At 70.5% G+C, this 47,959-nt stretch carries 46 protein-coding genes and 4 pseudogenes (1 of these 50 only partly in view); 13 read left to right on the forward strand and 37 right to left on the reverse strand.

Annotated elements, in window-relative coordinates:
• The 4 genes from BN971_RS18690 to BN971_RS18705 form a co-directional block, all read right to left on the reverse strand.
• Nucleotides 1-631, reverse strand: the 5' portion of a protein-coding gene (locus BN971_RS18690) for a winged helix-turn-helix domain-containing protein (RefSeq protein ID WP_085181377.1). It extends 590 nt beyond the left edge of the window; only the first 631 of its 1,221 coding nucleotides appear in the window; it begins with the start codon at nucleotides 629-631; its stop codon lies off the left edge, out of view.
• Between the two features lie 32 nt (nucleotides 632-663).
• A complete protein-coding gene (locus BN971_RS18695) occupies nucleotides 664-1,365 on the reverse strand; it encodes a DivIVA domain-containing protein (protein ID WP_085181310.1) in 702 nt (233 codons plus the stop codon).
• Between the two features lie 88 nt (nucleotides 1,366-1,453).
• On the reverse strand, nucleotides 1,454-1,948 hold the full coding sequence (locus BN971_RS18700) for a dihydrofolate reductase (RefSeq protein ID WP_085181311.1): 495 nt from the start codon (nucleotides 1,946-1,948) through the stop codon (nucleotides 1,454-1,456).
• Nucleotides 1,945-2,745, reverse strand: a complete 801-nt coding sequence (locus tag BN971_RS18705; RefSeq protein ID WP_085181312.1) for a thymidylate synthase — start codon at nucleotides 2,743-2,745, stop codon at nucleotides 1,945-1,947. The genes BN971_RS18700 and BN971_RS18705 overlap by 4 nt, the downstream gene beginning before the upstream one ends.
• Before the next feature lie 155 nt (nucleotides 2,746-2,900).
• On the opposite strand from BN971_RS18705, the gene BN971_RS18710 reads away from it, so the two are divergent.
• Entirely contained in the window at nucleotides 2,901-3,641 is a 741-nt protein-coding gene (locus BN971_RS18710; RefSeq protein ID WP_085181313.1) for a dienelactone hydrolase family protein, read from the forward strand.
• A 270-nt stretch (nucleotides 3,642-3,911) separates the two neighbouring features.
• Nucleotides 3,912-4,367, forward strand: coding sequence for a PAS domain S-box protein (locus tag BN971_RS18715; protein ID WP_139027145.1), 456 nt, complete (start codon nucleotides 3,912-3,914; stop codon nucleotides 4,365-4,367).
• Nucleotide 4,368: 1 nt separating this feature from the next.
• Here the strand turns inward: BN971_RS18715 and BN971_RS18720 are convergent, their stop codons facing one another.
• From BN971_RS18720 to BN971_RS18740, 5 genes are all read right to left on the reverse strand, one after another.
• Nucleotides 4,369-4,815, reverse strand: a complete 447-nt coding sequence (locus BN971_RS18720) for an acyl-CoA dehydrogenase family protein (RefSeq protein WP_090350436.1) — start codon at nucleotides 4,813-4,815, stop codon at nucleotides 4,369-4,371.
• Complete coding sequence (locus BN971_RS18725; RefSeq protein ID WP_085181316.1) at nucleotides 4,812-5,993, reverse strand: acyl-CoA dehydrogenase family protein; 1,182 nt, start codon at nucleotides 5,991-5,993, stop codon at nucleotides 4,812-4,814. The genes BN971_RS18720 and BN971_RS18725 overlap by 4 nt, the downstream gene beginning before the upstream one ends.
• Nucleotides 5,990-6,772 carry an SDR family oxidoreductase gene (locus tag BN971_RS18730; RefSeq protein ID WP_085181317.1) on the reverse strand — a complete coding sequence of 261 codons (783 nt, stop codon included), beginning with the start codon at nucleotides 6,770-6,772 and terminating at the stop codon, nucleotides 5,990-5,992. The genes BN971_RS18725 and BN971_RS18730 overlap by 4 nt, the downstream gene beginning before the upstream one ends.
• A 93-nt stretch (nucleotides 6,773-6,865) precedes the next feature.
• Nucleotides 6,866-10,084, reverse strand: a complete 3,219-nt coding sequence (locus tag BN971_RS18735) for an acetyl-CoA carboxylase family protein (RefSeq protein WP_085181318.1) — start codon at nucleotides 10,082-10,084, stop codon at nucleotides 6,866-6,868.
• 13 nt (nucleotides 10,085-10,097) lie between these two features.
• On the reverse strand, nucleotides 10,098-11,630 hold the full coding sequence (locus BN971_RS18740) for a class I adenylate-forming enzyme family protein (protein WP_170322197.1): 1,533 nt from the start codon (nucleotides 11,628-11,630) through the stop codon (nucleotides 10,098-10,100).
• A 38-nt stretch (nucleotides 11,631-11,668) separates the two neighbouring features.
• Between BN971_RS18740 and BN971_RS18745 the strand changes: the two genes are divergently transcribed.
• Nucleotides 11,669-12,499, forward strand: coding sequence for a thioesterase family protein (locus BN971_RS18745; RefSeq protein ID WP_170322198.1), 831 nt, complete (start codon nucleotides 11,669-11,671; stop codon nucleotides 12,497-12,499).
• A gap of 5 nt (nucleotides 12,500-12,504) precedes the next feature.
• Here BN971_RS18745 and BN971_RS18750 read toward each other — a convergent pair whose 3' ends face one another.
• Genes BN971_RS18750 through dapB form a run of 3 tightly spaced genes read right to left on the reverse strand, consistent with a single transcriptional unit; the run spans nucleotide 12,505 to nucleotide 14,143 of the window.
• A complete protein-coding gene (locus BN971_RS18750; protein WP_169718603.1) occupies nucleotides 12,505-12,906 on the reverse strand; it encodes a flavodoxin family protein in 402 nt (133 codons plus the stop codon).
• A gap of 50 nt (nucleotides 12,907-12,956) precedes the next feature.
• Complete coding sequence (locus BN971_RS18755) at nucleotides 12,957-13,409, reverse strand: hypothetical protein (protein ID WP_085181321.1); 453 nt, start codon at nucleotides 13,407-13,409, stop codon at nucleotides 12,957-12,959.
• Nucleotides 13,406-14,143 (reverse strand): 4-hydroxy-tetrahydrodipicolinate reductase, encoded by a 738-nt coding sequence (dapB, locus tag BN971_RS18760; protein WP_085181322.1) that lies wholly within the window; start codon nucleotides 14,141-14,143, stop codon nucleotides 13,406-13,408. Before dapB ends, BN971_RS18755 begins: the two co-directional genes overlap by 4 nt.
• A gap of 103 nt (nucleotides 14,144-14,246) precedes the next feature.
• Between dapB and BN971_RS18765 the strand changes: the two genes are divergently transcribed.
• The gene (locus tag BN971_RS18765; protein WP_085181323.1) at nucleotides 14,247-15,623 is read left to right on the forward strand and encodes an HNH endonuclease signature motif containing protein; all 1,377 of its coding nucleotides are present in this window, start codon (nucleotides 14,247-14,249) and stop codon (nucleotides 15,621-15,623) included.
• On the opposite strand, the gene BN971_RS18770 is transcribed toward BN971_RS18765, so the two are convergent.
• A complete protein-coding gene (locus tag BN971_RS18770) occupies nucleotides 15,613-16,692 on the reverse strand; it encodes an NAD(P)H-dependent amine dehydrogenase family protein (protein ID WP_085181379.1) in 1,080 nt (359 codons plus the stop codon). The two genes, BN971_RS18765 and BN971_RS18770, sit on opposite strands and share 11 nt — an antisense overlap.
• Before the next feature lie 5 nt (nucleotides 16,693-16,697).
• On the reverse strand, nucleotides 16,698-17,696 hold the full coding sequence (locus BN971_RS18775; protein ID WP_085181324.1) for an aromatic ring-hydroxylating dioxygenase subunit alpha: 999 nt from the start codon (nucleotides 17,694-17,696) through the stop codon (nucleotides 16,698-16,700).
• Between the two features lie 148 nt (nucleotides 17,697-17,844).
• Between BN971_RS18775 and BN971_RS18780 the strand changes: the two are divergent.
• Both BN971_RS18780 and BN971_RS18785 read left to right on the forward strand, forming a co-directional pair.
• A pseudogene (locus BN971_RS18780) lies at nucleotides 17,845-18,385 on the forward strand (TetR/AcrR family transcriptional regulator).
• A gap of 10 nt (nucleotides 18,386-18,395) precedes the next feature.
• Entirely contained in the window at nucleotides 18,396-18,908 is a 513-nt protein-coding gene (locus tag BN971_RS18785) for a GNAT family N-acetyltransferase (protein ID WP_139027146.1), read from the forward strand.
• Here the strand turns inward: BN971_RS18785 and BN971_RS18790 are convergent.
• From BN971_RS18790 to BN971_RS18810, 5 genes are read right to left on the reverse strand one after another with little or no spacing between them, the layout of a single operon-like run.
• On the reverse strand, nucleotides 18,895-19,971 hold the full coding sequence (locus tag BN971_RS18790) for a PDR/VanB family oxidoreductase (RefSeq protein WP_085181326.1): 1,077 nt from the start codon (nucleotides 19,969-19,971) through the stop codon (nucleotides 18,895-18,897). The genes BN971_RS18785 and BN971_RS18790 overlap by 14 nt on opposite strands.
• A 4-nt stretch (nucleotides 19,972-19,975) precedes the next feature.
• On the reverse strand, nucleotides 19,976-20,887 hold the full coding sequence (locus BN971_RS18795) for an alpha/beta fold hydrolase (RefSeq protein ID WP_085181327.1): 912 nt from the start codon (nucleotides 20,885-20,887) through the stop codon (nucleotides 19,976-19,978).
• 14 nt (nucleotides 20,888-20,901) lie between these two features.
• Nucleotides 20,902-21,810 (reverse strand): metal-dependent hydrolase, encoded by a 909-nt coding sequence (locus tag BN971_RS18800; RefSeq protein ID WP_085181328.1) that lies wholly within the window; start codon nucleotides 21,808-21,810, stop codon nucleotides 20,902-20,904.
• A gap of 58 nt (nucleotides 21,811-21,868) precedes the next feature.
• Nucleotides 21,869-23,332, reverse strand: coding sequence for a flavin-containing monooxygenase (locus BN971_RS18805; RefSeq protein WP_085181329.1), 1,464 nt, complete (start codon nucleotides 23,330-23,332; stop codon nucleotides 21,869-21,871).
• Between the two features lie 5 nt (nucleotides 23,333-23,337).
• On the reverse strand, nucleotides 23,338-23,799 hold the full coding sequence (locus tag BN971_RS18810) for an SRPBCC family protein (RefSeq protein ID WP_085181330.1): 462 nt from the start codon (nucleotides 23,797-23,799) through the stop codon (nucleotides 23,338-23,340).
• An 84-nt stretch (nucleotides 23,800-23,883) separates the two neighbouring features.
• On the opposite strand from BN971_RS18810, the gene ald reads away from it, so the two are divergent.
• A complete protein-coding gene (gene ald, locus BN971_RS18815) occupies nucleotides 23,884-24,999 on the forward strand; it encodes an alanine dehydrogenase (protein ID WP_085181331.1) in 1,116 nt (371 codons plus the stop codon).
• 3 nt (nucleotides 25,000-25,002) lie between these two features.
• Here ald and bla read toward each other — a convergent pair whose 3' ends face one another.
• The 6 genes from bla to BN971_RS18845 form a co-directional block, all read right to left on the reverse strand.
• Nucleotides 25,003-25,869 (reverse strand): class A beta-lactamase, encoded by an 867-nt coding sequence (bla, locus tag BN971_RS18820; protein WP_085181332.1) that lies wholly within the window; start codon nucleotides 25,867-25,869, stop codon nucleotides 25,003-25,005.
• A 29-nt stretch (nucleotides 25,870-25,898) separates the two neighbouring features.
• Nucleotides 25,899-26,918 (reverse strand): nitronate monooxygenase, encoded by a 1,020-nt coding sequence (locus BN971_RS18825; RefSeq protein ID WP_085181333.1) that lies wholly within the window; start codon nucleotides 26,916-26,918, stop codon nucleotides 25,899-25,901.
• 6 nt (nucleotides 26,919-26,924) lie between these two features.
• Nucleotides 26,925-28,295: a M16 family metallopeptidase gene (locus BN971_RS18830; RefSeq protein ID WP_085181334.1), complete on the reverse strand. Its 1,371-nt coding sequence runs from the start codon at nucleotides 28,293-28,295 to the stop codon at nucleotides 26,925-26,927.
• Entirely contained in the window at nucleotides 28,276-30,603 is a 2,328-nt protein-coding gene (locus BN971_RS18835; protein ID WP_085181335.1) for a polyribonucleotide nucleotidyltransferase, read from the reverse strand. The genes BN971_RS18830 and BN971_RS18835 overlap by 20 nt, the downstream gene beginning before the upstream one ends.
• A gap of 319 nt (nucleotides 30,604-30,922) precedes the next feature.
• A complete protein-coding gene (rpsO, locus tag BN971_RS18840) occupies nucleotides 30,923-31,192 on the reverse strand; it encodes a 30S ribosomal protein S15 (RefSeq protein ID WP_085181336.1) in 270 nt (89 codons plus the stop codon).
• A 325-nt stretch (nucleotides 31,193-31,517) separates the two neighbouring features.
• Nucleotides 31,518-32,492 carry a bifunctional riboflavin kinase/FAD synthetase gene (locus BN971_RS18845; protein WP_085181337.1) on the reverse strand — a complete coding sequence of 325 codons (975 nt, stop codon included), beginning with the start codon at nucleotides 32,490-32,492 and terminating at the stop codon, nucleotides 31,518-31,520.
• Nucleotides 32,493-32,574: 82 nt separating this feature from the next.
• On the opposite strand from BN971_RS18845, the gene mntR reads away from it, so the two are divergent.
• Nucleotides 32,575-33,279: a manganese-binding transcriptional regulator MntR gene (gene mntR, locus BN971_RS18850; RefSeq protein ID WP_085181338.1), complete on the forward strand. Its 705-nt coding sequence runs from the start codon at nucleotides 32,575-32,577 to the stop codon at nucleotides 33,277-33,279.
• 50 nt (nucleotides 33,280-33,329) lie between these two features.
• Here mntR and BN971_RS18855 read toward each other — a convergent pair whose 3' ends face one another.
• Genes BN971_RS18855 through BN971_RS18875 form a run of 5 tightly spaced genes read right to left on the reverse strand, consistent with a single transcriptional unit; the run spans nucleotide 33,330 to nucleotide 38,385 of the window.
• Entirely contained in the window at nucleotides 33,330-34,589 is a 1,260-nt protein-coding gene (locus BN971_RS18855) for an acyl-CoA dehydrogenase family protein (RefSeq protein WP_085181339.1), read from the reverse strand.
• A gap of 4 nt (nucleotides 34,590-34,593) precedes the next feature.
• Complete coding sequence (locus BN971_RS18860; protein WP_085181340.1) at nucleotides 34,594-35,784, reverse strand: lipid-transfer protein; 1,191 nt, start codon at nucleotides 35,782-35,784, stop codon at nucleotides 34,594-34,596.
• Nucleotides 35,785-35,825: 41 nt separating this feature from the next.
• Nucleotides 35,826-36,728 (reverse strand): tRNA pseudouridine(55) synthase TruB, encoded by a 903-nt coding sequence (truB, locus tag BN971_RS18865; protein WP_085181341.1) that lies wholly within the window; start codon nucleotides 36,726-36,728, stop codon nucleotides 35,826-35,828.
• A complete protein-coding gene (pptT, locus tag BN971_RS18870) occupies nucleotides 36,725-37,423 on the reverse strand; it encodes a 4'-phosphopantetheinyl transferase PptT (protein ID WP_085181342.1) in 699 nt (232 codons plus the stop codon). The genes truB and pptT overlap by 4 nt, the downstream gene beginning before the upstream one ends.
• Nucleotides 37,420-38,385, reverse strand: coding sequence for a metallophosphoesterase family protein (locus BN971_RS18875; protein ID WP_085181343.1), 966 nt, complete (start codon nucleotides 38,383-38,385; stop codon nucleotides 37,420-37,422). Before BN971_RS18875 ends, pptT begins: the two co-directional genes overlap by 4 nt.
• Nucleotides 38,386-38,491: 106 nt before the next feature.
• Between BN971_RS18875 and BN971_RS18880 the strand changes: the two genes are divergently transcribed.
• Complete coding sequence (locus tag BN971_RS18880; RefSeq protein ID WP_085181381.1) at nucleotides 38,492-39,076, forward strand: DUF3558 domain-containing protein; 585 nt, start codon at nucleotides 38,492-38,494, stop codon at nucleotides 39,074-39,076.
• A gap of 26 nt (nucleotides 39,077-39,102) precedes the next feature.
• Nucleotides 39,103-40,806, forward strand: coding sequence for a CocE/NonD family hydrolase (locus tag BN971_RS18885; RefSeq protein WP_085181344.1), 1,704 nt, complete (start codon nucleotides 39,103-39,105; stop codon nucleotides 40,804-40,806).
• On the opposite strand, the gene BN971_RS18890 is transcribed toward BN971_RS18885, so the two are convergent.
• Nucleotides 40,765-41,313 carry a DUF1802 family protein gene (locus BN971_RS18890; protein ID WP_085181345.1) on the reverse strand — a complete coding sequence of 183 codons (549 nt, stop codon included), beginning with the start codon at nucleotides 41,311-41,313 and terminating at the stop codon, nucleotides 40,765-40,767. The two genes, BN971_RS18885 and BN971_RS18890, sit on opposite strands and share 42 nt — an antisense overlap.
• A complete protein-coding gene (locus tag BN971_RS18895; RefSeq protein WP_085181346.1) occupies nucleotides 41,310-41,573 on the reverse strand; it encodes a DUF2277 domain-containing protein in 264 nt (87 codons plus the stop codon). The genes BN971_RS18890 and BN971_RS18895 overlap by 4 nt, the downstream gene beginning before the upstream one ends.
• A 164-nt stretch (nucleotides 41,574-41,737) precedes the next feature.
• On the opposite strand from BN971_RS18895, the gene BN971_RS18900 reads away from it, so the two are divergent.
• Together BN971_RS18900 and BN971_RS18905 are read left to right on the forward strand one after the other, a co-directional pair.
• Nucleotides 41,738-42,487: an enoyl-CoA hydratase gene (locus BN971_RS18900; RefSeq protein ID WP_085181347.1), complete on the forward strand. Its 750-nt coding sequence runs from the start codon at nucleotides 41,738-41,740 to the stop codon at nucleotides 42,485-42,487.
• Nucleotides 42,488-42,540: 53 nt separating this feature from the next.
• Nucleotides 42,541-43,119, forward strand: coding sequence for a hypothetical protein (locus BN971_RS18905; protein ID WP_085181348.1), 579 nt, complete (start codon nucleotides 42,541-42,543; stop codon nucleotides 43,117-43,119).
• Between the two features lie 7 nt (nucleotides 43,120-43,126).
• Here the strand turns inward: BN971_RS18905 and BN971_RS18910 are convergent.
• The 5 genes and pseudogenes from BN971_RS18910 to rimP form a co-directional block, all read right to left on the reverse strand.
• Nucleotides 43,127-43,807, reverse strand: a pseudogene (locus tag BN971_RS18910) (DHH family phosphoesterase); the annotation flags it as partial.
• A 114-nt stretch (nucleotides 43,808-43,921) separates the two neighbouring features.
• Nucleotides 43,922-45,502: pseudogene (gene infB, locus BN971_RS18915) on the reverse strand (translation initiation factor IF-2); the annotation flags it as partial.
• Nucleotides 45,503-45,505: 3 nt separating this feature from the next.
• Nucleotides 45,506-45,877: a YlxR family protein gene (locus tag BN971_RS18920; protein WP_170322199.1), complete on the reverse strand. Its 372-nt coding sequence runs from the start codon at nucleotides 45,875-45,877 to the stop codon at nucleotides 45,506-45,508.
• Nucleotides 45,878-45,950: 73 nt separating this feature from the next.
• Nucleotides 45,951-46,991 carry a transcription termination factor NusA gene (nusA, locus tag BN971_RS18925; RefSeq protein WP_085180843.1) on the reverse strand — a complete coding sequence of 347 codons (1,041 nt, stop codon included), beginning with the start codon at nucleotides 46,989-46,991 and terminating at the stop codon, nucleotides 45,951-45,953.
• Nucleotides 46,991-47,545, reverse strand: a complete 555-nt coding sequence (gene rimP / locus BN971_RS18930) for a ribosome maturation factor RimP (RefSeq protein WP_085180842.1) — start codon at nucleotides 47,543-47,545, stop codon at nucleotides 46,991-46,993. Before rimP ends, nusA begins: the two co-directional genes overlap by 1 nt.
• 205 nt (nucleotides 47,546-47,750) lie before the next feature.
• Here rimP and BN971_RS18935 point away from each other — a divergent pair.
• Nucleotides 47,751-47,959: pseudogene (locus BN971_RS18935) on the forward strand (hypothetical protein); the annotation flags it as partial.

The following is a 47,959-nucleotide window of genomic DNA, read 5'->3' on the forward strand; positions in this document are numbered from 1 at the left end:
CGTCGACCTCGCGGGCCAGCACGCTCGGCGGCAGCACCCGTTCTACCAGGTCGTAGTGGCGCGCGAAGCCGACCCGGGTGGCGGTCGTCAGGACCCCGGCCGCGAAGAGCGCCTCGGCGATCCACTTGGTGTCGCTGCGGTTCCACCAGGCGCCCTTGGTCCGGCTCGACCCGGCCTCCAGGTGCGCCTCGATCTCCCCCGCCGTGCTCGGGCCCAGCTCGGCGACCGCAGCGATCACGTCGTCGACGAGTTTCGGGTTGTCCCTGGCGATGTGGGTGCGCCAGCGCCCGTGCCGGTACTCGCGCATCCGCCAGCGCAGCAACGGCCAGTCCTCGACGGCCATCAGGGCCGCCTCGTGCGCCCAGTATTCGGCCAGCAGCCGCGCGGGCCGGGGGCCCCACGCGGCGCGGTCCAGCACGTCGCGGTCGTACGGGCCGAGCCGGCTGAACACCGGCGCGTAATGCGCGCGCACCGCCACCGACACCGAATCCAGTTGCAGCACCTGGATGCGCGCGATGAGCCGCCGCAGGTGCGCCCGGGTGATCGCTGCGGCCGGCCGCTGCCCGCTAAACCCTTGGGCCGCAACGGCAATGCGTCGCGCCTGGGCGGCGGTGAGCTTACCGTTACCGATCGGCACGGCGCCGACAATACCGGTCGGCCGGGCTAGCCGGTGCTGACTTTGCGCTCCAGCGGTACCACCGCGCTGAGTTCCGGTGAGCTCTTGTGCTCCCGGTAGGCCGCCTCGAGGGCCGCCGGGACGGGTTCGAGTTCGCGGTATACGGCCCGCAGTTGCTCGAGGATGCCGATGCGCTGCTGACTCGCCTCGTCGGCCGCCCGCTGGGCCTGCTCCCGATAGTGATCGGCCTCCCGCCGGGCGTCGCGCCACGCCTGTTCGATCGCCGAATCGGCGTCGGCGCGCATGGCGGCCAGCTCGGCGTCCAGCTTCTTTTTGGTCTCCCGGTATTCGAGTTCCAGGGCCTTTCGCTGCGCGGCCAGCTCGGCCAGCTCCCGTTCGTGCTTTTGCCGCGCGGCCTCCGCCTCCGCCTCGGCCTCGGCAATCAGCCCGTCGGCCTCGGCTCGCGCCTCGGCGCGCATCTCGGAAACCTCGTCGACGGTCTGCCGCAGCATCTTGGCCATCCGCTTTTGCACCGCGTGCGGCGACGGCGACGTGTCGGTGAGCACGCCGATCTCTTTGCGCAGCGCGGCGACCTCGTCAGCGGATTCCTTCAGCCGCGCCCGCAGGCTGTCGACGTCGTCGACCAGCAGCTTCTGCTTGGTGGTCAACAGTTCGATGTGGGCGTCAACCGCACCCGTGTCGTAACCCCTGAACGTGCGCGAGAACGCTTTCGCGGGTTCGGTGATCACTTCGATTCCCCCCTCCTGGAAATGTCGGGTAACGCCGATGGAACCGACCCCCGGGTTCGAGTATGTCAGCGGCGGCGGGCGCCGACCGTCACGCCCTACGGTAGGTGTGGAACCTGTAGCGCAGCCCCGCCCGGCTGACCTGCCAGTCCCCCGCCTGCCCCAGCCAGGCCTCGTCGAGGACCGGCGCCAGCGCGTCGTCGTCGTCGCGTGGCAAGGCGATGTCGACCTCGGTGACCTCACACCGGGTGGCGAGCGGCAGCCCCAGGAGGTAGATCTGCGCGCCGCCGATGATCCAGGTCTGCGGGTCGGAGAGGGCGTCGTCGAGGCGACCGACCACCTCTGCGCCCTCGGCCCGGTAGTCGGTCCGGCGGGACAGCACGACGTTCCTGCGGCCCGGCAACGGCCGGACCCGGGCCGGAAGCGATTCCCAGGTGCGCCGGCCCATGACCACGGTGTGGCCCATGGTGATCTCCTTGAAGCGGGCGAGGTCCTCGGGCACCCGCCAGGGGATGTCGCCGCCGCGCCCGATGACGCCCGACGTCGACTGGGCCCACACCAGGCCCACCTCGGTCGTCCGCGTCATACCGCTACGGGGGCTTTGATCGCCGGGTGCGGATCGTAGTTTTTCACGACCACATCTTCGTAGGTGTAGTCGAATATCGAATCCCGATGGGCGAGAACGAGTTCGGGGTACGGTCGGGGCTCGCGGCTCAGTTGCAGCCGCACCTGCTCGACGTGGTTGTCGTAGATGTGGCAGTCCCCGCCCGTCCAGACGAACTCCCCCACCTCCAGGCCGGCCTGCGCGGCCATCATGTGGGTGAGCAACGCGTAGCTGGCGATGTTGAACGGCACACCGAGGAACAGGTCGGCGCTGCGCTGATACAGCTGGCAGCTCAGCCGCCCATCGGCCACGTAGAACTGGAAGAAGGCGTGGCACGGCGGCAGCGCCATCCGCGGGATGTCGCTGACGTTCCACGCCGAGACGATGATGCGCCGCGAGTCGGGATCGGTGCGCAGCAACTCCAGCGCCGCGCTGATCTGGTCGATGTGCTCGCCGGACGGGGTGGGCCAGGACCGCCACTGCACGCCGTAGACCGGGCCGAGATCGCCTGTGGGACTGGCCCATTCGTCCCAGATGGTGACGCCGTGCTCGTGCAGCCAGCCGACGTTGGAGTCGCCGCGCAGGAACCACAGCAATTCGTAGACCACCGATTTGAGGTGCACCTTCTTGGTGGTCAGCAGCGGAAACCCGGCCGACAGGTCGTAGCGGATCTGCTGGCCGAACAGGCTGCGGGTGCCGGTGCCGGTGCGGTCGGATTTGGCCGCGCCCCGCTCGAGCACCAGTCGCAGCAGGTCCTCGTAGGGGGTGGGGATCGGCACGCGGTCAGCTTAGCGGCGATCGCAAGCGCGGCGAAGCCGGGCGCGGCGGGTCGCCGCCCGAAAATCCCAGCGGCGATCGCAAGCGCGGCGAAGCCGGGCGCGGCGGGTCGCCGCCCGAAAATCCCAGCGGCGATCGCAAGAGTAGAACGGATGCCATGCCCAAGATCACCGACAGCATCACGACCCCGGACGGCACCTGCGCCGTCCGCCTGTTCACCCCCGAGGGCCCGGGCCCGTGGCCCGGCGTGGTCATGTACTGCGACGCCGGCGGCGTTCGCGACACCTTCGACCAGATGGCCGCCAAGCTCGCCGGATTCGGCTACGCGGTGCTGCTGCCCGACGTGTACTACCGCAGCGGCGACTGGGCCCCGTTCGACATGGCGACGGTGTTCGGCGACAAGGACGAGCGCAACCGGTTGTTTTCGATGATCGGCAGCATCACCCCGGACAAGATGGCGGCCGACGCCGGCGCGTTCTTCGACTACCTGGCCGCCCGGCCGGAGGTCTCCGGGGACCGATTCGGCGTCTGCGGCTACTGCATGGGCGGACGCACCTCGCTGGTGGTGGCCGGCCGTCTGCCCGACCGCGTCGCCGCGGCCGCATCCTTCCACGGCGGCGGACTGGTGAGCGACGGCACGGACAGCCCACACCTGCTGGCCGACCGGATGACCGCCAGGATCTACGTGGGCGGCGCCGAGAACGACGCGTCGTTCACCGCCGACGACGCCGAGCGGCTGGACAAGGCGCTGACGGCGGCCGGGGTATCGCACACCATCGAGTGGTATTCGGCGGGCCACGGGTTCGCGGTTCCGGACAACGCGCCCTACGACGCGGCGGCCGCCGAGCGGCACTGGGAGGCGATCACGGAGGTGTTCGGGTCGGCGCTGCCGCGGTGACGCCGATGTAGATGAATTTGCTGCGGAGATGCCTGTCGCTCCGCAACGCGGGCCGTACCGCAGCGTCAGCTAAGCGCGCCCGGCAACGTCCACGTCGAAAAGTTGCGCAGTTCCGCCAAACCAGTCGCCACGTGCCAAATTGCAAACTCGCCCCTCGCGCTGTGGACTTATCAACCGACTTGGCCTTAGCATTTGCTGGCAGCGCGTTTAGCAGAAAGCGAGCTCAACCGCATCCGGGCGCAGTGCCACAGCGACGACGGGGGGGACCGCGTGTTCGCAGACGTTCCGGCACCTGACGGCGGCCGACGGGTCGAGCGTCGACGCCCGAAACCACCAGGCCAGTCGCCCATCGACGACCTGCAGCGGATGCCCGCACTCGTCGCGTTGGAGCGGCTACCGACGCCCGCCCTGGCGGTTGACCGCGCCGGGACGGTCCTGTTCGCCAACGGCCCGTTCTGCCGGATGACGGGCTACTTGGCCGGCGAATTGCAGTCGATGAGCTTCGACGAATTCTTCGTCACCCTGCCGGCCGACGACACGTGGATCGTGCTGGCCGGAACGAGCGCCCAGCGCCGCGTCGTGCTGAGGCACAAGGACGGCCACTCGGTGTGGGCCAGCATGAGCAAGTCGGCCATGCGACGCCGCGACGACACCGTTGCGCTGGTCACCTTCCACGACCGCACCGAGGAGCTCTGGCTCAACAGCGTGGATCCGGATCGCGCCTGACCTAACCGGCGGGCAGGCCCACCAGTTCGGCCAGCCGCGCGCGGTGGCGGTAGGCGGTGCCCAGCGCCAACTGGTCGCTCTTGGCGCGCTTGAGGTACAGGTGCGCCGGATACTCCCACGTCATCCCGATGCCGCCGTGCAGCTGCACGCATTCCTCGGCGGCGTGCACGGCGACGCCGCTGCAGTACGCCTGGGCGGTGGCCGCGGCCACGCTCGCGTCGTCGGCCTCGCGCGCGGTCGCGCCGGCACCGCCGAGCGCCTCGGGGACCAGCAGCCCGGCCACCCCCAGCTCGGCGGCCAGCGTCTGCCATACCGCCGAAAAGTCCTGCGGCTGGGGATCGTAGGCGCGCGCCACCTGTTCGGGCGGACAGCGGTCGGCGAACAGCTGGCGCACGCCGTCGCGCAGGGCCTCCTCGGTGTCGGAGTAGAGCAGGTCGCCCGCGCTCATCGGTTCAGGTCCTTCCAGGCGACGTCCTTGTCGACACGGTGTTCGCCCGGCAGGCCGAGGATCCGCTCGGAGATGGTGTTGCGCAGTATTTCCGAGGTGCCGCCTTCAATCGAATTGCCGCGGGCCCGCAGATACCGGTAGCCGGGTTCGCGCCCGACCAGGTCGACGACCTCCGTCCTGCGCATCGTCCAATCGTCGTAGCGCAGGCCGGATTCGGCGTGCAGCTCGATGTCGAATCCCGAAACGGCTTGCGCCAGCCGGGCAAATGCCACTTTCATGCCGGCGCCTTCCGGGCCGGGCTGGCCGGCGCTGGCCTGCTGCCGCAATCGTTCACCCGCCAGCCGGAGCACCTCCGCCTCGACCCACAGCCGCATCAGCTCGTCGTGCATCGCGGGGTTGCGCAAGTGCGGCTCCTCGCGCCACGCCTCGGCCACCTTGCCGATGTGCCCGCCCTCGCGCGGAGTGCCGGCCTGCGAACCGATCGCGACCCGCTCGTTGTTCAGCGTGGTGGTCGCGACGCGCCAGCCGCCGCCCTCGGGGCCGAGCCGATTCGCGTCGGGCACCCGCACATCGGTGAGGAACACCTCGTTGAACTCGGCTTCCCCGGTGATCTGGCGCAGCGGCCGCACGTCGACGCCGGGCTGGGTCATGTCGCACAGAAAGTAGGTCAGACCAGCGTGTTTGGGCACCGTCGGGTCTGTGCGGGCGACGAGGATGGCCATCTGCGCGTGCTGCGCCATCGAGGTCCACACCTTCTGCCCGTTGACGATCCATTCGTCGCCGTCGCGCACCGCGCGGGTGGCGACGCCGGCCAGATCCGATCCCGCGCCCGGCTCGCTGAACAACTGGCAGTAGACGTGTTCCCCGGTGAACAAGGGGCGCAGGAACTTTCGTTTTTGCTCGTCGGTTCCGAACGCGGCGATCGTCGGTGCCGCCATACCCATGCCGATGAAGTTCTTGACGGTGCCGCCCACCGGCGCCCCCGCCGCGGCGAGTTGGGCGTTCACCCGCTCCTGGGCCGAGCGTGGCAGGCCGAGCCCGCCGAAACCCTCGGGCAGGTGGACCCATGCCAGGCCCGCATCGTATTGCGCGCCAAGGAATTCGCGCGGGTCACTCGTTCCAGGGTCGTACGCGTCGAGCAGGGCCTTGACCCGGGCCTCCAGGTCGTCCGCCGTCATCGCGCGCCGCCCGATGCGGACTGGAATCCTTGCGCTGGGCCCAGCAGGAGGCCGCCGTCGATGACCATGGTCTCGCCGGTGATCCAGCTCGCCGCGTCGGAAACGAGGAACGCGACCGCGTTCGCCACGTCGATCGGCTCACCGATGCGCCCGAGCGCGATGGTCGACGCCAGCGGGTCCTCGTGGTCTTTCCACAGCGCCTCGGCCAGTTTCGTGCGCACCACGCCCGGGGCGATCGCGTTGACCCGGACCTTGGGTGAAAGTTCGAGCGCCAGTTGCTTGGTCACGTGGATGAGCGCGGCCTTGGTGGCGTTGTACATGCCCATCGCCGGGGACTGGTGCATGCCGCCGATCGAGGCGGTGTTGACGATGGCGCCGCCGTGGTCGCCCATCCACGACTTGACGGCGAGCGACGTCCATAGCAGGGGTGCCCACAGGTTGACGTCGAAGATCTTGGTGAACCGGGCGTGATCCTGGTCGATCAGCGGCCCGTAGGCCGGATTGGTGCCGGCGTTGTTGACCAGGATGTCGACGCTGCCGAATCTCTCGAGGGTGAGGTCGACGCAGCGCCGCGCGGCGTCCTCGTCGACGGCGTGCGCGCCAACCCCCAAGGCCTTCTCCCCCACCTGGGCCGCGGCGTCTTCGGCCGCCTCCTGCTTGCGGGCGGTGAGCACGACGTTGGCGCCCGCGGCCGCCAATTGCTGCGCGATCGCCAGCCCGATTCCGCGCGAGGCGCCGGTGATGATGGCGGTTCGGCCGGTCAGGTCGGATGAGGTCATGTGCACGCCTTCTGCAGTAGGGGGTGAGCGCATCGCCGATGTAGCGAATCTAAACCTCGCGGAATCGGCAGAGGCGCCAGGGGCGGGAGCGGTTCATCCCGCCAGCCTGGTGATCCAGGCCCGGGAATCGGCCGGGTCGATGACGTCGTCGAGCTCGAAGGTGGTGGCCGAGCGCAGCGCCTTGCCGTGCTCGTAGGCCGCCGCCACCAGCTTGTCGAAGAGCGCCTGCCGCTCGGATTGGTCGGCCACGGCGGCCAGCTCCTTGCTGAAGCCCAGGCGCACAGCGCCTTCCAGCCCCATGCCGCCGATCTCCCCGGTGGGCCAGGCGACGGTGAACTGTGGGGCGCGGAACGAGCCGCCCGCCATTGCCATCGCGCCGAGCCCGTATCCCTTGCGCAGGATGATCATTCCAACTGGCACGGTCAGCCGGGCGCCCAGCACGAACATGCGGCCGAACCGGCGGACCGCCGCCTCCTTCTCCGCGTCCGGCCCGACCATGAAGCCGGGGGTGTCGCACAGCGAGATCAGCGGCAACCGGAACGACTCGCACAGGGCCAGGAAGTCACCGGCCTTGTCGGCGGCCTCGGCGTCGATCGCGCCGCCCAGGTGGTGGGTGCTGTTCGCGATCAGCCCGTAGGCGACCCCCTCCACGCGCACCAGGGCGGTCACGATCCCGACGCCGTAGTCGGGCCGCAGTTCGAGCACGGAGCCGACGTCCACGATGGACTCGATCGCCCGGTGTACGTCGTAGGCCCGTAACCTGTTCTGCGGCACCACATGCCGGGCCAGGCGCGGATCGGGCTCCTCCCACTCGCGAAGGCTGCCCTGAAAATAGGACAGGTACTGCTTGGCCAGCGACACGGCGTGCGCCTCGTCGCGCGCCACCAGGCTGACCACGCCGTTGCGGCGTTGCACGTCGATCGGGCCGATGGCCTCCGGCGGGTAGGCGCCCAGGCCGCCGCCCTCGATCATCGCCGGGCCGCCCATCCCGATGTTGGCGTCGGGGGTCGCGATGATCACGTCACACACGCCCGCCAGCGCGGCGTTGCCGGCGAAGCACCGGCCCGAGACGATCGACACCAGCGGCACCCGGCCGGCGAGTCCGGCCAGCATCCGGAAGGTCGGCACGTCGAGGCCGGCGTGCCCGCCGACGTCGGTGTCCCCGGGCCGACCGCCGCCGCCCTCGGCGAACAGCACCACCGGCAGCCCCCGGCGGGCCGCCAGCTCGAAAACCCGGTCGGTCTTGGCGTGGTTTCGCATGCCCTGGGTGCCGGCCAGCACCGTGTAGTCGTAGGACAGCACCGCGGCCTCGGCCGCGGGCCGCCCGAAGCGGTCCGCCCCGATCGTGGCCAGGCCCGCGACGAGGCCGTCGGCCGGGGTGTTGGCGACCAGGTCCTCTTCGGAGCGGCGGCTGCGCTGCGCGGCGATGGCCAGCGCGCCGTACTCGACGAAGCTGCCGGGATCCACCAGGTCGGCGATGTTCTCCCGGGCCGTGCGGCGACCTTGCTTGTGCCGCTTGGCAACCGCGGCGTCGCGGCCCTCGTCCAGGGTCAGCAGATGGCGCCGGCGCACCTCGTCGAGGTCGGCGCGCGGCCGGTCGAGATCGGCGGCGGCCGTGACCGACTCGCCGTCGGCGCCCCGGGAGACGCGGGTGAAGATCACCAGCGGGTCTCCGGGGCCGACGACCTGGCCGACCGTCACCAGGCTCCGCACGGTCCGCAACGCCGCCGGCGCGACCAGCACGTGCTGCATCTTCATCGCCTCCAGCACCGCCAGTTGGCCGCCGGGGCCGAAGTCGGCGCCCTCGGGTGCCAGCTCCACGACGGTGCCGGCCAGGTGCGCGCGCAGCGCTTCCTCGCCCGGATACAGTTCGACCTCCGTGACCCGCGCCTCGGGCCTTGGGTGCGCCGACGCCGCGGCGAACTCGGCAAGATGTCCGTCCAGGAAGTCGGTCGTGACCCACCCGGACTGAACCCGGCTGTCCGCCAAGAGCTCCCGGAGGAAACCGATGTTGGTGGCGACCCCCTCTATACCGAATTCGCCCAGGGCGGTCCGCGCCTTGCGCACCGCCGCCTCGAACGACGGGGCGTGCACGTGGGCGATGACCTTGGCCAGCAGCGAGTCGTACTGCGGGTTGGCGGCCAGGCCCGGGCGGCCGTAGGTGTCCACGCGCACACCCGGGCCGCTCGGCGGCGAGAAGGCCGTGAGCGCGCCCGCCGCGGGTGCGACGGAGCCGTCGGGGGCGAGGGTCTCCATGTTGACCCGCGCCTGGATGGCGATGCCCCGGTGCGCCGCGGGCTCACCGATGACCTCGGTGCCGTCCGAGGCGGTCCCGGCCGGCAGGCGGAGCTGGTAGTACGACGCACCACGGGCGATGGCCAGCTGGACGGCGACCAGGTCCAGCCCGGTGGTCTCCTCGGTGACGGTGTGCTCCACCTGGATGCGCGGGTTGACCTCCAGGAAGACGAATTCGTCTCCGGAGAGCAGGAATTCGACGGTGGCCAGCCCGCGCAGGCCGGCCCGCGCGCACAACCGCGTGGCCGCCTGATGCAGCTCGCGCCGCAGCGCCCCGGAAAGGCCCTGCGCGGGAGCGATTTCCACGATCTTCTGGTAGCGCCGTTGAATGCTACAGTCTCGGTCGCCGAGCGCCAGCGCGTGCGTTTGGTGGCCCGCGGGTGCGCCGACCACCTGCACCTCGATGTGCCGCGCCGCGTCGAGGACGGCCTCGGCGAAAAGCGCCGGATCGCCGAAGCCGAGCTGAGCCTCGGCGGCGCATTGCCGGTAGGCGGCCTCGATCTGGTCAGCGTCGGTGACCTTCCGCATGCCCCGGCCACCGCCGCCGGCGAGCGCCTTGATCATGATGGCGCCGCCGTGGGCCGCGAAGAAGGCCGTGACGTCGTCCACGCTGCTCGGCCCCCGGGTGGCCGGCAGCACCGGGAGCCCGGCCGCCACCGCCGCGGCCCGGGCCGTGGACTTGTTACCGAACGCCTCGAGCACGTCGGCGTCCGGCCCCACGAAGGTGCGCCCGGCCGCGGCGCAGGCGCGGGCGAATTCGGAGCTCTCGCTGAGAAACCCGTAGCCCGGATGAATCAAGTCGGCGCCGGATTTCTCGGCGATCGCCAACAGCGCCGCGGAATCCAGGTACGCCTTGGGCCCGGTGCCCGGCAGGCCGAACGCCTCGTCGGCGGCATGCACGTGCGGGCTGCCGGCGTCGTCTTCGGCGTACACGGCGACCGTCCGCATGCCCAGTTCGGTTGCGGTCCGGACGATTCGCAGCGCGATCTCGCCCCGGTTGGCGATCAGCACGGTCATGAAGGAAACTCGGTCATCGACGTGGGTCACCCCACTGCACCTGTGCGCGCAGGCTGCCCTTGAGCAGCTTGCCACCGGCGTTGCGTGGCAACGCCTCGCCGACCACCGTGACGTACTGCGGAACCTTGAAGTCGGCCAGCCGCTCCCGGCAGTGGTCCAGAACGGCGTCGACGTCGACATCGTCCGCGCCACCGAACAATACGGCCCCGACCTTTTCGCCCATGATCTCGTCGGGCACGGCCAGCACGCAGGCGTCCGCGACGGTGGGCGCGGCGAGCAGCACGGCCTCCACCTCGACGCTGGACACGTTTTCCCCGCCCCGGTTGATGATGTCCTTGAGCCGGTCGACGATGTACACCCGGCCGGCGTCGTCGACCCGCACGACGTCGCCGGTGTGCAACCAGCCGTCGACGATGCTGGCGGCGCTGGCTTCGGGCCGCTTCCAGTAGCCGGCAGTCACGTTGGCGCCGCGCGTCACCAGCTCGCCCTCGGCGCCGTCGTTGCCGAACGGAATCACCCCGAGGTCGACCGAGGGCACCGCGTACCCGACGGAGTCGGCGTGTTCGAGGGCATCGGAGTCCGGCAGGACCGTCATCAGCGACGCGGTCTCGGTCATCCCGTACCCGTTGAACACCGTCGCACCGGCGAACGCGTCCTTCACGGCCCGCACCAGCGTCGGCGCGATCGGCGCGCCGCCGTAGCCCACCCAACGGACGCCGGACACGTCGGCGTCGCGAAAGCCGTTGTGCCGCAGCAGTAACGAATAGATCGCCGGAACGGTCACCATGCTCGAGATGCGTTCGCCCGCCACCGCGGCGATCAGCTGCTCGAGGTTGAGCGCGGGCATGATGACCGACGCTCCCCCGACGCGGGCGGCCGCCAGAAGCTGTGAGTTGCAACCGGTCACGTGGAACAAGGGAACCGAGATCAGCGTGCGCATCCCCTCCCCGAGATCGCGGGGCAGCCCCATGCACCGGACCGAATTCTCGGTGTTCGTCAGGAACGCCTCGTGTGTCGTCGGCACGCCTTTGGGATGGCCGGTGGTGCCGGACGTGTAGAACAGCGCGGCGATGTCGGTGCGGCCGAGTTGTTCGGTCACGTAGGGATGCCCGTCGGGCAGCGGCGTTTCCGGCGCGAGATCCACGTGCGCGCCGGAGTCGTTCAGCACGAACTCGACCTCGGGTGGCGCGGAACGGGTGTTGCCCGCGACCGCCACACCTCCCGCCATCACGGTGCCCCAGAACGCCAGCACCCAGTCGATCCCGGCGGGACGGCGCACCGCCACCCGCTCGCCGGGTTTCAGGCCCGCCGCGCGCAGCCCGCCCGCCACCCGGGCGGCGCGGTCCCACAGCTGCCGGTAGGTCAGGCGGCCACCCCCGAGTTCGACCACGGCCTCGCTGTTAGGGCTGCGGTCGACGTGCCCGGCGAGCATGTCCAGCAACGTGTTCGGCAAGTCGTCGTAGCGCGGGATGCCGGCGAGGTCCCGGGACACTCCGGTCGTGGCGAAGGGGTTTTTGTCGCGGGGGATTTCGATCACTTCAGGCATGGCCGGTCCTAACTCTGCTCCTGGCCTATGGTGATGCGGTGACGACCGAGGATTCCGCCATCATGCCCGAGGCGTACTTCTCCGTCGACGGCGACTCCTACGTGCCGGGACCGATGACACGGGGACCCTGGGGCGCCGCGATGGGAGGCCAGATCGTCGGCGGGCTGTTGGGCTGGGGCATAGAACGATCCGGCATCGATCCCGGGCTTCAGCCCGCCCGCCTGACGGTCGACCTGCTGCGCCCGGTGCCGCTCGAGCCGGTGCAAATCCGGACGTCGGTGGTGCGCGAGGGCCGGCGCATCAAGCTCGTCGACGGCACCCTGGTGCAGGACGGGAAGGTGGTCGCGCGGGCCAGCGCGCTGTTCCTGCGCCGCGGCGAGCATCCCGACGTACGGGTGTGGTCGACGCCGGTGCGGATGCCCCCGCTTCCGGCGAACGCCGACGGCTTCCCGCCCGACATGCCTTTTCACATCTGGAGCTACGGCGCCGAGGTCGGCGAGGGCAGCCGCGGGATGGCCGAGTGGGAGCAGGCCGACAGCCAGAAGTTCGCCTGGACGAGGCTCTTTCGGCCGATGGTGCGCGGCCACCCGCTCACGCCGTTGGTCCGCCTGGCGTTCGTCGGTGATATCACGAGCTCCCTTTCGCATTGGGGCGCAGGCGGATTGCGCTACATCAACGCCGACTACACCGTCACCGCGAGCCGGCTGCCCGACGGCGAGTACGTCGGCCTCGCCGCGCAGAGCCACTACGGCACGCAAGGCGTCGCCACCGGCAGCGCCACGTTGTTCGACCGGCACGGCCCCTTCGGGACCGCCTCGGCGGTGGCCCTGGCCCAGCCCGCCGACGCCTTTGTGCCGTCGTATCTTTGAGGCGCTCACCCCATCAGCGTCGCGGCGACGGTGGCGCCCAGGTTCCAGCACGCCTCGAGATCGCCCCTGCCGGGCTTGCCCGCCGCCGTGACGGTCTTCACCGCCTTGACCCAACCCAGCCCGGCGGTGATGCCGTCGAGGGCGCGCTCGGCTCCCTCGGTGCCCTCGTTGCCGTGCAGGTAGGCCCCGAATGGACGCCCGCTGGTGGTGTCGAGGAGCTGGTAGTAGGCGCAGTCGAACGCGTGCTTCAAGGCGCCGGAGATGTACCCGAGATTCGCCGGAGTGCCGAGCAGGTAGCCGTCGGCCTCCAGCATCTCCACCGGCGACACCGTCAGCGCCGGGCGCCTGATGACCTCGACGCCCTCGATCTCGGGGTCCGTCGCGCCGGAGATCACCGCCTCGAGCATCTCCTGGCAGTGCGGCGACGGCGTGTGGTGCACGATGAGCAGCGTCTTGGTCAACGGCGCCCCTGCATTTGCACGGCCGTCTTCATTGCTTCCCGCGCGCGCCGGCGGTCACCCGCGTAGTCGTAGGCGCGGGCCAGCCGGTACCAGCGGCGCCAGTCGTCGGGGTCGCTTTCCACCTCCGTGCGCACCGTGGCGAACAACGCGTCGGCCGCGTCGCGTTCGATGCGTCCCGACGGCCGCCGCGGCAGCCCGCCGGTGTCGAGTTCCATTCCGTCCGCCGCGATCAGCCGGGCCAGCCTCTGGTGGGCGAACCCGGCCCGCAGCGTCTCGACCATGGCCCACAGCCCGATGACGGGCATGGCCAGCACCGCCAGGCCGAGGCCCACCGCGGCGGCCCGGCCAGACCCGATCAACGCAAAAGCCATGCGGCCCAACAGCGCAGCGTAGGTCAGCAGCGCCACGCACAGTAACGCGATCAGCAGCTGGATGCGCAGCGCTTTCATTGCAGGTCGAGCAGCGGCTCGATGCCCACCGTGAGGCCGGGGTGTTCCTTGATGCGCCGCACCGCCAGCAACACGCCCGGCACGAACGAGGTGCGGTCCAGGCTGTCGTGGCGGATGGTCAGCGTCTCCCCCGCGGTTCCGAACAGCACCTCCTGGTGGGCGACCAGCCCGGCCAGGCGAACCGAGTGCACCGGGATGCCGTCGATGTCGGCGCCGCGCGCACCGGGCAGGGCGCTGCTGGTGGCATCGGGATTGGGCGGCAGACCTTTCCGAGCCTCGGCGATGAGCTTGGCGGTGCGCGTCGCGGTGCCCGAGGGGGCGTCGGCCTTCTGCGGGTGGTGCAGCTCGATGACCTCCGCCGAGTCGAAGAACCGCGCCGCCTGCTTGGCGAAATGCATGGAGAGGACGGCACCTATCGCGAAGTTCGGCGCGATGAGCACCGACGCGCCGGGCGCGTCGGCCAGCCAGGCCCGCACCTGCTCGATGCGCTCCGCGGTGAAGCCGGTGGTACCCACCACGGCGTGAATCCCGTTGCCGATGACGAACTCCAGGTTGTCCATCACCACGTCGGGATGGGTGAAGTCGATGACCACCTCGGTGTCGCCGTCGGTCAGCAGGCTCAGGGGGTCACCGGCGTCGACCTCCGCCGACAGCGTCAGGTCGTCGGCGGCCTGCACCGCGCCGACCATCGTCGCCCCCACTTTGCCCTTGGATCCCAACACGCCTACCCGCATGGTTCTCACCCTAGACCGGGCGGTGTTATCCACAGTTGGGCATTCATCCACAGCCGCCCGGAGTTTCGTTGCCGGTGTCCCCGGGGCGGAATAGCATTCGAACATGCATTCGATTCCCGATCCGCCTGATGTGGCCGCCGCGCTCGATGCGCTGGACACGGCCGTCGCGCTGATCGGCGACCTGAACTTCGCGGCGCTGAGCCCCGCCGCCCGCTTGCGCACGCTGGAACGGATGGAGACGTCCCGGCGGCGTCAGGTTGCGATCGGTCACGAGGTGATCCGCGGGCTCGCGCAGCAAGAACCGGCCGAGGTCGGCGGTCCGGTCCACAAGGTGATCGCCGACTGGCTGCGGATCAGCTGCGCCGAGGCGTCCCGCCGACTGCGCGACGTCAAGCAGCTGTCGAGGCGACTGACGCTTACCGGCGAGGAATTGCCACCCGAGTTGCCTGCCACCGCGGAAGCCTGGCGCGACGGCATGCTCGACGGGCAGCACCTGCGAGTCATTCAGACGTTCGTCCGCGATCTGCCCGCGGACACTCCCGCCGCCGCGGTGGCACGGGCCGAGCGGTTCCTGGCCCGGCAAGCGACGCAGCTGCGGCCCGACCAGCTCGAGAAGGTGGCGCACCGGTGCGCCCTGCAGCTCAATCCCGACGGGAAGTTCTCCGACGCCGACCGCGCGCGGCAGCGCGGCTTCACCTGGTGCGGCCAGCGGGCCGACGGCATGAGCCTCGGCAAGCTGGTGGCGTCACCGGAGTTGCGCGCCGGCATCGATGCGTGGCTCGCCCGGTTCGCGGCCCCCGGCATGTGCAACGCGGACGACGAAACCCCTTGCGTGGAATCAGAACCCAGCGAGGAATCCGTGACGCGGGATTCGCGCAGCACCGCCCAGCGCCGACACGACGCGCTGGTCGCCCTCGTCCGCGGGCAATTGGGCGATCCGAAGCTGGGCACGCACAACGGGTTACCGGTGACGGTGATCGTTTCGACCACGCTCAAGGAATTGGCGTCGGGTGCGGGCCGGGCGGTGACGGGCGGCGGAACGCCGCTGCCGATGCGTGACCTGATCCGGATGGCCGCTCACGCCTATCACTACCTGGCCGTGTTCGACGATCACTCGAATCGGCCACTTTACCTTGGTCGTTCGCGGCGCATCGCCTCGCCAGATCAACGGGTCGTGCTCTACGCCAAGGACCGCGGGTGCACGCACCCGGGTTGTGACGCGCCCGGATATTGGTGCGAAGTCCACCATGTCGTCGACTGGGCGACCGGCGGGCCGACCGATGCCGACGCGCTCACCTTCGCGTGCGCGCCGCACCACAGGCTCGTCGACAAAGGCTGGCGGACAAGGAAAAACACCGTCGGGCGCACCGAATGGATCCCGCCGCCGCCGTTGGATCGCCGCGCGCGGACCAACGCGTATCACCATCCCGAGCGGATCTTCGCCGACGCGGATGACGAAGCGCCCGGCCTCAGATTTTGAACCGCCCCGCGAACCCGCGCAGCGGCAGGTCGGAGCTGGTGATGAGTCCCGGTGGCGCCGCCACCACCGAAGCGATCGACGCCAGCGCGGGCATGCCGGTGACGGTCATGCCGATGGAGGCGAAGTTGTCCGGGTTGGACAGGTCCACGCCGGGCCTGGGGAAGATCATGTGCTTGTTGTAGACGCACGGGTCGCCCTTGATCTGGGTGATGTAGCAGCCCTTGATGTTCCAGCTCGGGTCGGTGTGCGGGGTCATCTGCCATTCCAGGTGCGTCTCGACCCGCGGCACCCCGTCGACCATGCCCTGGTACTTGATGTAGTTGCCGCCCAGCGATCCCTTGGGCAGGGTGTACCAGCCGAGGTCGACGTCCTTGGTGCAGGCGCCCAGCTCGTAGCTGAACTTGACCTCGTCCAGCGGCAGGTCGAAGCAGTCGGCCATCATCAGGACGCTGTCGGCGAACACGCGAGTGTACTTCTCCAGCTTCCCGGGGATTTCGGGGTCGTCGACCGGCTGGCCGTAGCCCACCTCGATCCAGGTGTCCTTGGAGTGGTGGCAGGACACGTCGACGGACTCGATGGTGGTGACGTTCTCGATCTCGGCGACGTCGGCCGAACAGACCACGCCCAGGATCTGGTTGAGGCCGGGGTTCATGCCGGTGCCGTAGAACGTCGCGCCGCCCCTGTGGCATGCCTCGCTCAGCAGCTGAGTCACCGGCTTGCCCGACGGGTGCGGGTGGTTCTTGTCCCGGTGCCACCCGGTGATCCAGTCGGCGGTGGTGACGATGTTGATGCCGGCGTCGAGCACCTGTAAGTAGAGGTCCTCGTCGGGGAACACGCCGTGGAAGGTGAGCACGTCGGGCCTGGCCGCGATGATCTCCTCGATGGTGCCGGTGGCCGTCACGCCGTTGGGCTCGACGCCCGCGAGTTCGCCGGCGTCACGTCCCACCTTGTCCGGCGAATAGCAGTGCACCCCAACCAATTCGAGGTCCGGGCGGGCGGCGATCCGCTTGATCATCTCCTTGCCCACGTTTCCGGTCGCCACCTGGAACACGCGGATCGGTGCGTTCATGCCGGTCACCCTTCCTGGGATGCGTATGCGTCGGGGTAGAACTGCTTGGCCCAGTTGCGAATCGCGGTGAAACCCTCGTACTCGTCGGGGGCCAGCGCCGGGGGGTCGGAATACCGCTGGTGCGACCAGATCTCGATGTCCTGGCTGAACTGGCGGATGACTTCCTGGCCGAACTCGCGGGCCCTGGGTTCGGCCCGCGCCGGATCCTTGCCCGGAGTCCGGCCGATGTAGACCATGAACCGCACGTCGCAGGTGGAATCGTCGACGGGGGTGATCGCGGAGATGGTGCGGTTGTCGACCATGCCCCAGCTCTTGGTCACCGCGATCCCCAGGCCACCGTTGACGGCCTCCACTCCGCTGTTGACGTCCTCGATCTTCTGGCCGTCGTCGCCCTCGAAGGTGATCGTGAAGTCGACGAAGGACACCGCGCCGGAAAAGTCGTGGCGGGTGAACACCGGGACGATCGGGGTGTTGTGCACGTACTTGAAATGCGCGAAGTCCACGCCGTTCTCGAGCACGTACTGCGGGTGCAGTTCCAGCCGCTCGGCGTGCAGGCGCTGCTGGGGCCAGTAGTCGGCCGCGCTGCAGCCGTCGCCGAAGGCGCCGAACACGTCCGGCGCGTCGAAGTAGGGCTCCCGGCGCTGCACGTCGTGCCAGACGTACACCGACTCGTTGCGCTCCACGACCGGGTAGGTGCGCATGCGCCTGCCGCGGTTGGGGTGGTCCTGGTAGGGGATGCAGACGTTGCGGCCCTGCTGGCTCCACTGCCAGCCGTGGAACGGGCACTGCAGTACCTCACCCACGACCTTGCCGCCGTAACCCAGGTGCGCGCCGAGGTGCTCGCAGTAGGCGTTCATCACCGTGAGCCGGCCCGACTCGGCCCGCCACGCGACCATTTCCTGGTCGAAGTACTTCATCTTGTGGACGTCGCCCACGGCGATCTCGTCCGACCACGCCACCTGGAACCAGCCGGTCGGCTTCATCGACAGCGGCGGCTTAGCCATGCCGGGTGTCCTCCACGCGTAGGAATGATAGGCGGCCGGGCGGCAAAATCACAGTACCCTCTATGAAAACTGTTACGCTCGCCGGGTGACCAGGCCGAAAGTCGCCGAGCGGCGCCCCAACAAACGCGGTCACGCGACCCGCGAGAACATGCTCGAGGCCGCGCTGAAGTCACTGGCCTCCGGCGAGCCGGGCTCGGTTTCGGCCAACCGCATCGCCAAGGACATCGGCGCCACCTGGGGCGCCGTCCAGTACCAGTTCGGCGACACCGACGGGTTCTGGGCCGCCGTCCTGCACCGCACGGCCGAGCGGCGCGCCGCGACGTTCCGCGCGCCGGCGAACGCTCTATCACGGCCTTGCCTCACCCGATTCGCGCGCGATCGAAAACCTGCGGGCCGCGCTGCCCCGCGACCCCGGCGAGCTCGAGCGGCTCTACCCGCGCACCGCCGCGGAGCTGTTCTCCTGGGGCAGGAGCTGGCTGGAAACCTGCCAGAACGCGTTCGCCGGCCTCGCCGTGGATCCGGACCGGGTGCGCGAGGTCGCCGCCCTCATCCCCGGCGCCATGCGCGGGCTGGTGTCCGAGCGCCAACTCGGCTCGTACGCCGACCTCGACATGGCCAGGCGGGGCCTGACCAACGCGCTGGCCGCGTATCTGGAGCCGTCCCGAGTCACCCGCCGGGGCGGTCTCTAGCCTGAAGGGCGTGACATCCGGCGACATCACGATCCGCGCGGCCACGCCGGACGACTTCGCCCGCGTCGCCGAGGTGCACTACGCGGTGTGGCGGCGATCCTGGGCCGGCATCCTCATCGAACCCCTGCTGGACATCCTCGGCCCGGCCCGGCGCTGGGTCACCGACGTCTACCCGCAGAACCTCAACCGCCCGGGGTGGGCCATGTGGATCGCCGAATCGGCTGACCGCACAGTGGGTGTCACGATTTTCGGCCCCGACGCGGACGAGCCCGCGGCGATCCAGATCGACGCGCTGTACATCGCCGACGACCTGCAACGGCACGGCCTGGGCGGCCGGTTGCTCGGCGCGGTGCTGGACGCGCACCCGTCGGGCGAGGTGATCCTGTGGTGCGCCGATCAGAACGCGAAGGCGCGCCGCTTCTACGAAAAGAACGGGTTTCGCGCCGACGGGCGCACCCTGGACTGGGAGCCACTGCCCGGCGTCAGGGTGCCCCACGTGGGGTACCGGCTCAGCGGTCGATGACGATCCGGCCGCCGGGCGCCCGGGACACGCAGACCAGCATCTCGTCATCGCCCACGGCGATGCGTCCGCGGTGATCGACCTGTCCGCCAAGGACTTTCACCTTGCAGGTCCCGCAGAATCCCTGCCGGCACGAGTGCGGGGTCGTGGGGTCGCGGTCGAGCATCACGGCGAGCGCCGAACGATTCTCCGGGACGCTGAGCACCTGCCGCGACCGCGCCAGCTCCACCTCGAACGCAACGCCGTCGACGACCGGCGCCGGGCCGAACCGCTCGTAATGAAGTGGGGCGCCGGGAAACTCGTCGCGGGCCAGGCGCACGCTCTCCAGCATCGCGCCGGGCCCGCACACGTAGACGGCGGTCTGCGGCCCGGCGCCGGCCAGCAGCTGATCGACGCCGGGGAACCCGCCCCGCTCGTCGTCGGCCCACACCGTGACCCGCTCCGGGGCGAGGGACACCAGCTCGTCCAGGAACGGCATGTAGCCGCGGCTGCGCCCGGCATAGATCGCGCGCCAGTCGATTCCCCGGTGGCGGGCCACACGGATCATCGGCAGGATCGGCGTCACCCCGATGCCGCCGATGACGAAGAGGACGTCGCGCTCGGCTGTGCCGAGGTAGAACGCGTTGCGCGGGCCCTCGAATTCGCATGTGTCACCGGGTCGCAACGCCTCGTGCATCTCGACCGAGCCGCCGCCACCGTCGGCGATGCGGCGCACGGCGATGCGGTAGTCGGTGCGCCGCCCCGGCGGACCGCACAGCGAGTACTGCCGTCGCCGCCCCGAGGGCAGCACCACGTCGATGTGGCCGCCGGGCGTCCACGACGGCAGCAGGCCGCCGTCCGCGTCGGCCAGCGTCAGCGCCACGACGTCGGGGGCCACCAGCTCGCGCTCGGTGACCACCGCGCGCCGCGTGCGGCGCACCGGCTTGACCCGCTCCGGGTCCCACCGCGAGGTCCGGGCGAACAGCTCGAACCACGCCCGCAGGCCGACCATCCCCGCCCAGAGCCGGTCCCGGTCGCGGCGACCGTAGAGGTCGGCGGGCCTGCTGCGCCACATGCTCTCGGGCATGTCGCTATGCCCGTCTCGCGGCCGCGTCCCCGGCGTTGTGGTCGACCCACTCGGCGGTGAGCCGGGCGATGACGTCGGGGCGTGACGTCACCACCCAGTGCCCGCCCTCGATCGCGACCACCCGGCCGCCGGGCGGGATGGCGCCGGTGAAGCGCTGCAGGGCGGGCGTCACGAAGATGTCGTGGCGCGGCACCAGGACCTGGACGGCGACGGTGGTCTCGGGCAGCGGCGACCCCGGGAACAGCATCGCCCCCGGCATGTTCTGCCGGTAGAGGTTGAGCCCGTTGAGGTAGTCGCCGATGGACCGCGGCGTCGGGCGACGGCGGCTGCGGGCGCTCGGGCTGCCGATGCGTTCAAGCAGCTCAACGACTTTCACGCCCACCCGCGAGCGAAACGACAGTTCGGGCACGACCGGGCAGAGGAAGAAGGCGATGTACCCCGACGACATCAGCTGCCGGGCGACCTGGCCCACGGCGCGTGGGGTGCGCGCCGACCGCAGGAAGGCGCCGGCGTACCGCAGGTGCGGCCCCGAAATCGAGGTGAACGACGCGATTTTCGGTGTCATCGACACGTCGGTGACCGCCGCCCAGGTGGCGATCGAGCCCCAGTCGTGGCCGAGCAGGTGCACCGGCCCGGCGCCCAGGCTGTCGATCACCGCGCCGAGGTCGGACACCAGCTGCGCGAAGGCATACCCGGAACGCTTTGCGGGACGCGATGATTCGCCCGCCCCGCGGACGTCGTAGGCCACCACGTTGTAGCGATCGCCCAGGTGGGCGGCCACGCCGTCCCAGACGTGGTGGTTGTCGGGAAAACCGTGTATTGCCAGGATGGTGGGGCGCTGCGGGTCGATGTCGGTGTATCGGTGCACGGCCAGAACGACGCCGTCGGAGGCGGTGACGGTGGAGGTGGTCGGCATGTGTCGGCCGGGAGTCAGTGGGCGGCGCGCGCGGCGGGCGAGACGGCGAGGTAGTCGACCGCGAGCCCGACGCCGCCCAGCTGTGAGGGGTGAAATCCCGGCCGGTAGTAGTCGCCCACGGCCCGGACGAATCGCAGCGGGCCCGGGACCAGGCCGCGGCGCGCGGCGCGGAAGTAATCCCGCCACCGCGGCTTGGTCCCCCGCGGGAGGCACGGGTCGACGGTGTACAGGAAGCGGACCCCGCGGATCCACAGCAGGAAGATGGCGGGGGTGACGACCAGCTGGGCGCGGGTCCGCCGCCGGTACCCGGCCCGCAGGTGCTGCATGGTGTCGAAGGCCACGGCCTTGTGCTCGACCTCCTCGGCGCCGTGCCAGCGCAGCATGTCCAGCATCACCGGATGGGTGCCGATCGCGTCGTGCGCGGGCGAGTTCAGCACCCATTCGCCGAGGATCGCGGTGTAGTGCTCGATCGCCGACACCAGCGCGACCTGCTCCAGCAGCCAGCGGTGCTGTCGCCGCAGGCTCCACCCGGGCCGGGGACCCAGCAGCTTCTCGAACATCCAGTGGATCTGGTCGGTATAGGGGGTGACGTCGACGCCCTGGGCGGCGAAGTGGGCGAGCACCTTGGCGTGGGCCTGCGAGTGCACCGCCTCCTGCCCGATGAAGCCCTGCACGTCCAGCCGCAGCTGGTCGTCCTTGATCAAGGGCAGCGCGCGCTTGAACGCGTCGACGAAGTACTCCTCGCCCGCGGGCAGCAGCAGGTGCAGGACGTTGAGGATGTGGGTGACGAACGGCTCGCCCGGCACGTAGTGGAAGGGCAGCGTCGCCCAGTCGAAGTCGACATCGCGCGGTTCCAGGACCAGTCGCTCGTGATCCAGCGACGAGTCGTGCGGGCCGGCCGCCCGGTCGTCGACGGTGAACATGGCGCCCCCTCCCCATCGAGTGCTGGCAAGTATAGGACCCCGGCCCGGGACGGGAACCTCAGGCGGTCCTGACGTGCCGGCGCAGGTCGTACTCGGCCGGATCGGTGTTCGCCAGAATCGCGCGGTGCTCGGCCGGCGTGAACGGCCACACCTCGGGCACGCCGTCCTTGTTGAGGTACCAGCTGTTGCAGCCGGTGGTCCACACGGTGTCCGGCATCGCCGCGCGCAGGGTGGCGTTGAAGCTCTCGGCCGCCGACGCGGTGGGTTCCACGGTGTCGAACTCGCCGCGGCGCCACCGGTCGATCCAGCGCAGGATGTAGCCGGCCTGCGATTCGGCCACGGTGGTCAGCGCGAGGTTTCCCACCGGGCTGTGCGGCCCGAGCATCATGAAGAAGTTGGGAAAGCCGGGCAGCGCGACGGTCCGGTAGGCCCACGGCCCGTCGCGCCAGATCTCGTCGGCCGCGATCCCGTCGCGGCCCACGAGCCGCATCGGCCGGAAGAACGCGTGGGTGTCGAAGCCGGTGCACAGCACGACGACGTCCGCCTCGTGCAGGACGCCGTCGTCGGTGACGATGCCCCGCGGCTCGACGTGGTCGATGCCTGCGGTCACCAGCTCGACGTCGTCGCGCTGCATCGCCCGGTAGAAGCCGCTCGACATCACCAGCCGCTTGCACATCGGCGTGTAGTCCGGGGTCAGCGCCCGGCGCAGCTCGGGGTCTCGGATCTCCAGCAGGCTGGCGCGGCACAGCGCCGCCATGAATTTCCGGCGCAGCCCCGGCTTGACGAGCCCGGCGGCGAACGTGTCGAAGACGCCGCTGTAGGCCCGGTACGCCAGCCGGTCGAGCCACGGCAGCCGCCGGCGGGTCAGCGCGGTGAACCGGGTGTAGCGCGGGTTCGGCAGCCGCAGCACCCACTGCGCGGTGCGCTGGAACAGCAGGACCCGCTCGGCCACGCCGGCCAGCCCGCAGACCAACTGCACGCCGGTCGACCCGTTGCCCACGACCGCCACCCGGCTCCCCCGCAACGGCACCCGGTGGTCCCATCGCGCGGAGTGGAAGACGTGGCCGCCGAAGTCGTCCAGGCCGGCGATCGACGGCATCCGCGGGTGGTGCAGCACGCCGGTGGCCGAGATCAGGAAGTCGACCTCGTAGGCGGCCCCGGCGTCGGTGCGCAGCGCCCAGCGGCCGCCCTCGAACCGGGCGCTGACGATCTCGGTGCCGAACCGGATCCGGTCGCGCAGCCCGAAACGGTCGGCGATGCCGCGGAAGTAGCCCTGGATCTCGCCGCCCGGGGAGAACACGTGCGTCCAGTCCGGCTTCATGGCGAAGCTGTACTGATAGACGCGCGAGGGCACGTCACAGGTCAGGCCGGGATAGGTGTTGTCGCGCCAGGTGCCACCGACCTCGTCCGACTTCTCGAAGATCGTCACGTCGCTGATCCCGTTGCGCAGCAACGTGATTGCGACACACAACCCGGACATCCCCGCCCCGACGACGGCGACGGCCGGATCGCGCGTCGGCATCGGCCCTACCCGGCCTCGGCGCGCTGCTTGAGCCGCTGCAGCGTCAGCCGGATGTGTTCGGCGTTGGCGGCCGGCCGGTCGGCCACGCCGGTGGACTTGCCGGCCAGCTTGCGGAACCAGCCGGGTCTGCGGTCCCAGGTGCTCTCGGTGACGCGGCAGCCGCCGTCGGCCTCCTCGATGTCGTACTGCCACCGAGCAATCGGGATCACGGCGAACCGCACGTCGAACGCGAACCGGCGGCCGGGCTCGGCGTCGGTGACGGTGCAGGTGGTGTTCCAGCTCTTGGCGCCGTTCTCGTTGTGCCCGGTGAACACCGCGCCGGGGCGCACCGCGTCGCCCTTGCGCCACCGCATCGCGACCGCCTCCTCGGCCAGCGCCGCCAGGGTCGGCAGGTCGGTGACGAGGTCGTAGACGGCGTCCGGGCGCGCCTGGATCTCGACGGTGGCCGCGACACACGGATCGGTCATTGGAGGATCTTGAAGGATCCTGGCCAGCGCACGCAAGCCCCCGGGCCTACGCTGGATTCCGAACCTCAACCCCTAGGGGCACCCATGCGAGTAGGCGTTCCGACCGAGACGAAGAACAACGAGTTCCGGGTGGCCATCACCCCGGCCGGCGTCGCCGAACTGACCCACCGGGGCCACGAGGTGCTCGTGCAGTCCGGCGCCGGAGACGGGTCCGCCATCGCCGACGCAGAGTTCAAGGCGGCGGGCGCCGAACTGGCGGCCGGCCCCGAGCGGGTGTGGGCCGAGGCCGACCTGCTGCTCAAGGTCAAGGAACCGATCCCTTCCGAGTACGGGCTGCTGCGCGACGGCGGAGTCCTGTTCACCTATCTGCACCTGGCCGCGTCGCGCGCGTGCACCGACGCGCTGTTGGCTTCGGGCACAACGTCGATCGCCTACGAGACCGTCCAGGCCGCCGACGGGTCGCTGCCGCTGCTCGCCCCGATGAGCGAGGTCGCCGGGCGGCTCGCCGCCCAGGTCGGGGCCTACCACCTGATGAAGACCGAGGGCGGCCGCGGCGTGTTGATGGGCGGGGTGCCCGGCGTCAAGGGCGCCGACGTGGTGGTGATCGGCGCCGGAACGGCCGGCTACAACGCCGCTCGGGTCGCCGCCGGCATGGGCGCCGCGGTCATGGTCTTCGACGTCAACATCGCCAGGCTTCGGCTGCTCGATGCGGAGTTCGGCGGCCACATCGGCACGCGGTACTCGTCGGCCTACGAGTTGGCCGGCGCCGTCAAGCGCGCCGACCTGGTGATCGGCGCGGTCCTGGTGCCCGGCGGCAAGGCCCCGACGCTGATCCCCAATTCCCTTGTCGCACAGATGAAGAGCGGGGCGGTGCTGGTGGACATCTCGATCGACCAGGGCGGCTGCTTCGAGGACTCCCGCCCGACCACCCACGACCGCCCTACCTTCGCCGTGCACGACACACTGTTCTATTGCGTGGCGAACATGCCCAGCGCGGTGCCCAAGACGTCGACGGTGGCGCTGACCAACGCGACCATGCCCTACGTGCTGGAAATCGCCGACAAGGGCTGGCGGGCGGCGTGCCGATCCGATCCGGCTCTGGCCCGAGGCCTTTCGACCCACGCCGGGGCCCTGCTGTGCGAGCGGGTGGCCGCGGACCTGAACCTGCCGTTCACCGACCGGGCGAGCGTGTTGGCCTGAGACTCAGCCGTTTCCGGTGAGCCACGGCAGCACCGTGCGGGTGACCTCCGCGATCAGCGGCCGCAGCGGGTCGGCGTTCTGGTCCGGCGCCTGCGAGCGGGTCATCAGCGACAGCAGCACGCGCTGGCCGTCGGGCCCGTAGGCGATGCCGACATCGTTGGTGCTGCCGTAGTCGCCCGTGCCGGTCTTGTCCGCGGTGGTCCAGCCGGCCGGCAGGCCCGCCCGCATGGTCGACGTCACGTTTGCGCGCATCCAGTCCTCCAACTGACGGCGCCGCGGCTCGTCGAGAACGGTTCCGGTCAGCAGGCTTTGGATTCCGCCCCCGAACGCCCGCGGCGTGCTGGTATCACGCGGGTCGCCGGGTATCGCCGTGTTCAGGTCGGTCTCCCAGCGATCCAGCCTGGTGCGGTCGTCTCCGATGGAGCGGGCGAACTCGGTGATCGCGGGCGGCCCGCCGATCGCCCGCAACAGCAGGTTGGCGGCGGCGTTGTCGCTGCGCTGCAGGGCCGCCGCGCACAGCTGCGCCAGCGGCAGCGGGTGGCCGGCCGCCGGCGCGGTCACCGGGGAATTGGGCAGCAACGTCGCGGGATCGACGAAAACGGCTTGCTGCAAATCCAATTCGCCGCGCTGGGCCATCTGCAGCACCCGCGCGGCGGCGTAGGCCTTGAAGGCCGAGCACATCGCGAACGGATCCCCGTCGCGGTGTGCGAGGCTGCGCCCGGTGTCGATGTTCAGGGCGTAGACCCCCACGTACGCGCCGTACTGCCGCTCCAGTTCGTCGAGCCGGTCGAGCGGGGCGGGATCCGGGAGGGCGGCGGCCCGCCCGCGGGCGGTCAGAGCGGGGGCGGTGAGGGCGAGCGACAACAGCATCCGACGGCGCGTCAGCGGCGGCACCGGCGTCAGTCGACGAGGCCGGCGATGATGTCGGCCGCCGGTCCCGGCTTTGCCTGCCGGAACGCCGTCCCGGCCCACAGCTCCATCCCGTTCGGGTCCTCCAGGGCGGCGGCCGCGCGCCGGATCGGCAGCGTCATCTGATCGACCTCCGGGTAGCCCAGCGGGGCCACGGTGTCGAGCATCCGGGTGAACTCGTTCTCCAGCCCGCGCGCGTACCGGCCCGAGAAGGCCCGGGAGACGATGGTCTTGGCGAAGAGCTGGTTCTTCATGGCCGTGCGGTGCCCGGGATTGGTGCCGGCCTCGTCGGACAGCAGCAACGCGGTGCCGACCTGCGCGGCGACCGCTCCCCTGCGCAGCACTCCGGCCACGTCCTCGGCGGTGGCCAGGCCGCCCGCGGCGATGATCGGGACGTCGCGGTGCGACCGGTGGATCCGGTCGATCAGCTCGTGCAGCGACTCGTTTCCCGGGTCCATGTCCGGCGCGAACGTGCCGCGGTGCCCGCCCGCGTCGGGGCCCTGCACCACCAGGCTGTCCGCGCCGGCGGCGATCGCCACCCCGGCCTCGTAGGCGGAAGTCACGGTGATCATCACGAGCAGGCCCAGCGCGCCCAGGCGCGCGATGACGTCGGGCGACGGCACCCCGAACGTGAACGACACCAGCTCGGGCCGCACGTCGGACACCACCTCGAGCTTGCGCTCCCATTCGTCGTCGTCGAACTCCGGGCGACCGACCTCGACCTGGTAGTAGTCGGCGATCTCCTCGAGTTCCTCGGCGTAGTAGTCGAGCTGAACCCAGTCGGCGACGCTGGGTTGCGGCACGAACAGGTTGACGCCGAGCGGGCCCGTGGTGGCCGCGCGCGCCGCGGCGATGTCCTCGGCGAACTTGTCCGCGCTGACGCAGCCGCCCGGGATGAACCCGAGGCCGCCGGCGTTGGAGACCGCCGCGGCCAGCGCCGGGGTGCCCGGGCCGCCGGCCATCGGCGCGCCGACGATGGGCACCATGATGTCCCAGAAGCCGAGTACCATGGGCAGCTAATTTACCATCGCCCGAAGTTGTTGGGGCAGTGATCGTTTCGAGGCATAGGGACCGAGGACGGCGGCGCCGTAGCGCTGGCTCAGCAACCGCCGGGCCACCGCGTTGACCTCGTCGAGGGTCACCTCGTCGATCCGCTTGAGCGTCTGCTCGATGGTGCGCTGGGCGCCGTAGTTCAGTTCGTTGCGGCCCAGGCGGCTCATGCGGGAACCGGAATCCTCCAGGCCCAGCACCAGCCCGCCGCGCAACGAGCCCTTGGCGATCCGGCATTCGGCCTCGGTGATGCCGTCGCGCGCCACCTTCTCGAGCACCTCGGCGGTCACCCGCATGACCTCGGCGAACCGCTCGGGCAGGCAGGCGGCGTACACCGAAAGGGCGCCGCCGTCGGCGAAGACGTCCAGTGCGGAGTAGATGGAGTACGCCAGCCCGCGAGACTCCCGAACCTCCTGGAACAGCCGGGAACTCAGGCCGCCGCCCAGCGCGGTGTGCAGCACCGACAGCGCCCAGCGATGCGGCGACGTCCGCCCGGGCGTGCGCACGCCCAACAAGACGTGCGTCTGTTCGGAATCGCGGTTGCCCAGCGTCAGCCCGGGGCGTCCGGTGATCCGTCCGGCGCCCTTGCGGGGGGCGACCGCCCGGCGCCCACGCACCAGGTGCGGCCGGAACTGCTCGCGCACCAGCGTGACGACCTCGTCGTGGTCGACGTTGCCGGCGACCGCGACGACCATCCGCTCGGGGGTGTAGCGCCGCACGTGGAAGGAGTGCAGCTGGGCCCGCGTCATCGCCGACACGGAGCGCGACGTGCCGATCACCGGGCGGCCCACCGGGTGGTCGCCGAACAGCGCCCCGAGAAACATGTCGCCCAGTGCGTCCTCGGGGTCGTCGTCGCGCATGGCGATCTCCTCGAGGACGACGTCGCGTTCGACTTCGACGTCCTCGGCCGCGCAGCGACCGTTGAGCACGACGTCGGCGACGAGGTCGACGGCCAGTTCCAGATCGCTGTCGAGCACGTGCGCGTAGTAGCAGGTGTGCTCCTTGGCGGTGAACGCGTTGAGCTCGCCGCCGACGGCGTCCATCGCCTGGGCGATGTCGACCGCCGAACGGGTCGGGGTGGACTTGAAGAGCAGGTGCTCGAGGAAGTGCGCCGCCCCGGCCACCGTGGACCCCTCGTCGCGGGAACCGACGCCGACCCACACGCCGACCGACGCCGACCGGACCGCGGGCAGGTGCTCGGTGACCACCCGCAGCCCGCCCGGCAGCGCCGTGCGCCGGACGGCCTTGTGGTCGGGGTTCAGTCCGGCGATCGCCTTGCCCCGATGCAGGGCGGCCGGAGGATCAGCTGCCGGCTTCCTAGACTGAGCTGGCGGCATCGGCTGGCGCGGCCTCCTGCGGAGCCCCGGCATCGGCGGGGGCCGAACTTTCCGTCGAGTCGCCTGAGTCCGGGGCGTCGGCCGAGTCTTCTTCGGCCACCAGCACCAGCGAGATCTTGCCGCGCTTGTCGATGTCGGCGATCTCGACCCGCAGCTTGTCGCCGACGTTCACGACGTCCTCGACCTTCGCGATCCGCTTGCCCCTGCCGAGCTTCGAGATGTGCACCAGCCCGTCGCGCCCGGGCAGCAACGACACGAACGCACCGAAATCGGTTGTCTTGACCACTGTTCCGAGGAACCGCTCGCCGACCGTCGGCAGCTGCGGGTTGGCGATCGCGTTGATCTTGTCGATCGCGGCCTGCGCCGAGGGGCCGTCGGTGGCGCCGACGAACACGGTGCCGTCGTCCTCGATGGAGATCTGCGCGCCGGTCTCCTCGGTGATCGCGTTGATGACCTTGCCCTTGGGGCCGATGACCTCGCCGATCTTGTCGACCGGCACCTTGATGGTGGTCACCCGCGGCGCGTACGGGCTCATCTCGTCCGGCGCGTCGATGGCCTCGGCCATGACCTCCAGGATGGTGAGCCGGGCGTCCTTGGCCTGGGCCAGGGCACCCGCCAGGACCTGCGACGGGATCCCGTCGAGCTTGGTGTCCAGCTGCAGCGCGGTGACGAAGTCCTTGGTGCCCGCGCACTTGAAGTCCATGTCGCCGAACGCGTCCTCGGCGCCCAGGATGTCGGTCAGGGTGACGAAGCGGCGCTCGGTGGCCCCGCCTTCGGTCTCGACGTCGTCGGACACCAGGCCCATCGCGATGCCGGCCACCGGCGCCTTGAGCGGCACGCCGGCGTTGAGCAGCGCCAGCGTGGACGCGCAGACCGACCCCATCGAGGTCGAGCCGTTGGAGCCCAGCGCCTCGGACACCTGGCGGATGGCGTACGGGAACTCCTCGACGCTGGGCAGCACCGGGATCAGGGCGCGCTCGGCGAGCGCGCCGTGCCCGATCTCGCGCCGCTTCGGCGAGCCGACGCGGCCGGTCTCGCCGGTGGAGAACGGCGGGAAGTTGTAGTGGTGCATGTAGCGCTTGGACGTTTCGGGCCCCAGCGAGTCGATCTGCTGGGCCATCTTGACCATGTCCAGCGTGGTGACGCCCAGGATCTGGGTTTCGCCGCGCTCGAACAGCGCGCTGCCGTGCGCCCGCGGGACCACGGCGACCTCGGCGCTCAGCGCGCGGATGTCGGTGATGCCGCGGCCGTCGATGCGGAAGTGGTCGGTCAGGATGCGCTGGCGGACCAGCTTCTTGGTCAGCGAGCGGAACGCGGCGCTGACCTCCTTTTCGCGGCCCGCGTAGGTCTCGGCGAGCCGCTGGGCCACCTCGGCCTTCAGCTCGTCGGTGCGCGCGTCGCGCTCGGCCTTGCCGCCGATGGTCAGCGCCTTGGCCAGCTCGTCGGTGGCCACCGAGGCCACCGAGTAGTAGACGTCCTCGCCGTACTCGGGGAAGACCGGGTAGTCGGCGGTCGGCTTCGCGGCGGCGTCGGCCAGCTCCTGCTGGGCGGTGCACAGCGCCGCGATGAACGGCTTGGCCGCCTCGAGGCCCTCGGCCACCACGCTCTCGGTCGGCGCCTGCGCGCCGCCCTCGACCAGCTCGATGACGTTCTCCGTGGCCTCGGCCTCGACCATCATGATGGCCACGTCATTGTTTTCGGGGCTACCGCCCCGGTCGCCGACGATCCGGCCGGCGACCACCATGTCGAACACGGCCCGCTCGAGCTGCTCGACGGTGGGGAAGGCGACCCAGGTGCCGTCGATCAGCGCCACCCGCACACCGCCGACCGGGCCGGAGAACGGCAGGCCGGAGATCTGGGTGGACGCGGAGGCGGCGTTGATGGCCAGCACGTCGTACAGGTCGTTGGGGTCCAGGCTCAGGATCGTCACCACGACCTGGATCTCGTTGCGCAGCCCGCTGACGAACGACGGCCGCAGGGGCCGGTCGATGAGCCGGCAGGTCAGGATCGCGTCGGTCGACGGGCGGCCCTCCCGGCGGAAGAACGAGCCCGGGATACGCCCGGCGGCATACATCCGCTCCTCGACGTCGATGGTCAGCGGGAAGAAGTCGAAGTGCTCCTTGGGGCTCTTGCTGGCGGTGGTCGCCGAGAGGAGCATGTTCTCGTCGTCGAGGTAGGCGACGACGGCGCCGGCGGCCTGCTGGGCCAGCCGGCCGGTTTCAAAACGGATGGTGCGGGTGCCGAAGCTCCCGTTGTCGATGGTGGCGGTCGCCTCGAACACGCCTTCTTCAATTTCTGATACAGACATCTGCGTCCGTACGGCCTCTCTGGTATTCGGCTTTTTCGCGACATCACGCGCAAGCAACCCGAGAGCAACCCTGAAGAGCGAAGTCTGAATGCGGCTACGGCCATCGATCGAAGCGGCCGACCTGCCCCAGATCCGGAGAGCCCGGCTGCCACTACCGAGGACCGCCCGAGTCAGACTGGGCTGCCCCTGCGGACGTGCGTAGTGACGCGCTGGAACGGCACACGCGGATCTGCGCGGACCGCACCGTTTGCTCGGGCCGAAACGGCCCAGAACGGTCCCACTCTACACAAGAAGGGGCGGCCTTCTCGCACGAGTGGGGTCAGCGGCGCAGGCCGAGGCGCTCGACGAGCGAGCGGTAGCGCTCGACGTCGACCTGGGAGACGTACTTGAGCAGCCGACGGCGGCGCCCCACGAGCAGCAGCAGCCCGCGCCGGGAGTGGTGGTCGTGCTTGTGCACCTTGAGGTGCTCGGTCAGGTCGGCGATCCGCTTGGTGAGCAGGGCAACCTGCGCCTCCGGGGAACCGGTGTCGGTGTCATGCAGGCCGTAGGTGCCCAGGATTTCTTTTTTTTGCTCGGCTGTCAGAGCCACGAAAATATCTCCATCGATCGGTCCGCGAGGATTGCGTATCAGGGCGCGGCCACCGCGAACCGCAGCACGCGCCGATGTCGTCCGGCAGTTTAGCAGCGGTGACGCCCCCGGGCACAAACGCGGCAGCCTGCCCGGACGCCCGCGTCTCGCCTCGGCCGTCACTCGCGTCACGCGGGCGGAAGGGATGTCCGAAGTGCCCGCCTCATAGCGACAATCGCCGCGGGGTGACCCGCAGGCCGAAACTTGTCGCTATGAGGCGGGCACATCGGGTGCCGCCCGGCGCAGAGGCTGGTGTGACGGCTGTGACTCGCGGTGTCGGAGCTTGTCAGCCGGCCGCCAGCAGCGCGCGGGCCCGCTCGGTGTCGTTGCCCATCGCGGTGACCAGGTCGTCGATCGAGTCGAACTTGACCTGACCGCGGATGCGCCCGACGAAGTCCAGCGCCACGTGCTGGCCGTACAGGTCGGCCGTGGTGTCCAGGACGAAGGCCTCCACGGTGCGGGTGCGCCCGGAGAACGTCGGGTTGGTCCCGACGGACACCGCGGCCTGATAGCGCTCCCCCGGGATGACGGATCCGGTCACCGGGCCATGGCCGAGCACGGTGAACCACGCCGCGTAGACGCCGTCGGCGGGGATCGCCGAGTACATCGGCGGCGCCACGTTCGCGGTGGGAAAGCCCAGCTCGGCGCCCCGCCCGTAGCCGCGGACCACCACGCCCTCCACGCGGTGCGGCCGCCCGAGCGCGTCGGCGGCCGCCAGCACGTCCCCGGCGTCCACGCAGGACCGGATGTAGGTGGACGAGAACGTCACGGTCTCGTTGCTGTGGTGCTCGGACAACAGCGACATCGACTCCACCGCGAAGCCGAACCGCTCGCCGGCCCGGCGCAGGGTGTCGACGTTGCCGGCCGCCTTCTTGCCGAAGGTGAAGTTCTCGCCGACCACCACCTCCACCACGTGCAGGTGTTCCACCAGCAGTTCGTGGATGTAGCGCTCGGGGGTGAGCTTCATGAAATCGGTGGTGAACGGCATCACCAGGAAGACGTCGATGCCCATGTCCTCGACGAGCTCGGCGCGGCGGGTCAGCGTCGTCAGCTGCGCCGGATGGCTGCCCGGGTAGACCACTTCCATCGGGTGCGGGTCGAACGTCATCAGGACGCTCGGCACGTTGCGGGCGCGCGCGGCTTTCACGGCGTGCGCGATCAGCTCGGCGTGGCCGCGGTGCACACCGTCGAACACGCCGATGGTGAGCACGCACCGGCCCCAGTCCGTGGGGATCTCGTCTTGGCCGCGCCACCGCTGCACGAGGGAAAGCCTACGACCCCGGGCCGCCCGATGGCGCGCGCGATGCGCCGGATGAGGCTTGGGTTGCCTAAACTTTCTGGTTGTGAGGGCTGACGACGAGCCCGGCGGACTCACCGCTGTCGGCCAGGACTACCTGAAGGTCATCTGGAATGCCCAGGAGTGGTCCCCGCAAGGGGCACCGCAGCGGGTCAGCACCAAGATGCTGGCCGAGAAGATCGGGGTGTCCGCCAGCACCGCCTCGGAGTCGATCCGCAAACTGGCCGAGCAGGGGCTCGTCGACCACGAGAAATACGGCGCCGTCACCCTGACGCCGGCCGGCCGGCGGGCGGCGCTGGAGATGGTGCGCCGCCACCGGCTGCTGGAGACCTTCCTGGTCAACGAGCTCGGCTACGCCTGGGACGAGGTGCACGACGAGGCGGAGGTGCTCGAACACGCCGTATCCGACCGGCTGGTGGCCCGCATCGACGCCAAGCTGGGATTTCCCCGGCGCGACCCGCACGGTGACCCCATCCCGGCCTCCGACGGGCAGGTGCCCACGCCGCAGGCCCGCCAGCTGTGGGCGTGCGCCGACGGCGAGACCGCGACGGTCGCCCGCATCTCCGACGCCGACCCGCAGATGCTGCGCTATCTCGCCGGGGTCGGCATCAACCTCGACTCCAGGCTGCGGGTGCTCACACGCCGCGAATTCGCGGGGATGATGTCGGTGGCGATCGAGTCGGCCAAGGGCGCGGATACGAGGGTCGATCTGGGCAGCCCGGCAGCGCTGGCGATCTGGGTGGTCGCCTAGCCCAGCACGGCGATCGCAAGCGCGGCGAAGCCGGGCGCGGCGGGTCGCCGTTAACCCAACAGGCCCCTGGCGATGTGGGTGACCTGCACCTCGTTGCTGCCGGCGTAGATCATCAACGACTTGGCGTCGCGCGCCAGCTGCTCGACGCGGTACTCGGCCATGTAGCCGTTGCCGCCGAACAGCTGGACCGCCTCCATCGCGACCTCGGTCGCCGCCTCGGAAGAATAGAGCTTGATCGCCGACGCCTCGGCCAGCGTCAGCGGCTTCCCCGCGCGCTGCCGCTCGATCGTCTGAAAGACCATGTTCTGCACGTTCATTCGGGCGATCTCCATCTGGGCGAGCTTGAGCTGGATCAGCTGGAACTGCCCGATGTTCTTGCCCCACAGGGTTCGCGTCTTGGCGTAATCCACGCACAGCCGGTGGCATTCGTTGATGATGCCCAGCGCCATCATCGCGATGCCGATCCGCTCGGCGGCGAAGTTGTCGCGGGCGCTGTCGCGGCCGTCGCCGCCGCGCTCCTCGTTCTCGCCGAGCAGCCGGTCGGGGGTCAGGCGCACGTCGTCGAAGAACAACTCGCCCGTCGGCGAGGACATCATGCCCATCTTCTTGAACGGCTTGCCCTGCGTGAGGCCCGGCATCCCCGAGTCGAGCACGAAGATCAGCACCGGCCGGTGGCGGCGGTCCACCGTCGGATCGCCGTCGTCGAGCTTGGCGTAGACCACCAGCACGTCGGCGCAGGGCCCGTTGGTGATGAACGTCTTCTGGCCGTTGAGGATGTAGGCCCCGTCCGCGTCGCCGGAGCGCCGCACCGTGGTCTTCATGCCGCCAAAGGCGTCCGAGCCGGAGTCGGGCTCCGTGATCGCCCACGCCGCGATCTTTTTCAGCGTCATCAGGTCGGGCAGCCAGCGCTCCTTCTGGGCGAGCGTGCCACGGCTCATGATCGTCGCCGCGCCCAGGCCAAGGCTGACCGACGCGGTGCTGAGCAGCCCGATGCTGACCCGGGCGATCTCCGAGACCAGCACCGCGACCATCGACGCCTGTTCGCCGGTGCCGAAACCGCCCGCGCCGCCGTCGTTTTCCTGATCGGCACCGGCACCGGCACCGGAGCCTCCGCGCTCGCGGTCCAGCATCTTCTTGACCGCCTCGGCGGCCATGACGTCCAAACCGAACTGGCTGAACAGTTTTCGCGCGATCGGATACGGCGACAAGGCGCCGGTTTCCAGCTCGTCGAGGTGCGGGCGGATCTCGGTGTCGACGAACTGCCGCACGGCGTCGCGGACCATCAGGTCCGTGTCAGACCACTCGATCACGGGCTCAGCGTTCGGCGCGCTGGTAGGCGGTGACGACGGCGGCCCCACCCAGCCCGATGTTGTGTTGCAGCGCCGCGGTGACGCCCTCGACCTGACGCTTGTCGGCGGTGCCGCGCAGTTGCCAGGTCAGCTCGGCGCACTGCGCCAGCCCGGTCGCGCCCAGCGGGTGCCCCTTGGAGATCAGGCCGCCCGACGGGTTGACCACCCAGCGCCCGCCGTAGGTGGTGTCGCCGTTGTCGATCAGCTTGGGCGCCTCGCCGGGTCCGCACAGGCCGAGCGCCTCGTAGAGCAGCAGCTCGTTGGCCGAGAAGCAGTCGTGCAGCTCGATGACCTGGAAATCGTCGGGGCCCAATCCACTCTGATCGTAAACACGTTGCGCGGCTTGAACATTCATGTCGTGACCGATGAGGTTTTTGGCGCTGCCGTCGAACGTCGACGCGAAGTCGGTGGTCATGGCCTGGCCGACGATCTCCACCGCTTGCTCGGCCAGCCCGTGGCGGTCGACGAAGCGCTCGGAGGCCACGACCGCGGCGCCCGAACCGTCGGAGGTCGGCGAGCACTGCAGCTTGGTCAGCGGGTCGGAGATCATCCGCGCGGCCAGGATGTCCTCGAGGGTGTAGGACTCCTGGAACTGCGCGTACGGGTTGTTCACGGAGTGCTTGTGGTTCTTGTAGCCGATCTTGGCGAAGTGCTCGGCCGTGGTGCCGTACTGCTTCATGTGCTCGCGGCCGGCGGCGCCGAACATCCAGGGGGCCACGGGCATTGCGAACTCGTCGATCTCGGCCATCGCCTTGACGTGGCGTCCCATCGGCGATTCGCGGTCGGACGCGCCGCCGCCCAGCGCGCCGGGCTGCATCTTCTCGAAGCCCAGCGCCAGCGCGCAGTCGGCTAGGCCGCCGCGGATCGCCTGGGCCGCCAGGAACAGCGCCGTCGAGCCGGTCGAGCAGTTGTTGTTGACGTTGACGATCGGGATGCCGGTCATGCCCAGCTCATAGAGCGCCCGCTGCCCCGACGTCGAGTCGCCGGCCACGTAGCCGACATAGCCCTGCTCGACCTCGCGGTAGTCCACGCCGGCGTCCGCCAGCGCCTTGGTCCCCGACTCCCGCGCCATGTCCGGGTAGTCCCAGCCCTCGCGGCGGCCCGGCTTCTCGAACTTCGTCATGCCGACGCCGACGACATAAACCTTGTTGGACATAACGCGCACCTCTCCGACGGGCTCCACTGATGCGGCTCAGACTATTCCCCCAGCGTCGCCGGGCGAATGACAACCACCGACTTGGTCCGCGCGCCCTCGTCGCGCAGCAGCGCGATCACCCTGCCGTCGGCGTCGGCGGCGGCATAGACGCCCTCGATCCCCGCCGCCGGCAGCGGGCGTCCGTGGCCGGTCGCCTCGGCCTCCTCGGCGGTGAGCTCGCGGCGCGCGAACATCAGCAGGCACGCCTCGTCCAGGGTCCAGGTCAGCCGCGGCCGCTCGGCGAGCTCGTCGAGCGGGACCGCGTCGGCCAGCGCGAAGCGCCCTACGCGGGTGCGCCGCAGCGCGGTCAGGTGCCCGCCCACGCCGAGCGCGGCACCCAGGTCACGGGCGAGCGCGCGGATGTAGGTCCCCGACGAACAGTCGACGTCGACGTCGAAGTCGACGAGCCGGTCGTGGGCTCGCACCGCAAGCAGCTCGAACCGGTCGATGCGGACCGGGCGCGGTTGCAGGTCGACGGTGTGACCCTCGCGGACCAACCGGTAGGCGCGGCGCCCGTCGACCTTGATCGCGCTGACCGCCGACGGCACCTGCTCGATGTCGCCGCGCAGCGCGGCCATCGCCGCCGCGATGTCTCCGGCCGTCACCTGCTCGGCCGAGACGGATTGCAGCAGTTCGCCTTCGGCGTCCTCGGTGGTGGTGGTCTGACCCAGCCGGATGGTCGCGGCGTACGACTTCGAGGCCCCGGAAAGCAAGCCGAGGATCTTGGTGGCCCGGCCGACGCCGACCACCAGCACGCCGGTCGCCATCGGGTCGAGCGTTCCCGCGTGGCCCACCCGACGGGTGGAGAACAGGCGCCGGCACCGCGCGACGACGTCGTGACTGGTCATGCCGGCGGGCTTGTCGACGACGACTATCCCGGCGCCGGTTCCCGTCCCGTCGCTCATAAGACGATGGCGGTTAGCACCAGGTCGCGGTCGACCGACCAGCGGCCCCGCAGCGCGCTCAGCGGCGGACCGGACAGCGCGGCCCCGTCGACCAGGATCTTGGAGACGAACGCCCCGGTGGTCCCGCGGCCGGCCGGGTCGACGTCGAACACGATGTGGGCGTCCTCGAAACCCAGCCAGCGCTTGGTCAGCGGAAACCACGCCTTGTAGGTTGCCTCCTTGGCGCAGAACAGGATCCGGTCCCAGTGCAGGCCGTCGGGCAGCGCGCCGATCTCGTGGCGTTCCTCGTCGAGCGCGATCGCGCCCAGCACGCCGTCGGGCAGGACGTCGTGCGGTTCGGCGTCGATGCCCACCGAGCGCACCGGGCCGGCCCGGCCCACCACCGCGCCGCGGTAACCCGTGCAGTGCGTGAGGCTGCCCACGACACCGTCGGGCCAGCACGGTTCGCCCTTGTCCCCCTTGAGGATCGGCGCGGGCGGCACCCCGAGCCGGCCGAGCGCCTGACGGGCGCAATGCCGGACCGTGATGAACTCGTTGCGCCGCTTGGCGACCGACTTGGCGATCAGCGGCTCCTCCTCGGGCATCGGCACGAGGCCCGGAGGGTCCGAATACAACTCGGCGAAGGCCAGGTCGTCGGCCCCCGAATCCAGCAGCGTCGCCGGCAGCACCGACGACACCAGCGCGCCCGGGGTCATCGGGCCTGCCGCTGCCGCACCCGTTCCCGGAACTTGGCCGCCTGCTGCCGCATCTCCGGGGTGATGACGAAGTGGCCGCCGAAGTCGTTGAGGTACCCCGCCGGGTACTGCGGGTCGGGCAGCACCTGGCGCAGCCAGGTGAACGGCTTGCGGCGCCGCCACTCCCGCGGGTAGCCGACCGAGACCTCCTCGAAGCGCACGTCGTCGTACCACGTGGTGCGCGGGATGTGCAGGTGGCCGTAGACCGAGCACACCGCGTTGTAGCGGGTGTGCCAATCGGCGGTTTTGGTGGTGCCGCACCACATCGCGAACTCCGGGTAGAACAGGGAGTCGCACGGCTCGCGCACCAGGGGGAAGTGGTTCACCAGCACGGTCGGTGTCAGCCAGTCCAGCTGTTCGAGGCGCGCGCGGGTGGCCGCCAGCCGCTCGCGGCACCACGCCTCGCGGGTGGGGTACGGCTCCGGGGACAGCAGGAACTCGTCGGTGGCCACCACGTTGCGTTCCCGCGCGATGGTCAGGCCCTCGGCCTTGGACGCGGCCCCCGCGGGCAGAAAGCTGTAGTCGTAGAGCAGGAACATCGGCACGATCGTGGCCGGGCCGCCGCGCTCGGTCCACACCGGGAAGGGGTGCTCGGGGGTGATGACGCCCAGCTCGTCGCACATGTGGACGAGGTAGTCGTAGCGCGCCTTCCCGAAGATCTGCATCGGGTCGCGGTTGGTGGTCCACAACTCGTGGTTGCCCGGGACCCAGATCACCTTCGCGAACCGGCGGCGCAGCACGTCGAGCGCCCAGCGGATCTCGTCGGTGCGTTCGGCGACGTCGCCCGCGACGATCAGCCAGTCCTCCGGCGAGGCCGGGTACAGCGATTCGGTCACCGGCTTGTTGCCCAGGTGACCGGTGTGCAGGTCGGAGACGGCCCACAGCGTGGGCTGCGCACCGTTCGTCGGTTCACCTCTGGCCACGATTACCCACCCTATCGACCGGGATCGGGCTGTGACGCCGACCACGCGACTTGTACACTCCCGGCAGGGACCGCCGAGCGCGCCCGGGCGGGGTAGGGAGGTGTCGATGTTGGCCAATGTGCGCTTGATCGGTGCCCTCGGCGCGCTGGCCGCGATGATCGCCGGGGGATTCCTCGGCGGGCGTTCAGCCCCGCCCGCACCGGGTGCGAGCGGTCCCGTCGAGCTGCGGGCGACCGCGGCACCGATGGAGACCACGATGAAGAGCCCCATCGTGGCGACCACCGACCCCCGGCCGTTCGACGCCTGCGAGGACATCCCGTTCGACGTCATCCAGCGGCTCGGCCTGGCGTTCACCCCGCCCGAGCACGAGGACGGGCTGCGCTGCCACTTCGACGCCGGCAACTACCAGATGGCCGTCGAGCCCATCATCTGGCGCACCTACGAGCAGTCGCTGCCCGCCGACGCCATCGAAACCACCATCGGGGGCCACCGCGCCGCGCAGTACTGGGTGCTCAAGCCCACCTACCACAACAGCTACTGGTACTTCTCCTGCATGGTGGTGTTCAAGACGAGCTACGGGTTGATCCAGCAGTCGCTGTACTTCTCGACCGTGTACTCCAACCCCGACGTCGACTGCATGTCCACCAACCTGCAACGGGCCAATGACCTCGCGTCCTACTACAAGTTCTAGGGCCCGATGGCCGTAACTTGGGCTGAGTGAGTACCGCCCCGGCGCGATCCGCGCGGCCCACCCCGGCCGCCCGGAGGGGACTCGGGGGCAAGGCCCTGGGCAGGCTCCTGGGGTTGCCGGCGCCGACCACCGAGTACACCGTCGACCGGGTGGACGTGCCGATGCGCGACGGGGTCCGCCTGGTGTCCGACCACTACACGCCGCGCACGCCCACGCCCACCGGCACCCTGCTCGCTCGCGGACCCTACGGCCGCGGATTCCCGTTCTCCCTCGTGTACGCCAGGCTGTTCGCGGCCCGGGGCTATCACGTCGTGGTGCAGAGCGTGCGCGGCACGTTCGGGTCCGGCGGGGTGTTCGAGCCGATGGTCAACGAGGCCGCCGACGCCGCCGACACGGTGAGCTGGCTGCGCGAACAGCCCTGGTTCACCGGGCGGTTCGCGACGGTCGGCGTGTCCTACCTGGGATTCACCCAGTGGGCGCTGCTCAGCGATCCGCCGCCCGAACTGGCCGCGGCCGTGATCACCGCCGGCCCCCACGATTTCGCCGAATCCGTCTGGGGCACGGGAGCTTTCACGATCAATGACTTCCTCGGCTGGAGCGATCTGGTCGGCCACCAGGAGGACCCCGGGCGCATCCGGCTCGCGCTGCGCCAGCTACGGTCCCGCCGACGGGTGGCCGAGGCGGCCGCCGCGGTGCCGCTGGGCACCTCGGCCCGGGCGCTGCTCGGCGCGGGCGCGCCGTGGTTCGAGTCGTGGGTCGAACACCCCGACATCGACGATTCTTTCTGGGACCGGATGCGCTTCACCGGGGCGCTGGACGGCGTGCGGGTGCCGGTGTTGCTGATCGGCGGTTGGCAGGACATCTTCATCAAGCAAACCCTGCGCCAATACCGGCACCTTCGCGACCGCGACGTCGACGTCGCGCTCAGCGTCGGCCCCTGGACCCACAACCAGCTGCTGACCAAGGGGCTGGCCACCAGCGCCCGGGAATCGCTGGACTGGCTCGACGCCCACCTGGGCGGCGCCGACCTGCGCCGGCCCAGCCCGGTGCACGTCTACGTCACCGGCCAGGGCTGGCGCGACCTGCCCGACTGGCCGCCCGCCACCACCGAACGCTCGCTGTACCTGCGCCCCGGCGGCTACCTGGGCGACACCGCGCCCGCGGGCCTGAAGGGGTTGGCGCCGGCCCGGTTTCGCTGCGACCCCGCCGATCCCACCCCCACCACCGGCGGCCCGCTGCTGTCGTCGGAGGGCGGCTACCGCGACGACAGCCGGCTCGCGGAGCGAAGCGACGTGCTGGCCTTCACCGGCCCCACCCTGACCCACGACCTGTGCATCTACGGGAGCCCGGTCGTCGAGCTGACCCACAGCTCCGACAATCCGCACGTCGACCTCTTCGTCCGGGTCAGCGAGGTCGACGCCAAGGGCCGGTCGCGGAACGTCAGCGACGGCTATCGGCGGCTCGGCGCGCCGACCCGCACGGTGCGCATCGAACTCGACGGGACGGCCCACCGGTTCCGCGCCGGATCACACATCCGGCTGCTGATCGCCGGCGCCTGGTTCCCGCGGTACGCCCCCAACCTGGGGATGGGCGAACCGACGCTCACCGCGGGCCGGTCGGCCCCGGCCACCCACACCGTGCGCTACGGCCGCTCCCGGCTGCGGCTTCCGGTGGGCCCGCTGGATCCGTCAGCAGACCGCGGCGCGGACCCGGTCGGCGACCGCGGCTAGCGCCGCCTCGGCGTGGACCGGTGGGCCCAGCGTCGCTCGCAGCGGCAGCTGAACCCAACTCGTGCAACCGGCATACTCGGGCAGCCGCGGCACCCGCACCGGCTCGGCCAACGGCATGGCGGACACAACCAGCACGGCCAGTTTGTGCTTAGGCCGGAAGTCCAGCCGGTCCGCACGCACCGACTCGGCGGTCCAGATGTGCAGGTCCTCGATGTCCGCGAGGCCGTCGGGCCGGTTGACCCGCAGCGCCGCAACGACTTTCGCGGCGGCCCGGACGGTGAGGTGTTCGGCGGTGCAGTCGGCGGCCGCAATGTCCAGCAGCGCGCGATGCTCCGGGCGGACGCGCTCGGCGTGGCTGTGCGCGACCGTCGGGAACAACAGGAACTCACCGGCCTCCACCTCGAACCGCTTCTCCCCGATGCCGCCCTTGCGCAGCAGGACCGTCTGCCGGCCGTCCAGCAGCGCGCGCACCACCGCGCTCCACTCCTTGAGCGCGGGTTGGGTCACCGGGCCATCCGCGCGATCACCTCGGGCCGGCGCAGCGGCGGAACGGTCTTCGGCGGCTGGCGCCGCTGCGGGAGGGCGGCCAGCAACCGCGTCGTCGTCTCGGTCACCTCGGCGACCGCCGCCTCGAACGCGTCGACATGGGCGGCCGACGGGCGCGCGATGCCGCTGACCTTGCGCACGTACTGGCGCGCCGCCGCCGCGATCTCGGTGGGGGTGGCCTCCGGCTGCAGGCCGCGCAGTTCGGTGATGTTCCGGCACATGGGAACCACGATAGGCGGCTCGGAGAACCGATCACCGTCATCGAGCCTGCGCTCAGGGCGCCGAGCGTGCGCCCGGGGAGAGAATTGCGGTGCATCGACGCTCTCAGCGCAGGCTCGGCGACGCCCTTCGAAGCCGCAGCGCCTGCGCTGACTACGGTTGCCCTATGACCGACGAGATCCTGCTGATTGACACCGACGAGCGGGTGCGCACCCTGACCCTCAACCGGCCGCAGTCCCGCAACGCGCTGTCCTCGGCGCTGCGGGATCAGTTCTTCGCGGCGCTCACCGAGGCCGACACCGACGACGACGTCGACGTCGTCATCGTCACCGGCGCCGACCCGGTGTTCTGCGCGGGCCTGGACCTCAAGGAGCTGGGCGGCCGGACGGCGCTGCCCGACATCTCGCCGCGGTGGCCGGCGATGACCAAGCCGGTGATCGGCGCGATCAACGGCGCCGCCGTCACCGGCGGCCTCGAGTTGGCGCTGTACTGCGACGTCCTCATCGCCTCGGAGCAGGCGCGCTTCGCCGACACCCACGCGCGGGTGGGGCTGCTGCCGACCTGGGGCCTGACCGTGCGGTTGCCGCAGAAGGTCGGCGTCGGCCTCGCCCGGCGGATGAGCCTCACCGGCGACTACCTGTCGGCCGCCGACGCGCTGCGCGCCGGGCTGGTCACCGAGGTGGTGCCGCACGACCAGCTGCTGGCCGCGGCCCGGCGGGTCGCGGCGTCGATCGTCGGCAACAACCAGGGGGCGGTGCGGGCGCTGCTGGCCTCCTATCACCGCATCGACGACACGCAGACCAGCGGCGGGCTCTGGCTGGAGGCGATGGCGGCCCGGCAGTTCCGGACCTCCGGCGACGACATCGCCGCCAACCGCGACGCCGTGCTGCAGCGCGGGCGGGCGCAGGTGCGCTAGCCCGATGCTGTGACAAGATCCCTGCAACAGCGGCGCGAGGTCTGGAGGCAACGATGCGTGCGGTCGTGGGCCCGGCCACGCGGCTTGTCGCCGCGCTGAGCCTGGCGGCGGCGGTCACCACGCTCGCTCCGCCCGTCGCCGCGCAGCCGCCGCCGGGGTTCCCCAACCTCGACGGCTTCACCGCCGTACCGGCCGACGGCTACGTCACGGCCCCACAACCGGGCGGCTCGCCGCGCATCAGCTTCTCCACCCCGTCCGCGCTGGTGTGCGACTTCTACGGCGGCGCGGCTCCCCCGCCGCAGCCCTCGCAGGACATCAAGTGCACCGGCGACATGCCCGGCATGGACGACCTGCCCTTCCCCGGCGCGGCCCGCTTGAGGCCGGGCGACTGCGTGGTCGGGGTGGCCAGCTTCAAGGGGCCCGGCTACGAACTGGCCCGAATGTCCTACGGCGGCTGCGACGGCAATCCCGCCGCCCTGCCGTCGGGCGGCAAGGTCCTGGGCGCCGGCCAGAAGGTTTCCTACCTCAACGTGACATGCGCGGTGGGCGCCGACAATCTCCTCGCCTGCCTGGACACCACCAGCGGGGAGCACGGGTTCGTGGTGCAGCGCTCGGGAAGCTGGTCCTTCTGACGGGCGCTCAGCCCAGGGCCGCGCGCAGCGAGGCCACGGCGTCGTCGATCGGGCCGCTGGTCGAGTAGCCGGCGGCGAGCCGATGCCCGCCGCCACCGAACGTCGAGGCGACCGACGCCAGGTCGACGTCGGCCTTGGCCCGCATCGACACCGACCACTCCCTCGGCCCGACCTCCTTGAAGACGGCCGCGACCTCCGCCTGCTGCGTGGTGCGCACGATGTCGACGATGCTCTCGACCTCTTCGGGGCGCGACGCGACAAAGTCGCGATTCTCGACGACCGCGTACACCAGCCCGCGGCCGCCGGCCGCGTCGGGCAGCAACTGGGCGGAGGCGAGCACCCGCGACAACAGCGGCAGCCACCCGAACGGGTGACTGTCCATCAGGGCGCGGCTGACCGCCGCGTTGTCCACGCCCGCATCGACCAGCCGGGCCGCCAGCCGCAGCCCGCGGGCGCTCGCCCAGCGGAACGACCCGGTGTCCATCATCAGCCCGGCGTAGATGCAGTGCGCGACGTCGGCGGTGATCCGCTCGCCCCAGGCGTCGAGGATCTCGGCGACCAGCAATGTCGTGGAGTCCGCCGACACGTCGATGAAGTTCGCGGTCCCGAACATCTCGTTGCTGGCGTGGTGGTCGATCACCAGCAGCGGCCGGCCCGGCGGGCACAGATCGCTCAGCGCGCCGAGCCGGTGGGGAAGCACCAGTTCTTCGATGACGGAACCGAAGAATGGGTGGGCTCGGCCTAGAGCCTCGCCGGGTCAGCTGAGGACCGACGGCTGCGCCAGGGAGTCCAGCGCTTCGTTGCCGCGCAGGGCCTTCTCGATCTCGTCGATGGCCTGGTAGATCACCGAGTAGTAGCGGATCTCCACGCCCTCGCGGTTGGCCAGCTCGGTGGCCTTACCCTCGGCGCGCACGTTGAACCCGATGATCACCGCGTCCGATGCCGACGCCAGGTTGACGTTGGTCTCGGTGATCCCGCCGACGCCACGGTCGATGACCCGCAGGGCCACCTCGTCGTCGACCTGGATGCCCATCAGGGCCTCCTCGAGCGCCTCGACCGTACCGGCGTTGTCGCCCTTGAGGATCAGGTTCAGCTGGCTGGTTTCCTTCAGCGCCGAGTCCAGGTCCTCCAGGCTGATCCGCTTGCGGGAACGCGCGGCCAGCGCGTTGCGCTTGCGGGCGCTGCGCCGGTCGGCGATCTGGCGGGCGATGCGGTCCTCGTCGACGACGAGGAAGTTGTCGCCGGCGCCGGGCACCGAGGTGAAGCCGATCACCTGCACCGGTCGCGACGGCAGCGCCTCCTCGACGTCCTCGCCGTGCTCGTCGACCATGCGGCGCACCCGGCCGTAGGCGTCCCCGGCGACCACCGAGTCCCCCACGCGCAGCGTGCCGCGCTGCACCAGCACCGTGGCCACCGGGCCGCGGCCGCGGTCCAGGTGGGCCTCGATCGCCACGCCCTGGGCCTCCATGTCGGGGTTGGCCCGCAGGTCCAGCGCGGCGTCGGCGGTCAGCAGGACCGCCTCCTCGAGCGCCTCGATGTTGGTGCCCTCCTTGGCGGAGATGTCCACGAACATCGTGTCGCCACCGAAATCTTCGGCGACGAGGCCGTATTCGGTGAGCTGCCCGCGGATCTTCTGCGGGTCGGCGCCCTCCTTGTCGATCTTGTTGACCGCCACCACGATCGGCACGTCGGCCGCCTGCGCGTGGTTGATCGCCTCCACGGTCTGCGGCATGACGCCGTCGTCGGCGGCGACCACCAGGATGGCGATGTCGGTGGCCTTGGCGCCGCGGGCACGCATGGCGGTGAACGCCTCGTGACCCGGGGTGTCGATGAAGGTGATCGGGCGGACGATGCCGTCGTGCTCCACGGTCACCTGGTAGGCGCCGATGTGCTGGGTGATGCCGCCGGCCTCGCCCTCGCGGACGCTGGCGTTGCGGATGGTGTCCAGCAGGCGGGTCTTACCGTGGTCGACGTGACCCATCACGGTCACCACCGGCGGGCGGACCTCCAGGTCGTCCTCGCCGCCCTCGTCCTCGCCGTAGGTCAGGTCGAAGGACTCCAGCAGCTCGCGGTCCTCGTCCTCGGGGCTGACGACCTGGACGTTGTAGTTCATCTCGCCGCCGAGCAGTTCGAGCGTCTCGTCGCCGACCGACTGCGTGGCCGTCACCATCTCGCCGAGGTTGAACAGCGCCTGCACCAGCGCGGCGGGGTTGGCGTCGATCTTCTCGGCGAAGTCGGAGAGCGACGCGCCGCGCGCCAGCCGGATGGTCTCGCCGTTGCCGTGCGGCAGCCGGACGCCGCCGACGACGGGCGCCTGCATCGAGTCGTATTCCTGGCGCTTCTGCCGCTTGGACTTGCGGCCGCGCCGGGGCGCGCCGCCGGGACTTCACGGTGTGCTCATGTTCTTTGCTACCTGTTCTGTTGCCGGGTGATCGCGCGCGCCTCGTGACTCGACGTGCTCGACCACCGCGGAGGTGTCCGGTGAACCGGTGATGCGCAGCGCTCGCGCGAAGGCACGCCGCCGAATCGCCTGGTGCACGCACCCCGGTGCGGGGTGCAGCCATGCACCTCGCCCCGGCAGGCTACTGCCCGCGTCAACGATCACGGCGTGTCCGCCGTTCCCCGTCGACACAGCCACCACTCGAAGCAGTTCGGCGGCCAACTCTCGCTTTCGGCACCCCACGCACGTCCGCACCGGTCCACCCGGGTGTCTGTGCGCCCAGCTGGTAAGGGAGACCGAAGGCTCGCGCTGGATCACGGCTCAGTCTAGCGTCACCCGACCGATGGTCCGAACCACCCGGCCCGCGCCACCGCGGGCCGGTGCGACCGGGCTATCCCTCGCGGGCCATGCCGTGGCTCGCGCCGTGTTCCGGCTGGCCCTCGGCGTGCGGTGAGTCACCGCGGATGTCGATGCGCCACCCGGTGAGCCGGGCGGCCAGCCGCGCGTTCTGGCCCTCCTTGCCGATGGCCAGCGACAGCTGGAAGTCCGGCACGACGACGCGGGCGGCGCGGCCGGCCTGGTCGATGATCGACACCGACACCACCTTGGCCGGCGACAGCGCGTTGGCGACGAACCGGGCCGGGTCCTCGTCGTAGTCGATGATGTCGATCTTCTCCCCGGACAGCTCGCTCATCACGTTGCGCACCCGCTGCCCCATCGGGCCGATGCAGGCCCCCTTCGCGTTCAGCCCGGGGACGTTGGACTTCACCGCGATCTTCGAGCGATGCCCGGCCTCGCGCGCCACCGCGACGATCTCGACCGATCCCTCGGCGATCTCGGGCACTTCCAGCGCGAACAGCTTCCGCACCAGGTTGGGGTGGGTGCGCGACAGCGTGATCAGCGGCTCGCGGGCACCGCGGGTCACGCCGATCACGTAGCAGCGCACCCGGTTGCCGTGTTCGTAGCTTTCGCCGGGCACTTGCTCGGCCGCTGGGATGACGCCCTCCGATGCCTTGGTCTCGCTGCCCATCCGCACGACGACCAGGCCGCGCGCGTTGGCCCGGCTGTCGCGCTGGATCACGCCGCCGACGATCTCGCCCTCGCGGGTGGAGAACTCCCCGTAGGTCCGCTCGTTCTCCGCGTCGCGGAATCGCTGCAGCATCACCTGGCGGGCGGTCGTCGCCGCGATGCGGCCGAAGCCCTCCGGGGTGTCGTCCCACTCGCTGATGACGTTGCCGTCCTCGTCGGTCTCGCGCGCCATCACCTGAACGGCCCCGGTCTTGCGGTCGATCTCGATGCGCGCGTCCTCCTGGTGGCCCTCGGTGTGCCGATAGGCGGTGAGCAGCGCGGACTTGATGGTCTCCAACAGCTCGGTGACCGAGATGCCCCGATCCACCTCGATCGCGTGCAGCGCGCCCATGTCGATGTTCATCAGCGCCGCTCCTCTCCCCCGGCGACTCCCCCGGCGCCCCGGCCCGCCTCGGTCAGCTCCGCCAGTTCCAGCTCCGCCGCCGCTGGTGGCGAAAACTCCACCTGCACAACGGCTTTGACGATGTCAGCGAGCGGGACGCGGCGCACGGCCCAACCCCTGCCGTCGCGGACCACGAACGCGATCGCATCGTCGCGGGTCTCGCCGACACGACCGGTCAACGCGGACCCGTCGGTCAGCGCGATCTCGACCTTGCGGCCGCGCGCACGGCGAAAGTGTTTGGCGCTGGTCAGCGGCCGCTCCACGCCGGGGGAGCTGACCTCGAGCACGTAGCGGTCGGCGATGTCGCCGAGGCCGTCCAGCAAAGTCGACGCCGACCGCGAAAGCGCGGCGATGGTGTCCAGGTCGGGAGGATCGTCGCCGTCGGCGACCACGGTGATCCGCGGCGGGCGCGTGCGAGCGTCGATGACCACGTCTTCGATCTCGTAGCCGGCGCGCGCGAACTCTCCACCGAGTAGCTCGATCACCTGCGTCTGCGAAGGTAGCCCGGTGGTCACGGCGAGCTCCTCATCTTGAGTTGTCCGGTCATCTGGTGGATGTCACCGCCCCTGGCCGGGGAGCGACTCCGGTGGCCCGCGAAGCATCCGGCGGTGGCCGCGCCACGGGAGCCAGCTATCAACGATACGCCAGGAATCGCGCATCGGGCGTGCTCGTGTCTCGCCCGTCGTGCCCGCCATCTCGGCGGTGCCCGCTGATGGCAGGATGTTGCTTGTGCCCAGCGCGATACCCGTCACCAACAGGCGAGGCGTGCTCGCAGGTGGCGTGGCTCTGGCCGCGCTGGGGGTGGTCGCATCGGCCTGCGGCAAGACGACGCCCAAGCCGCCGGCCGTCGAGGACCTGCTGGGGCCGTTGGACCAGGCCAGGAAGGACAGCGCGCTCGCCGGGGCCGCGGCCACGGCGGTCGGCAACCC

It is taken from the genome of Mycobacterium bohemicum DSM 44277, assembly GCF_001053185.1.
GTDB lineage: Bacteria > Actinomycetota > Actinomycetes > Mycobacteriales > Mycobacteriaceae > Mycobacterium > Mycobacterium bohemicum.

Excerpts from the sequence above, each read along its gene's own strand:
- BN971_RS18700 (WP_085181311.1), bottom strand. The coding sequence starts at position 1,948 with ATGACGCGGACGACCGAGGTGGGCCTGGTGTGGGCCCAGTCGACGTCG.
- BN971_RS18710 (WP_085181313.1), top strand. The coding sequence starts at position 2,901 with ATGCCCAAGATCACCGACAGCATCACGACCCCGGACGGCACCTGCGCC.
- BN971_RS18720 (WP_090350436.1), bottom strand. The coding sequence starts at position 4,815 with ATGAGCGCGGGCGACCTGCTCTACTCCGACACCGAGGAGGCCCTGCGC.
- BN971_RS18725 (WP_085181316.1), bottom strand. The coding sequence starts at position 5,993 with ATGACGGCGGACGACCTGGAGGCCCGGGTCAAGGCCCTGCTCGACGCG.
- BN971_RS18730 (WP_085181317.1), bottom strand. The coding sequence starts at position 6,772 with ATGACCTCATCCGACCTGACCGGCCGAACCGCCATCATCACCGGCGCC.
- BN971_RS18735 (WP_085181318.1), bottom strand. The coding sequence starts at position 10,084 with ATGACCGTGCTGATCGCCAACCGGGGCGAGATCGCGCTGCGAATCGTC.
- BN971_RS18740 (WP_170322197.1), bottom strand. The coding sequence starts at position 11,630 with ATGCCTGAAGTGATCGAAATCCCCCGCGACAAAAACCCCTTCGCCACG.
- BN971_RS18750 (WP_169718603.1), bottom strand. The coding sequence starts at position 12,906 with ATGCTCGAGGCGGTGATCTCCGGCGCGACGGACCCCGAGATCGAGGGC.
- BN971_RS18755 (WP_085181321.1), bottom strand. The coding sequence starts at position 13,409 with ATGAAAGCGCTGCGCATCCAGCTGCTGATCGCGTTACTGTGCGTGGCG.
- dapB (WP_085181322.1), bottom strand. The coding sequence starts at position 14,143 with ATGCGGGTAGGCGTGTTGGGATCCAAGGGCAAAGTGGGGGCGACGATG.
- BN971_RS18765 (WP_085181323.1), top strand. The coding sequence starts at position 14,247 with ATGCATTCGATTCCCGATCCGCCTGATGTGGCCGCCGCGCTCGATGCG.
- BN971_RS18770 (WP_085181379.1), bottom strand. The coding sequence starts at position 16,692 with ATGAACGCACCGATCCGCGTGTTCCAGGTGGCGACCGGAAACGTGGGC.
- BN971_RS18775 (WP_085181324.1), bottom strand. The coding sequence starts at position 17,696 with ATGGCTAAGCCGCCGCTGTCGATGAAGCCGACCGGCTGGTTCCAGGTG.
- BN971_RS18790 (WP_085181326.1), bottom strand. The coding sequence starts at position 19,971 with ATGCCCGAGAGCATGTGGCGCAGCAGGCCCGCCGACCTCTACGGTCGC.
- BN971_RS18795 (WP_085181327.1), bottom strand. The coding sequence starts at position 20,887 with ATGCCGACCACCTCCACCGTCACCGCCTCCGACGGCGTCGTTCTGGCC.
- BN971_RS18800 (WP_085181328.1), bottom strand. The coding sequence starts at position 21,810 with ATGTTCACCGTCGACGACCGGGCGGCCGGCCCGCACGACTCGTCGCTG.
- BN971_RS18805 (WP_085181329.1), bottom strand. The coding sequence starts at position 23,332 with ATGCCGACGCGCGATCCGGCCGTCGCCGTCGTCGGGGCGGGGATGTCC.
- BN971_RS18810 (WP_085181330.1), bottom strand. The coding sequence starts at position 23,799 with ATGACCGATCCGTGTGTCGCGGCCACCGTCGAGATCCAGGCGCGCCCG.
- ald (WP_085181331.1), top strand. The coding sequence starts at position 23,884 with ATGCGAGTAGGCGTTCCGACCGAGACGAAGAACAACGAGTTCCGGGTG.
- bla (WP_085181332.1), bottom strand. The coding sequence starts at position 25,869 with ATGCTGTTGTCGCTCGCCCTCACCGCCCCCGCTCTGACCGCCCGCGGG.
- BN971_RS18825 (WP_085181333.1), bottom strand. The coding sequence starts at position 26,918 with ATGGTACTCGGCTTCTGGGACATCATGGTGCCCATCGTCGGCGCGCCG.
- BN971_RS18830 (WP_085181334.1), bottom strand. The coding sequence starts at position 28,295 with ATGCCGCCAGCTCAGTCTAGGAAGCCGGCAGCTGATCCTCCGGCCGCC.
- BN971_RS18835 (WP_085181335.1), bottom strand. The coding sequence starts at position 30,603 with ATGTCTGTATCAGAAATTGAAGAAGGCGTGTTCGAGGCGACCGCCACC.
- BN971_RS18860 (WP_085181340.1), bottom strand. The coding sequence starts at position 35,784 with ATGTCCAACAAGGTTTATGTCGTCGGCGTCGGCATGACGAAGTTCGAG.
- truB (WP_085181341.1), bottom strand. The coding sequence starts at position 36,728 with ATGAGCGACGGGACGGGAACCGGCGCCGGGATAGTCGTCGTCGACAAG.
- pptT (WP_085181342.1), bottom strand. The coding sequence starts at position 37,423 with ATGACCCCGGGCGCGCTGGTGTCGTCGGTGCTGCCGGCGACGCTGCTG.
- BN971_RS18880 (WP_085181381.1), top strand. The coding sequence starts at position 38,492 with ATGTTGGCCAATGTGCGCTTGATCGGTGCCCTCGGCGCGCTGGCCGCG.
- BN971_RS18895 (WP_085181346.1), bottom strand. The coding sequence starts at position 41,573 with ATGTGCCGGAACATCACCGAACTGCGCGGCCTGCAGCCGGAGGCCACC.
- BN971_RS18900 (WP_085181347.1), top strand. The coding sequence starts at position 41,738 with ATGACCGACGAGATCCTGCTGATTGACACCGACGAGCGGGTGCGCACC.
- BN971_RS18905 (WP_085181348.1), top strand. The coding sequence starts at position 42,541 with ATGCGTGCGGTCGTGGGCCCGGCCACGCGGCTTGTCGCCGCGCTGAGC.
- nusA (WP_085180843.1), bottom strand. The coding sequence starts at position 46,991 with ATGAACATCGACATGGGCGCGCTGCACGCGATCGAGGTGGATCGGGGC.